Below are 57671 nucleotides of genomic sequence, written 5' to 3'. Positions count from 1 at the left end.
TGAGTTATAATATTGTATAAATATTTGTTAACTTAATATGAATTTTGGAGTTATATTAGTGGAATATTGATAAAATGTAATTAATGTGAAAAATATTATAGAAGATTTATAGTGTAGAGAATAAATTTGGTTTTCTAAGAATAAAGATATATATATAAATAATAAGGCTATTTATTAGAAGATTAAATAACTTATAAAATGACATTTTAAATCTACCTACATAAAAATATATAACTTAATTTTAGGTTTCAAGATTATAACAAAATCAAAACTTGCGAGGAAAGAGAAAATTATGATGAAAAGAATATTACATGTTGGATTAGATGTAGGATCTACTACTGTTAAGATAGTAGTGCTAAATGAGTTGGAAAAAACAATATATAGTAAATATCAGAGACATTTTTCTGATATAAAAAGTACAATAGCTGAGCTTTTATATGAGGCTTATATCAATTTTCCCGATTGCTATATTACTATAGTGGTAACTGGGTCTGGTGGACTAGCCTTATCTAAATGGCTTAATATTTCTTTTATTCAAGAAGTAGTAGCCAGTACTTATGCCATTGAAAATATCATCCCGAGAACTAATGTGGCTATAGAACTTGGTGGAGAAGATGCTAAAATTATATATTTTGATGGTGGTATAGATCAAAGAATGAATGGTACTTGCGCTGGCGGTACTGGGGCTTTTATTGATCAGATGGCATCACTTCTTCAAACAGATGCAACAGGCCTTAATGAACTTGCAAAAAACTATAAAACCATTTATCCCATTGCAGCTAGATGTGGTGTATTTGCTAAAACCGATATTCAACCACTATTAAATGAAGGTGCTGCAAAAGAAGATATTGCTGTTTCAGTGTTTCAATCAGTAGTTAATCAGACTATTAGTGGACTAGCTTGTGGTAGACCAATTAGAGGAAATGTTGCATTCTTAGGTGGACCATTATATTTCTTATCTGAACTTAGAACAAGATTTATAGAAACTTTAAAGCTCACAGAAGACCAAGTTATTTTCCCAAACGATTCTCAGTTGTTTGTAGCAATTGGTGCCGCTATGTTATCAAAGGAAGAGAATGTTATTTCATTTGAAAAATTAAATGCTATGCTTCCAAAGTTAAAAGAGGTGTCTAGTCATGATGTTCGAAGATTTAGACCTTTATTTTTAGATGATGCTGAACTTCAGGTTTTTAACAAAAGGCAGAGTGAATATAAGGTGCCAAGGCGAGAACTTGCTTCCTATGTAGGAAATTGCTTTTTGGGAATAGACGCTGGTTCTACAACTACTAAAGCTACCCTTATAGACGAGAAAGGTATACTTTTATACTCTTACTATGGGAGTAATGAAGGTAACCCATTAACTTTAGTTAGAAAAATTTTGAAAGATATATATAGTATTTTGCCTAAAGAAGTAACTATTGTAAATTCAGCAGTAACAGGTTATGGTGAGAGATTGATAATGGCTGCGTTACAAGTAGATATTGGTGAAATTGAAACAATAGCTCATTACGTGGCAGCGAAATTTTTTGTTCCTGATGTAGATTTTATATTGGATATTGGTGGACAAGATATGAAATGCCTAAAAATAAAAAATGGTGTAATAGATAGTATAATGCTAAATGAAGCTTGTTCCTCTGGGTGTGGCTCTTTTATAGAAACTTTTGCTCAATCATTAAATATGGAAGTTGCGGATTTTGCAGATGTAGCATTAAAGGCAAAGAGTCCCGTGGATTTAGGCTCTAGATGCACTGTGTTTATGAATTCAAGAGTTAAGCAGGCTCAAAAGGAAGGGGCCTCTGTGGGGGATATATCAGCGGGACTTTCTTATTCAGTAATAAAAAATGCATTATTTAAAGTTATTAAGATAAGAGATCCAAAAGATATGGGTAAAAAGATAATAGTTCAAGGAGGAACCTTTTACAATAATGCAGTACTTAGGGCTTTTGAAATTGTTTCGGGAAGAGAGGCTGTAAGACCGGATATTGCAGGTTTAATGGGTGCCTATGGAGCTGCACTTATTGCAAAGGATCGATATGTTCTCGGCAAGATTTCCACCTTGTTATCAGTAGATCAATTGGATAGCTTTGTTGTAGAAACTTCAATGGGTAGATGCAAGCAATGCGAGAACCAATGTGTTCTTACAATTAATAAATTTGATAATGAACGTGAATTTATATCTGGTAATCGTTGCGAAAAAGCACTAGGAAAAAGTAATAAAAAAGAAAAAATACCTAATGTATATGATTATAAATATAAAAGAATATTTGATTATATTCCATTAAGGAAAGAGAAAGCCTCTAGGGGCGTAGTAGGTATCCCAAGGGTACTTAATATATATGAAAATTATCCATTTTGGTTTACCTTCTTTACGAATTTAGGGTTTAGGGTTGAATTATCCCAAAGATCTACTAAAAAGGTATATGAAATGGGAATAGAAACTATCCCTTCGGAATCTGCTTGTTATCCCGCTAAAATAGCACATGGACATATAATGAGTCTTATAAATAAGGGAATTGATTTTATATTTTATCCTTGTATTCCATTTGAAAAAAAAGAACTAAAGGATGCGGATAATCATTTTAATTGCCCTATAGTAACCTCGTATCCTGAGGTTATAAAGAATAATATGGACATTTTAAATGAAAGAGATATTAAGTTCTTAAATCCTTTTATTTCTCTAGATAATAAGAAAAAATTAATAACGAGATTGACTGATGAGCTCGCAGACTTTGGAATTAGTAAAAAAGAGATTTCTATGGCAGCAGATATTGCTTGGATAGAAACTGACAAAGTAAAATTGGATATTCAAAATAAAGGTGAAGAAGTAGTTGAATATATTAGAAAAACTGGAAAGAAGGGCATTGTTTTAGCGGGAAGACCATATCATATAGACCCAGAGATCAATCATGGGATTCCAAGTGTAATTACTGATTTTGATATGCCGGTACTCACAGAGGATTCTGTAGCTCATTTAGGTATTATTGAAAGACCTTTAAAAGCAGTGGATCAGTGGGTATATCATTCTAGGTTATACGCAGCAGCTAGTTTTGTAGCAACCCAGCCAAATATTGAGCTTATTCAGTTAAATTCTTTTGGCTGTGGACTTGATGCAGTTACATCAGACCAAGTTGCAGAGATTTTAGAGAATAATGGTAAACTATATACAACTCTAAAAATTGATGAAGGAAATAACTTGGGAGCTGCAAGAATTAGGATTAGATCATTAAAAGCCGCACTTAATGAGAGAGATAAAAATGGAATAGTACCTAAAAAAGCAAAAGAGAGTGAGAGTAGAATTCTATTTACAAAGGAAATGAGAAAAAAGCATACGATTTTATGTCCGCAAATGTCTCCTATACATTTTCAATTTGTGCAGGAAGCCTTTAAAGCATCAGGGTATAATCTACAGGTATTGCCTTCAGTAGATACTAAAGCTGTAGATGAAGGCTTAAAATATGTAAATAATGACGCTTGTTATCCTACAATAATTGTAGTAGGACAAATAATTGAAGCTTTAAAATCAGGTAAATATGATATAAATAATACCTCTGTTATAATTTCTCAAACTTGTGGAGGGTGTAGGGCTACCAATTACATTGGATTCCTTAGGAAAGGACTTAAAGATGCAGGATTCCCAAAAATTCCAGTGGTATCATTAAATGCGGCTGGTCTTGAAAAAAATCCAGGCTTTAGATTCACATATCCAATGGTTAAAAAGTCAATAATGGCTTTAGTATATGGAGATTTGCTTATGAGGGTGCTCTACAAGGTTAGACCTTATGAGGTAATACCGGGTTCCGCTAATTTACTTTATGAGAAATGGGTAAAAGTATGCAAAGAAGCTGTAGTGAATGGTAAAAGTAGCGAATTTAAAAATAATGTTTCCTCTATTGTAGCTGATTTTGATAAGTTAGAAATTAATAATATATTGAAACCTCAGATAGGACTAGTGGGAGAAATTTTAGTAAAGTTCCATCCTACAGCTAACAATAATATTATAGATGTTATTGAGAGTGAAGGTGGAGAAGTAGTTATGCCAGATTTAACTGACTTTTTTCTATACTGTGCTTTCGATGCTGACTTTAAATATAAATATTTAGGGAAAAGTCATACTGATCAAATAATAAATAATATGGCAATTCAATATATAGAAGGTTTTAGAAAACATATGAAATCAGTTCTTGAAAAAAGTATTAGATTTATTCCGCCAATAACCATACAGGAACTAGCAGTGGGAGCAAAACCTATTGTATCACTAGGAAATCAAGCAGGTGAAGGGTGGTTTTTGACTGCTGAAATGGTTGAACTCATTGAAAACGGAACAAGAAATATAGTATGTATGCAGCCTTTTGCTTGTTTGCCAAATCATGTAACAGGAAAAGGAATGATTAAAGAATTAAAGAGAAGATACCCAGGCGCTAATATAACAGCAATAGATTACGACCCAGGTGCTAGTGAGGTAAATCAAATTAATAGAATAAAACTAATGATGTCTATTGCTTTTAAAAATCTTAAGGGCGTAGAACAAGTTAAAATTGCATATGATGAGGCAGCCAGTGATAAAAATGTAGATTAAAAATTTAATGAAGTGTTAATTACGAATTTTTCTCAAATTATGCTATAAGGTCAAGTATATATTGCTATAATGCTTTCACGTCACCAAGTAATTCTAAAATTTATTTTAATTACAGTTGCTAAAAAATACAAACTCGCTAACGCTCAAACATGTATTTTTATTCACGCATCTGTAATTAAAATAAATTAAGAATCACTAAGGTGAGTTCAAATGCATTTTACGCAATATATACTTTTGTTAGCATAATATAAGAAAAGATATTAACATTCAGATTATCATTATATTATTTTAGCTTTCTTTAGGATTATGTCGTTTAATAATACCATAAAAATAGACTTGTCTTAAATAGATAAGTCTATTTTTATATGTCTTTATCCTCAATATTGTCTAGCATAGCCTAAATAATAATTAAAAAATCATTATAATATAGTTTGAAATTTACAAATATAACATAAGTATTATTAGGGTACATTAAAAAACATCAATAATAATATCTTTATATGAATATACATTACTTAAAACATAATTAAGTAAATATATTATTTTGAAGTAGTATTTTATTGTTTAACAATATGTGATCAAATATTATGGAGGAGGATAAATAATGGTTAAGGAAAACAAAGAAAGGGGAATGTGGTTAACAGTAATTTTATTGGTATTAATAGTATTATATAGTTTAAGTATACTATATAATTTATATTCTTTTTCAAGACAGCCAGGAGGATTAATGAATTCATATGCATTAAGAACAATAATTTTAGCTTTAATTCAACTTATAGGTTTTATACTAATATTTATCAGGAGAAAATTAGGGTGGTACTTGTATATATCTGCTTGCTTGATTTCAATAGTAGTAGGTTTTATAACTTCCTCTAGTTTTATATTAGGTGCAATTATGTATATGGTAGTTATATTAATATTATCATTAATGTTATATTATTTTATATGTCCAATATGGAATAGCATGGAATAGTGTAGTGAAAAATACAGGGTTCCAAATTGACTATTGATGCGAATCTAGCTGTAAATCTGTACGTAAGAAGTGCTATAATTAAATTAAGATGTTACTTAGTAATAAAAATGAAAGGGGATAATTATATGAATCAGGAACAAATGGATCAAATCCATGCTGGGAAAGGGTTTATCGCTGCTTTAGACCAAAGTGGGGGAAGTACTCCTAAGGCACTTTTTCAGTATGGTATTTCGAAAGATCGTTATTCAAATGACGAAGAGATGTTCAATTTAGTTCACGAGATGAGAATACGTATTATCACGGACCCTGCATTCAATTCAGAGCACATTTTGGGTTCTATTTTATTTGAAAACACTATGGATCGTAAAGTTGGTGATCAATTTACCGCTGATTTTCTTTGGGAGAATAAAAGTATTGTGCCTTTTTTAAAGATCGATAAAGGGCTAGCAGAACTTGAAAACGGGGTTCAACTCATGAAGCCGATTCCCAATTTGAAAGAACTCTTAAAACGGGCGATTGAAAAAAACATTTTTGGTACAAAAATGCGTTCAGTCATTAAAGAAGCTAATCCTGAAGGAATTCGAAAACTAGTTGAGCAACAGTTCAGTATTGGCAAGAAAATAACTGAAGCTGGGTTGGTTCCAATTATCGAGCCGGAGGTTGATATCCATAGTGTTGATAAGGAAAAATCAGAAAAAATATTAAAAACTGAAATTTTCAATCAATTATCTACCCTTGACAAAGACGTCAAATTGATGCTTAAACTTTCAATACCAACAGAAGATAACCTCTATCATGATTTATTGGATAATCCGCATATATTACGGGTTGTGGCTTTATCAGGAGGGTACACTCAAAGTGAAGCAAATGAAAAACTTTCACATAATAACGGACTGATTGCTAGTTTTTCGCGTGCGTTATCACAAGGATTGACAGCACAACAAACAGACAAAGAATTCAATTTGATGCTATCCCATTCAATTCGGACAATTTATGAAGCATCCATAAAATAAAGTAGATATTTATTCTGAAAGTTACTCGCTTAGAGATAGGGAAACATGTAAATATTCCTGATTTGTTTTTGATAGTAATAATAATATGATAACAAATTTTGCTCAGGAGTGACTTGCAACAAGAAACGTCAAAACTATTGAAATCCCATTTAGAAATTCTTCTTTTGTGAATATAAAATTCCCGTAAGCCTCACAGGAGGCATAACAATTAATAATTGTTATCTTCCCCAGGGAACTACCCAGAGGTAGGGCATTTTATATAAGCAAAAGATTAGAATTTCTTAATGGGATTTCTAGTTTTAAGTTCGGTGGCAATGCACGCAGGAGAAATTGATGGTTTTTATTTTATAGTTTTTACTGCGTTTTCACCAAAGGTAGTATTAACAATTGTATTGAAAGCAGGTCTTGTTGGTATTAAGGTTGCCTTAGAAGATTGTATTATGTCCATAAGTTTGGTTAAGTTATCTGATGTCAATACTGGGGTTGTTGAGAAAGCATTTATTGATCTATAGTTTTTAATAGATTCAATAAGAACTGCTTCATCTGTACCTGGGAAATAAGATTTAATTGAAGCAATTACCTCCGCATCTGAATGACTATTTACCCATTTTTGACCTTTATATATTGCATTAGTGAACTTTTGTATTATTTGTGGATTTTTTTCTATATAGGATTTCGTAGCGAAAAAGCATGTATAAGGTATGGTTCCGGCAGATGCTCCGATTGATGCTACATTATATCCAGAATTATTTTTTTGTAACAAACTAGCACTAGGCTCAAAAAGAGTAACATAATCCCCTGTGCCAGCCTTGAAAGCACCAGATGTAGCTGTGAGAGCTAAGTTCGTAATAATGTTCACATCAACGCCAGGTGTAAGACCATGGCTTTTTAAAACATACTCAAGAGCCATTTCAGGTACGCCACCAGGTCTTCCACCTATTATAGTTTTGCCCTTTAAGGATTCCCATTTGAAATTTGGTTCAGCTTTCCTAGACACTAAGAAAGCACCGTCCTTTTGTGTTAATTGTGCAAAAAGTATAGGATAGTCTTCGCGCTTTTGATTGTAGATGTAAATAACTTGTTCTGGTCCAGCAAAACCTATATCTGCAGCTTTGCTTAGGACTTGTTGCATAGTTTTGTCAGCGCCTTGACCAGTTGAAAGGTCAATATTAATGCCTTCCTCCTTAAAATAGCCTTGTGATATAGCTGCATACATAGGAGCATAGAATATAGAGCGAACTACTTCATTTAGTTTTACTGTTACTAGAGTATTTGTAGTTGCTTTTTTGCATCCGGAAAATAAGGTGATTATTAGAGCGAGAGAGAGGAGTAGAGAAAAAATAGAGATTTTTTTAATTTTCATTAATACCTCCATGTTATAGGTTGTTATAATTCTATAATATGAAAGAATGTGTATTTGTGACATTTTAAATTTAAAAATGAAATATCTTGACATATGTTAATTAAGAGGTATAATTAAAAATAATGAAAACTTCATAAATTTTTTAAAAGCTTAGATGAAGAGGAGTAGAGGAAATTAATATTAAGAGAGGAAGATTCAAAGGCTGTAAGATCTTCTATATGAAAAACCTTGAAGGTAGCTTCGGAGCTTCTTTACCCAATTTATAAATTATGAATAGGTGGTAAAGACGGTTTTCTTAATCGTTAAATTTTAAAGAGCCTGCAAATTTGCAGGAAAAAAGGTGGTACCGCGAGCTTTTCGTCCTTTTATAGACGAAGGCTCTTTTTTTATTGTTTTTAAAATTCATATACTAAAGAAATTAATATACTAATTGTTATTTAGGAGGGCTTAATTTATGGAAGAAAATAATAATATTGATAAGAATTATAATCCCAAAGAGTTTGAAGAAAGGCTATACGCATGGTGGGAAGAAAAGGGTTTTTTTACTCCAACCGTAGATAAAGATAAAAAACCATTTACAATAGTGATGCCACCACCAAATATTACAGGGAAATTACACTTAGGTCATGCTCTTGATAATACACTTCAAGACATTCTAATAAGAACTAAAAGAATGCAAGGGTATAACACATTATGGCTTCCTGGTGAAGATCATGCAAGTATTGCCACAGAAGTAAAGGTTGAGAATGAACTTTTAAAGCAAGGTCTTAAGAAAAAAGAAATGGGACGAGAAGCTTTCCTTGAAAAAGTTTGGGATTGGACTAATGAATATAGAGAAAAAATAAGAGGACAAATAAGAAAAATGGGATGTTCTGTTGATTTTACTAGGGAAAGTTTTACTATGGATGAAAACTTAAATCATGCAGTAAGAGAAGTTTTCGTTAAATTATATAATGATGGACTTATATATCAAGGCAATAGGATAACAAACTGGTGCCCAAAATGCAATACTGCGATATCAGATGCTGAAATAGAGTTTGAAGAACAAGCAGGTCACTTCTGGCATATAAAATATCCAATAATAGGTAGTAATGAATTTTTAGAAATAGCTACCACAAGGCCGGAAACTATGCTTGGAGATACTGCGGTTGCAGTAAATCCTAAAGATCCACGTTATACACATTTAATAGGTAAAAAAATAATGCTGCCTTTAGTAAATAGGGAAATACCAATAATTGCAGATGATTATGTTGATATTGAGTTTGGAACAGGCGCAGTTAAAATTACCCCAGCACATGATCCTAATGATTATCAAATAGGAAAAAGGCATAATCTTCCTGAGATAGTAGTTTTAAATGAAAATGCAGCTATATATGAAGGTTATGGAAAATATTCAGGACTAGACAGATATGACGCAAGAAAGGTCATAGTAGAAGATTTGGGTATTGCAGGACTACTTGTTAAAATAAAGGACCATGCTCACAATGTAGGTACTCACGATAGATGTAAAACAACTGTAGAACCAATGTTATCAAAACAATGGTATGTTAAAATGGAATCTCTTGCGAAACCAGCTATAGAGGCTGTACGGGAAAATAAGACAAAATTTGTTCCTGAGAGATTTGATAAAACATACTTCAATTGGATGGAAAACATTCAAGATTGGTGTATATCAAGGCAGTTATGGTGGGGACATAGAATTCCAGTATGGTATTGCAAAGACTGTGGAGAAATGATAGTAGCAGCTAATGCACCAACAAACTGCAGTAAATGTAATAGTACAAATCTAACTCAAGATAAAGATGTGCTTGATACTTGGTTTAGTTCAGCCTTATGGCCTTTCTCAACACTTGGTTGGCCTAGTAATACAGAGGATTTAAAGCAGTTCTATCCAACAAGTGTTTTGGTTACTGGATATGATATTATATTCTTCTGGGTTGCAAGAATGATTTTTTCAGGGATTTATAATTTAGGGGAAGTTCCATTTGAAACAGTAGTAATTCATGGAATGGTTAGAGATGAGCAAGGAAGAAAAATGTCTAAGTCTCTGGGAAATGGCATTGATCCACTAGATGTAATAGACCAATATGGCGCAGATGCGCTAAGATTTTCATTAGCAACAGGAAATTCTCCAGGTAGTGATATAAGATTCTATGAGTCAAGAGTTGAAGCAGCTAGAAATTTTGCCAATAAAATATGGAATGCTTCTAGGTTTGTTATGATGAATTATAATGAAGAATTAATGGCTAAATATAAAGAAAGTAAAAACTATACTGCCGCCGACAAGTGGATATTATCAAGAATGAACACTGTAACAAAAGAAGTCACAGAAAATATTGAAAAATATGAAATAGGTATAGCACTTCAAAAGACTCATGACTTTATGTGGACAGAATTTTGTGATTGGTATATTGAACTTGTTAAACCAGTATTATATGCAGAAGATGGAGAGGCTAAGGGGATAGCACTAAACGTATTAAACAAAGTATTGAAAACTGGACTTAAACTACTTCATCCTGTTATGCCATTTATAACAGAAGAAATTTATACTCACTTAGATAATGAATATGAATCTATAACTATTTCTAAGTGGCCAGAGTATGACAAAACACTTAATGATGAAAAAGCTGAAGAAAATATGAATTATATTATAGAAGCGATAAAAGATGTTAGAAATGCTAGAGCAGATATGAATGTAGCACCTTCAAGAAAAGCTAAAGTATTTATATATGCAACAAAAGCAAAAGAAGCATTTGAGGAAGGTATGGTTTATTTCCAAAAACTTGCATCAGCTAGTGAAGTGAAATTTTTAGCATCCAAAGGTGAAGCACCAGAAAATGTAGTTACAGTAGTAACTATTGGCGCCGAGGTTTATATGCCATTACTTGAACTTGTAGATTTAGAGGTAGAACTCGATAGATTGAATAAAGAAAAAGATAAATTAAAAAAAGAAATAGAACGGGTTGAGAAAAAGCTTAGTAATGAAAAATTCACAGCTAAAGCTCCAATAGAAGTAGTGGAAGAAGAAAAAGCTAAAGGTGAAAAATATAAAGAAATGTATAGCTCAGTAATTCAAAGTATAGAAAATTTGAAATAAGCATGTGACAATAGACATAAATTAAAAAACCTCCTATGTTTAAATGAAACATAGGAGACTTTTTAATTAAGGGGACGGTTATTTGAAAGGAAGGATAAGCATGAATTATGATGATGCTAAAGCTTATATAAAAGACACAGCCAAGTTTGGTAGTAAACTAGGACTTGAGAGAACTGAAAAAATATTAGAATTTTTAGGAAATCCACATAAAAAATTAAAATGTATACATATTGCAGGAACTAATGGAAAAGGTTCAACTACCGCTATGGTGACTACGATTTTGGTGGAAGCTGGATATAAGGTAGGTTCATATATATCTCCATTTATTGAAGAGTTTGAAGAAAGGATACAAATAGATAATAAGAATATTTCTAAAGGGGATTTAAGTAACATTGTAACGGAAGTTTCTAAAGCAGTAGAGAAAGTAGTAGAACTTGGATATAGTAATCCAACGGAATTTGAAATCATTACCTGTGTGGGATTTTTATATTTTTATAACAATAATGTAGATTTTGTTGTAGTAGAAGTGGGGATTGGAGGAAGACTTGATTCAACAAATGTAATTACACCTATTTTAAGTATTATAACATCTATTAGCCTTGATCATACCCTAATACTCGGGGATACTTTAGGTAAGATTGCTTATGAAAAAGCAGGTATTATTAAGGGAGGAATCCCTATAATTATGTATCCACAGGAAAATGAAAGTCAGGAAGTAATAGAAAAAATATGTTTCGATAAAAAATGCAAATTAATTAAAGTACCAAAGGATTCAGCTATATATTTAGGAAAGGGAAATTTAAAGAACATTGTAATGACTGCAATGGAAACTACAGTGAATGCTAGTAATAATGGTATATCTCAAAAAGTGAAAATTCAAACCCAAAATAATGATTATATTATTGACTTGGCACTTTTAGGAATACATCAATTACTAAATTGTTCTGTAGCGGTTCATGCTATAGAGGAGCTTGTAGTTCAAGGTCTTAAAATTAATAAAGAAGACATCCTTGCAGGCCTTAAAAAGGTAAAGTGGCCAGCAAGGCTGGAGGTAATGAATAAACAGCCTTTAGTTGTTATAGATGGAGCGCACAACATAGATGGCATACAAAAACTTACTCAGAGTATCGACATGTATTTTACCTACAATAAAATAATATTGATTTTAGGAATTCTCGCAGATAAACAAGTGGATGCAATGATTAAAACTATAGTTCCCAAAGTTTGCAGAGTTATTACTGTTACTCCCCACAGCGATAGGGCAGAATTAGCAGAAAAATTAAAAATTCAAGTAGAAAAATATACTACGAGATGTGAGGCAATTGAAGATTATGAGTTGGCTTATAAAAAAGCTTTGAGTTATTGTGAAGACGGTGACTTATTATTAGTGTCTGGATCTTTATATATGGTTGGAGATATGAGGAAAATAATACGTAATGTTCACGTTTCAAGCTCTTAGTTGTAGTTACGCAGGAGAAAACGCAAAATGGATGCACCCATGCATCCATTTTATTATTTATTTAAGCATTTACGACTAATTTTTCAAGTGCTATTGCTAATTGATCAGGGCAAGAGGTACTTTTATCACCACAGTTAATACCCTTAAGTTTTTTTATAGCATCGTTAACTTCCATTCCTATAAGTAACGTTGAAAGTCCTAATGCATTTCCTGGGCATCCTCCTATAAAAACAACTTCAGTTATTTTATTGTCTACAATTTCAAAATTTATTTTTCTTGAACAAACGCCTGTTGGCTCATAACTATACATAAATTACTCCTCCCCTCTTTTGTAATTTTAATAAATACAATAATTATTATATACTATTAAGTAGTTATATTTCAAGAAATTAATTTTCGTAAAACATTGTGAGCATAATATTGATATTTTCATATTATGGTTATGAGGAGGTGAGGAATTTGAGAAAGTTATATGTATGTAGTACGTCAGCAGATTGCATATCAAAAGTTAACTTGGATTTATTTGTAGAAGAAAAAAAAATACATTTGGATAAAAAAAATCTCAAAAGAATTGGTCCTCATGGTATATATGTTTATAAAAATAAGCTGTTAACAGCTAATAGTTATGACAATAGCATCTCTGTGGTTGATGTTAATAATAATAAAACAGAAAGTTATTTTGTAGGTATGCATTGTAATGATTTATCAGTTTATGATGATAAAGCTTATGTTATTTGTGGAGATTCTGATGATATGATAGTTTTTGATTTAGAGAAAAAGAATATTATAGAAGTCATTCCCTGCGGTAATTCACCACATAGTATTTATATTTGCAAAAGAAAAAATCTTATTATAGTAGCAAATATGAATAGTGATAGCATAACAATAATAGATTCTGCTAAAAATGGAAATATAAAAAACATTAGGGTGGGGGCATATCCTACTAAAGCGGTAATTACCCCAGATGGTAATTATATTTTAGTCTGCGAAAGCAATATAGGTATGGATAATAAAGGATGTATAAGTATAATTTCATTAAAAAACTACCTCGTATTAAACAAGATATCTGTTGGCAATTCACCTGTTGATATGTTTTATAATGGAAGGTATTGTTATGTATCAAATTTTGGAGATGGTACGGTAAGTATATTAGATATAAATAATTATAAAGAGATAAAGAAAATCGAGGTCGGAGGTATGCCGAGAGGTATAATAGAAGACGAAAAATATTTGTATGTAGGTGATAACTATAACAATCTACTTTTTAGAATTGATAAAATAACTGAAGATAAAAAAGCCATTTCTATTGGCGGAGAGCCTACAGGAATGACATTTCTATAAAACCTATTTTCTATAAGAAGATTAATTTTTTATAGAAAACTTAATAGTTTCTAAAAGAAGATTAATAGCTTCTGTAAGAAGTTTAATAGCTTCTATAAGAAGATTAATAACTTCTGTTAGAAGTTTAATCATCTATTAAAAGATTGATGATTTTAGCATAAAGTTCAGAAGGATTTTTCCTCCATTTGGTGCATAGATTACGTGCTTGCTTGTTTGATGTTACACTTAGTTTAATATCTATAAGTGTAAAACTATCTTCAGAAGCAGTTAGGTTAACTAAATAATTATTATTGTTTTCTATTGTATAATCGGCACTAACTGTTAACTCTTTTTTGATGTTTTCAAGATGAGCTTTCAAATAATCATCAATAAGTTGCACTTTACTTTCTGAAATTCTTCCTTTAAATAAGGCAAGAACATTATCACCCTTTTGCGAAATAACTAATCTTTGTTTACCTTTTTGCTCAGTATGTTTAAGTAGGTTAGATGTAACTAATTCTGTAATATATTGTTGCAAAGTAAAATAATTTATAAAATTATTCTCTAAAATAATTTGTGTTATTTGAATATTAGAAATTGGTAACTTTATTTTATAAAATATATAGAGTAAAAGAAGCTTATTTTCAGCTAAGTCTAAAGCATCCTCAAACATATCATTTCCTCCTTGTAGCACGCCTAATCCAAAACAATAATCAACTGTTTTGTTTCATGTAAAATTAACTATAAACATTATAACATAAAAAGCACCGGATAAATCGGTGCTTTTAATTTTAAGAATTTATAATAATTCATCTAAAGTTTAATAAGAAATGAATTTTATAATTTAAATTATACATATATATTAACTTTTAGAATATAAATTTAAAGTATAAATGTACAAAAGGACAGTAACAGTTATTAACTGTTATCGTAGTGCAGAGTAATATAAGGAGGATATAAGAAGGGCATGAGCTACATAAAAAAGAACGTAATAGTGTTTTGTGTGATTTTTATTGGGATTTCAACAATTATAGGTGTTTATAACTTTAAAACTAAAGGTGTATTTATAAACGAACAACGTAAATTACCAATTTACTCAGTGGATACTAAAGACAAAAAGATTGCAATTTCCTTCGATGCAAGCTGGGGAGATGATAAAACGGCAGATATATTAAAAACATTGGATAAATACAATGCTAAAGCAACATTTTTTGTTGTGGGAGCATGGATAGACCAATATCCGGAGATGCTAAAGACCATAAGCCAGAAAGGTTATGAAATAGGAAATCATACTAATAAACATCCAATAATGACTACAATATCTAAAGCAAAAATGATTGAAGAAATAGCTGCCACAGATGCTAAAATAATGTCTATAACAGGTAAGGTAGCGACACTTTTTAGGTGTCCATCCGGAGAATATAACAATGCAGTTATTGAAACAGTAGAATCTACAAATCATTATTGTATTCAATGGGATGTAGATAGTATCGATTGGAAAGAACAAGGTGCGGAAATTGAGTATAATAGAATAATAAAAAACACTAAGCCAGGCTCCATACTTTTATTTCACAATCAGGCCAAGTTCACTCCTGAAAATTTGCCTAAAATTTTAGAGTATTATAAAAATCAAGGATATCAGTTTGTAACAATATCAGAGCTTATATATAAAAATAATTATTATATAGATGCAACAGGAAAACAAATACAAAAATAAAAGTAAAATGTATTGAAATTTAATATATAGTTGTATTATAATGGAAATATAAATTAGTAACAATTTTGGGAATATATTTACTAATAAAATTATGTAAATATTAGGTATATTATATTGGAAAAATGAATACTTATATTCTAAAGAAAGTTTATTAAAAAAACTAAGGGGGAAAGAGGGATTATGATGGAGAATGTTATGTTAAATAACAAGATTTATTTAGAAGGAAAGGTAGTATCTGAATTGAAGTTCAGTCATGAAATGTATGGGGAAGGGTTTTATGTATTTGATTTTGAGGTTTGGAGACTTAGCGAAACAACTGACATTTTAACTATAACAATTTCTGAAAGACTAATTGCAGGTATGGATATCAAAACAGGAAACGAATTTATAGTTGAAGGCCAACTTAGATCTTACAATAAATTTGTTGAGGGATCTAATAGATTAATATTAACAGTGTTTGCTAGGGATATTAAAATTTGCGAAGAACGCAGTAAAAATCCAAATCAAATATTTTTAGATGGATTTATCTGCAAAAGCCCAGTATATAGGACAACTCCTTTTGGAAGAGAAATTGCAGACATGCTTTTAGCAGTTAATAGATTGTATAATAAATCTGATTATATACCTACAATTGCCTGGGGGCGAAATTCTAGATTCTGTAAAAGTCTTGAAGTAGGAGATAATATAAGAATTTGGGGAAGACTTCAGAGCAGAGAATATCAAAAGAAATTATCAGATGACGAAGTTATAAAAAAAGTGGCATATGAAGTTTCTATATCAAAGATGGAAAGAGTAACCAAAGATGGGGAAAACACAGTAGAATCAGACAATATGGCTGAAGAAGAACAGAGCTTCGAAGTTTTAGATGTTATATAGTATAAATATTTAAGTTTCAACTTTAGTCCGTTGAAATAGATCATAAGTTATGGAAAATTAAATTTGAGCAAGCTTTAGACATAGAATAGAGCATATATTACGGTAAATACATTCGAACAAGCTTTAGTAATTCTTAATTAATTTTATTGGAAGATACGTTAAGAACAGTACATGTTTGAGCGTTAGCGAGTTTGTACTGTTTAGTATCTTTTAATAAAATTAGTTTAGAATTACTTAGCGAAGTAAGATGAATTTGTAGTAATATATGCTCTTTGCCATTACTTTCTTAGATCATCAAGTAATTGAGTTTTTCCTTTAGTTTTATCGTCCACATTTTTTATTATTTTTGCTGGTGCTCCGGCAACTACAACATTTTCGGGAACATCATTTACAACTACGGATCCAGCTGCAACAATTGAGTTTTTGCCGATTTTTACTCCTTCGAGTATTACAGAGTTTGCTCCAATTAATACATTGTCTCCGATTTCACAAGGGCTTTTGCTTGGTGGTTCTAGAACTCCAGCTACTACGGCTCCTGCGCCTAAATGAACCCTTTTACCAAGTTTCCCACGTGCACCAACCACGGCATTCATATCTACCATAGTTTCTTCACCAATTTCAGCACCTATGTTAATTACAGCTCCCATCATTATAACAGCATTTTTACCTATGGTAACCTTGTCTCGTATAATTGCACCTGGTTCAATTCTAGCATCAATATTTTTCAAATCTATCAAAGGAATAGCAGAGTTTCGTCTATCTTGTTCAAGTTTGAATTTTTTGATTTTGTCTTTATATTTTATTAGAAAATCTGATACCTCTTCACTTTCACCAAAAAGCATATAAAAATTTCCACTACCAAAATTTTCTATATATCCAAATTCACATTGTGATAAATCTCCATCAATATAGAGTTTAATTGGAGTAGCCTTTTTAGCTTCTTTTATGTACCTTGCAATTTCATAAGGGTCTGTTAAATCATAATTCATAATTATTCTCCTCTCGTATTATAAGTATTAAGCCAAATTATTATTTTTATTCTAAAAAAATTTATAAAATACTGATTTTTATTCTATTATATAGTAAAATACTTATAATGCAAATGATTGAAAAACTCAAACGCTTAAAAAGAAGAAAAAGCTAAAAAATAAAAGCACTTGAAAAGGATGATATTATGAATAATATATTTTCAAAAAACGTAAACAATATAGAGATTTCTGGAATAAGAAAGTTTTTTAATAAGGTTTCAAAGGTTCAAGGAGCAATTTCTCTGACCCTAGGGCAACCTGATTTCCCAGTGCCTAAAGATATTAAAAAGGCCATGATTGAGGCTATTAATGAAAATAAAACTGAATACACAGTAAACGCTGGCATTCCAGAACTTCGACATGAGATTTCTAAGTTTTTAAGGGACATGGGCATTAACTATTTAACGGATGAAATAACTGTTACCGTTGGTGGAAGCGAGGCGCTGCTATGTATATTTGCATCATTTTTAAATGATGGAGATAAAGTTCTTGTGCCAACGCCTGCTTATCCAGCATATGAGAGTTGTGTTAAGCTTTTTGGAGCACAAGTAGTTAATTATAATCTTAATAGTGATTTTACTATTAATTTTGAGACCTTAAGTAAACTTATTAATGAGGAAAACCCCAAGATTTTAGTGATGTCACATCCGTCAAATCCAACTGGAGCAACATTATCACAAGTTGAAAGAGATAAGCTTTTTCAAATTTTAAAAGAAAAAGATATTTATATAATAAGTGATGAGATGTATAGCTCATTATGTTATGGAGATTACTATTCTTTAGCTCAAATTGATGAATTAAGAAATAGAGTGATTTTGGTGGGTGGATTTTCTAAAATGTTTTCAATGACTGGACTCAGAGTAGGGTATGTTTGTGCAAGCAAATATATTACGGATAATATAATGAAAGTGCATCAATATAATGTTTCTTGTGCGACATCAATATCTCAATGGGGTGCGTATGCTGGATTGCGATTTAGCATGAATGATGTAAATATTATGAAAGTAGAGTTTGAGAAGCGAAAAGAATATGTATATAAGAGATTAAAGCAAATGGGAATGGATACAACACTTCCTAAAGGGGCCTTTTATATATTCCCATCTATAACAAAATTCTCTATGAGTAGCGAAGAGTTTTGCACCAGGTTGTTAAATGAAGGTAAGGTTGCTGTTGTCCCTGGCTCGGCGTTTGGAACCGGAGGAGAGGGTTTTATAAGGATTTCTTATTCTTATAGTTTGAAAGTGTTAAAAGAGGGTTTAGACAGAATGGAAAAATGGATTAAATCATTACCTGAGGCACTGTAATAAACGACTTCAGAAGGAGATTTAAAGAATAACCTAAAAATGCACTTTATAAGGTAGGCTTTGAATTAGCCACTTTATAAAGTGCATTTTAATTTATATGAGAACTTTATATTTTAAAACTTAAATGTATGGTTGTAATTTAGTTTGACATATTAACTACATCATCCATAGTATATAGACCTTTCTGTTTTCCGTACATAAATTCACAAGCTTTAAGTGCACCTATTGCAAAAACATCTCTTGATATTGCAGTATGCTTAATTTCAATACATTCTCCTTTACCTGCAAATATGACTTCATGATCACCTACAATACTTCCACCACGTAACGCATGAATCCCTATTTCATTAGGTTTCCTTTTGCATGATCCATCCCGTCCATTTACGAAAACTATTTCGTCATCAATACAGTCTTTAATTGTATTTGCAAGAAGTAGAGCGGTACCACTAGGAGCATCAACCTTTTGGTTGTGATGTTTTTCAATTATCTCAATGTCAAAATCTTTATAAAGCATACTGCTTATACTCTTGAGTATATTATTAATGATGTTTACCCCTATAGACATATTTGCAGAGTGAAATACTGGAATTTCTTTGCTGAGGGAATCAATAATAGACAATTGTTCTGCAGAGTAACCAGTAGTGCAGAATATAATAGGAATATTTTTCTCTCTAGAGTAATTACATAAGGAATCTAGAGCATCTGGTCTTGAAAAATCTAAAATTACATCTATTTCAATTTCGCATTCAAGTATGCTGTCATAACATGGATAACTTAAATTAGTTGAATTTCTATCAACACCAGCAACAATTGAAACTGTTTTAGATTCTTTTGCCATTGCTGAAATAACTTTGCCCATTTTTCCGTTGCAACCATTTAGAAGAATTCTAACCATTAGATTTCCTCCTTTAAGGGGATGTTATAAGCTTTCAATTCTTTTTTTAAAAACTTCAAATTAATTTCTTCCATTTCACATAAAGGTAGTCTTAAAGAACCAACATTCATTCCCATAAGATTCATAGCTGTTTTTACAGGAATCGGATTGGTTTCAACAAATATAGCGTTATTGAGGGGAAGATAATCTAGTTGAATCTTTAGAGCAGCTTCATGCTCCCCACTTAAATATAATTCACACATATTATGCATGACTGTAGGAATTATATTTGCAATAACGGATATAACTCCGATACCACCTAAGGATAATATAGGTATAACTTGGTCGTCATTACCTGAATATATATCTAAGTTATCTCTGCATAATGCTTTTATCTGTGCAATTTGACTTATATTACTACTTGCTTCTTTAACTGCTACAATATTTGGTATTACGCATAGTTTTAGAAGTGTACTTGGATTAATATTGAGAGATGTTCTAGACGGAACATTGTATATTATTATTGGTGATGTTACACTATCTGCGATTGCTTTATAATGTTCAAATAATCCCTTTTGAGTAGTTTTATTGTAGTAAGGCGTGATTAAAAGTAATCCATCTACTCCAATTTTTTCTGCCCATTTACTCATAGCTATTGTAGCAGCAGTATCATTACTTCCTGTGCCGGCGATTACTGGGATTCTCTTATTAACTAAATCAACTGTAAATTTTATAGTCTCTTTTCTTTCTTGCTCACTCATAGTAGAAGCTTCACCTGTAGTGCCACATACCACAATAGCATCTGTTTTGCTTTTGATATGCCATTCTATTAATTCTTCAAGTTTTTTGAAATCCACTCCTCTTTCGTTAAATGGGGTGATTATTGCAACACCAGAACCCTTAAAAATACTCAAAAGATTACCTCCTCGTAGTTATATGGATACTAATTATTAATAATTGTTAGTATTCATTAACTATTTTATTTGTACTACTATATATTTATTGATTCAGATTGCTTTTAGTGAAACATTTCGTCATATAAAATGATAATTATTTTAAAGAAGACGTGAATAGTCACTAAAATATTTTTCTCTATTATACTACATTATATAGCCCACGTTTGAAAATATATATACTTTTTAAAAAAAAAATGAAACTAGCAACATATAAATTGAAAAAAGTATTCGGGTTATTATAATTATACAATACTAACGCAAATAACTTTATTTAAATCATACTTAAATTAAAAACTGAATAAATTTTATTTTCTTTTATTATAATGAATAAAAGACCTCCAAATTGTAAAAAATATAATATATTACAATTTCAAATAGGAGGTACACCATGGGGAAAACACCTTTAAAAAAAGTTATAAAAGCTAAATTAAAAACCAACAGAGAGTTAACCAAAAACGAAATGCTTAGAGAAACGTTAAAATATGAAATAGCAGAAGAATTAGGATTAACTGAAAAGATAGGTGAATGTGGATGGAGTGGACTTACAGCAGAGGAAACAGGAAGAATTGGAGGCTTAATGACTAATCGAAAGAAAGCTATAAATCTCCCTAAAAACAAAGATTTCTAAAAAAATAAGTAAATTACTTTGGACAATATTTGGTGTATAGGTTAGTATATTATATACCATTATAGTTTTAAAGGATTAATCTTTGAAAAAGAATTAATCTTTGAAAAAGAAGAAATCTCTGAAAAAGGAGAAATGTTAATATGGACTGTTATAAAGAATTTGCTCATATCTATGATGAATTAATAAATTCTGATATTGATTATAAAACATGGGCTTCTAATATATTAGTTATTTGCAAAAAATATAATCTAGATATGGAGAGCTATTTAGATTTAGCCTGTGGTACAGGAAATCTTACTATAGAAATTACAAGTGAATTTAAGAATATATGGGCAGTTGATTTATCTTGTGATATGTTGAGTCAAGCAGAAAAAAAAATGAGAGATGCGCACTTAGAAGCTAAATTTGTATGCCAAGATATTTGTACATTGAATTTAAACAAAACATTTAATCTTATAACTTGTTGCTTAGATTCTACTAACTACATATTAGAGGAAGAAAACTTTAAAAAGTATTTAATAGGTGTTTATAATTTATTAAAAGAGGATGGTTTATTTGTTTTCGATATTAATTCGTATTATAAATTGACTCATACTCTTGGTAATAATATTTTTAATTACGATTCGGATGATGTCGTATATATTTGGGAAAATTATTTGGAAAATGATATAGTAGAAATGAATTTAACTTTTTTCGTAAAAGAGGGACAAGTATATAAACGCTTTGATGAACAACACTCAGAAAGAGCTTACACCGAAAAATATGTAGAAAAAGTTATAAAAGAAATTGGGTTCGAAATAGTTAAAAAGATGGATAACTACGAAGATAAAATAGTAAGCGATAGCACAGAGCGAATATGTTATGTACTTAAGAAGTAAAAAACAAGAATAGGTTATAGGAGGTTAGTATATGGATAAATTAGTTAGAGCTACTGCAAAGGAAGGGCAGGTTAGAATAGTCGCAGCCATAACTACGGATTTAGTAAATGAAGGAGTTACGATGCATTTATGTGCGCCAACGGCGGCGGCAGCTTTTGGTAGGATGCTAACAGCTGGTACTCTTATGGGGAGCATGCTAAAATCTAAAGAGGATAGTTTGACACTTCAAATTGATGGTGGAGGTATTGCTAAGGGCGTGGTAGTAACTGCTCATGCTGATTCAAGTGTAAAAGGGTACATAGGGAATTCTAATGCAGATTTGCCAGCTAATAAAAAAGGAAAACTTGATGTAGGTGGTGCAATTGGCACGGATGGTTATTTAAGAATTATAAGAGATATGGGTCTAAAGGAGCCATATGTGGGGCAAGTACCAATTGCTACTGGTGAAATTGGAGATGATTTAGCATACTATTATACTGTTTCGGAACAAACACCGTCTGCTGTTGGACTAGGAGTTTTAGTTGACACTGACATGAGTATTAAAGCTGCAGGAGGGTTTATAATCCAAATGATGCCTGGCGCAGATGAATTTTTAGCTGATATAATTACATATAGACTTGAAGAAATTCCATCTATAACTGAATTTATAGAAAAGGGGATGAATATTGAAGAAATTTTAGAATTCATTTTTGAAGATATGGAGCTTAAAATACTTGAAGATATTAAACCAATGTATAAATGTGATTGTTCTAGAGAAAGAGTCGAGAAGGCACTAATAAGTATAGGCAAAAAGGATTTGGAAGAAATATATAGTGATGGTAAAACGGAAGAACTTAAATGCCATTTTTGTAATAAAAATTATGAATTTAATCATGAAGATATTGGAAAATTACTCAAAGAAGCTAAGTCATAGATAAAAGATAGCTTTGGGTCAAAGGAATATAGTATATGTGCTGTTGCTTTTTATAGTGAACTAAATACAAGCTATATTCCATAATAACATATACTAATATTATTATTGGTTGAAAAGGGAAGAGAATTGAAGTAAATTAGATTAATAGGGAGTATAACTTAAATATATATGGATATTAACTATATTTGAGGTTGACAGCTATAAGAAAATCTTATAATATAGTGAAGTACTCGTAGGCGAGGAAGTAAACAAAAGAGTAAAAAACAGTTAACATATAAAGTTGTTGACAAGTTTTATGAAATGATGTAGACTATACTAGTCTGATAAATACATGTGGGAGCATAGCTCAGCTGGGAGAGCATCTGCCTTACAAGCAGAGGGTCACAGGTTCGAACCCTGTTGTTCCCACCACATATGGCCCAGTAGCTCAGTTGGTTAGAGTGCCGCCCTGTCACGGCGGAGGTCGAGGGTCCGAGTCCCTTCTGGGTCGCCATTTAAATCTAGAAATAAAGTTTTAAAATTATTAAGGCTGGATAGCTCAGTCGGTAGAGCAGAGGACTGAAAATCCTCGTGTCCCTGGTTCGATTCCTGGTCTAGCCACCAGTGTTGCGGAAGTAGCTCAGTGGTAGAGTGCCACCTTGCCAAGGTGGACGTCGCGAGTTCGAATCTCGTCTTCCGCTCCAAAAACTTTAAATGAATCAAATAACATGGCGCTATAGCCAAGCGGTAAGGTCAAGGTCTGCAAAACCTTTATTCCCCGGTTCAAATCCGGGTGGCGCCTCCAAAGAAATGAAAAGCAACTCTAATACTGATATTTCAGTATTAGAGTTGCTTTTTTTTATGTTCTGTTTTAGTTCTTTGTGTTATCTGAAATAATATAAGAAATTAATTACTTGAGTCTTAAAATGCTACCTCTATCGATTAGTTTCCCATTTCTTAAGAACACAGGTTCAACCTTATGTTTTTTTAGAAATTCTAATACTTCTTTACCGTATAAATAATGATCTAGGTGACCATAAAAAGCTAGTACGTTATCTTCAATAAGACCCGTTGCACCACCGATAAAACCGTAACTAAGCCCAGGGAGAAGAATATCACCAGGAGGGATTAATAAAACATCTATTTTTTCTAGACTCAGTGCCTTAGCGATGGAAATGTCACTAGTGATAATAGCATGATCTTTTACCACACAAGTAGAACATTTTGTATAACCTTGTTTGACGTTTATTAATTTTTTATCTTTTGAAAGGGACAAAAGATTTATATCAGTAAAATTAATTAGGTGAACAAAAAGATTGCCTATGATAAGGGCATTGAGACATATATCATAAGGATATTCTATTTTTAAAGACAAATTTGATTTATAAACTTTGTAATTTAAAGAAATTAAGCTACTTATAAATTTACTACCCATATTTTTATGAACTACAATTTTATTTCCTAAAATATTCAAAAGCATATCTGGGTGACCACAAACAGCTTCATATAGAAGGTTGCTAGGAGGGCAAAATTGCAAGGTATATCCTCTAGAAATTAAAGACTCTTTTTCTTCATTATGAATTCTAAAATCAACAATAACATTTTTCATTATTATACTCCTATTTTAAAAAAATTCTTAACATTATTATATAACACAAAGTTATTATAAATTGCAATATGTCGATAATTGTTTAATCTATTTTGCATATACATTAATATTACACACATACTATCTTTGTGAGAAGGGAGTGTGGAAAATGCTATTATTAACTGTTGTTTATAATAGAAGCATGGAATACTTAATTGATGAAATTAAAGACATGAAAAAGTGTTTTGAAGATAAAAAAGTGATTTTAGGCGTAGTAGAGTCTATAATAGAAGATACTCACTTCATAAAGATTTTTTGCAATGATGACAACTTAAGCGATAGTAGTAGAAAATCATTTAATTTGCAATTTGCAAATATGTTATACAATATAGTAACAGTGGAATTTTGTAAAAAAGAGATCAATAATTTTTTAGAAGAAACTTATTTTTTTCTAAAATATAATGAAATAAAACAAATTAAACCTAAGATTCAAGAAGCTTTGCTTAGCGAGGGTGCAATATCTGGTCCTAATATGGTATATTGTATAAATAGAAAAAATAAAATAATAGACAAAATAACAAAATGTATACAAGAAAACAATGAAATTAATATAAGTGGATTCTTAACCTTTAGGACAAAAGAGCTAAATGGGGATTTAGAGTGTATTGTTGATAAAGTTGTAGAAGAATATATGGTAGAAAAAGAATACAATGAGTTTATAAAATTGTTAAAATACTTTGTTGAAGTTCAAGAGTGCAAGGTAGATGTAGTTAATATACTAATTGAAAAAAACGGAAATTATTATTTAACAGACGGAGATGGCAATGACTTAGTAGGCGATATGATAATGGAGTTACCTAATGTTAATTTTGATTTAAAAGAAAATCAAGAAGAACTTATAATTAGTACAATGATAACTAGTGCTCCTAAAAAAATAATTATACACTGCGTAGAGCACTGTAAAAATAAAGAATTAATTACAACCATAAGTAAAGTTTTCGTAGATAGAGTTTATTATTGTGATGAATGCGATGAATGTCAAAGGATAAAAAAAGGGATTTTGGTATGAGTAATTAGTGAAAAAATAAGAAATCAATATATGAATAAAATAAATACAAAATAGTGTTGACAAACTAATAATTAGATAGTATAATTTAAATTGTTGTGAATGAAAATATAAGAATTATTTAATATAATAGAGTAACAAGAAGAGACAGCCGTTTCTCACCTAACAGTGAAGCTAGTTAGGTTAATTAGTAATTTAAATTTGTTACTATTAAGGACGGCATTTTGCCGTCCTTTAATTGTTTAAATATTATAAAATTATCTTAAAACATCTAGGAGGTGAAAATTATTAGTAAAAGCAAAGATTTCATGATGAATGAGGAAATAAGAGATAGAGAAATAAGAGTTATTGGAGCTGATGGTTCTGCATTAGGTATTCTGAATACTAAAGATGCTTTAAAACTTGCAGAAGAGAAAGACTTAGATTTAGTTATGATGTCTCCTACTGCAAAACCACCAGTATGTAGAATAATGGATTTTGGTAAATTTGTCTATGAACAACAGAAAAAAGATAAAGAAGCCAAAAAGAAGCAGAAAGTAGTTAATCTTAAAGAAATACGACTTAGTGCAACAATAGAAGACCACGATATCGCAATTAAGGCTAGCAATGCTAAAAAATTCTTGTTAGACGAGGATAAGGTAAAGATAACTGTAAGATTTAGAGGAAGAGAAATTGAAAACTCAAAGGTTGGACATAAAATATTAAGGTCTTTTGTAGAAAAAATCGGTGATGTTTATGTTGTTGAAAAACCAGCGAGGCAAGAGGGAAGAAATATGATAATGATTTTAGCTCCCAAAAAAGCATAACCGAGAGGAGGAATTTTATTATGCCTAAAATGAAAACACATAGAGGCGCAGCAAAAAGATTTAAGAAAACAGGTACAGGTAAGTTAAAAAGAGCAAAGGCTTTCACAAGTCATATATTAACAAAGAAAAGTCCAAAAAGAAAAAGGAATCTTAGAAAAACTGCATATGTTTCAACAACTCAAATAAAAGCAATGAAGAAACTGTTACCATACTTATAATTGAATGGTGCTTAGGAGGTATATTAAATGGCAAGAATTAAGAGAGCAGTTAACGCTCATAAAAACCATAAAAAAGTATTAAAGCTTGCAAAGGGTTACTACGGTGGAAGAAGTAAGTTATTTAAAACAGCTAATGAATCAGTAATGAGAGCACTTAGAAATGCTTATATTGGTAGAAAATTAAAGAAAAGAGATTTTAGAACACTTTGGATAGCTAGAATCAATGCGGCTTCAAGATTAAGTGATCTTTCATATTCAAGATTTATGAATGGAATGAAACTTGCAGGCATAGATATAAACAGAAAGATGCTTTCAGAGATTGCTATAAATGATCCAAAAGCTTTTGCTGAATTAGTAGAAGTTGCAAAAAAACAATTACAAGCATAAAAATTATTTATACAAAAATGTAGCCTTTTGGCTACATTTTTTATTGTATTTTTGACAAAATTACGTTACATGTTATAATTAATAAAACATCATAATGTGAAAATTTAAAGGTGCAGAGGTGACTTATTTGGGATTACATATTAAAGATCTTAAAAAAAGAAATATATATACTCCTGTTCAGATACTTGCAATAGGTTTTGCTGTAGTAATACTTATAGGGGCGATACTTCTGAGTTTACCTATATCCTCGCAAAGTGGTAAAATTACACCTTTTATAGATTGTATATTTACTTCTACATCTGCGGTGTGTGTTACAGGTCTTGTAACCCTAGATACTGGAACCTATTGGACCTATTTTGGTAAAACAGTGATAATGTTATTAATAGAAACGGGTGGACTTGGATTCATGTCTGTAGCAACTTTAGTTTTTTTTATATTAGGTAAAAGAATATCATTAAAAGAAAGACTAGTAATGCAAGAGGCTATGAATGTAAATTCACTACAAGGTTTAGTTAAAATGATTAAATATGTATTGATATTTACGTTTTCTGTTGAAGCAGTTGGGGCGGTGTTATTCTCAACACAATTTATTCCTCAATTTGGAATTGCTAAAGGGATATATTATAGTGTATTCCATTCAGTATCTGCTTTTTGCAATGCTGGATTTGATTTAATGGGGAATTTTAAAAGTGTTACTGCTTATGCTAATAATTCTGTAGTAATATTGACAATTTCAGCGCTAATTGCAATAGGTGGGTTAGGATTCTATGTATGGGTAGAAATATATAATTGTAAGAATATTAAAAGGTTATCACTACATTCTAGAATAGTTATTTATTCAACGATAGTCTTAATTGTTGGAGGGGCAATACTTATGTTTATCTTTGAGATGAATAATCCAAATACTATGCAAGGGATGTCCCTGAAGGGTAAAGTACTCTCTTCAATATTTGCATCAGTTTCTCCTAGAACTGCTGGGTTTAATTCTATTCCCTTAGATAAAATGACAACAGCTGGAAACTTTTTAACAATAATGTTAATGTTTATTGGTGGATCTCCTGGTTCAACAGCTGGTGGAATAAAAACGGCTACTGCAGTTGTGCTTTTTATGACTGTAGTGTCTGTAGTCAAAGGACATGAAGATACTGAAATATTTCAAAAACGCATAAGCAAGGATGTTGTGTATAAAGCTTTCGTAATAACTGTTCTTGGTCTTGGGATTGTTATGGGAGTTACTATGGTATTATCTATTACAGAGTCACCAAAAATTCCTTTTGAATATTTTTTATATGAGGCTACTTCAGCATTTGCTACAGTTGGGTTAACATTAGGTTTAACTACAAAATTAACATTTGTAGGGAAAATAATAATAGCCCTTACCATGTATGCAGGGAGAGTTGGACCGCTTACTATAATATTAGCATTAGCTAAAAATAAAAAGGCTAAATCTGGAATTGTAAAATATCCAGAAGGTAAAATTTTAATTGGGTAGGGGTGGAGTTAATGAGTAAAAGGCAGTTTATTGTTATAGGTCTTGGAAGATTCGGAACATCTGTTGCTGAAACATTATATTCATTGGGAAATGATGTATTAGCAGTTGATTCTGATGAAGAAGTAGTTCAGGAAATTTCAGATACAGTAACTCATGCAGTTCAAGTTGATGCGAATGATGAAAATAGCTTAAGAGCTCTTGGTATTCGTAATTTTGATTGTGCAGTTATTAGTATAGGTTCGAACATCCAAGCTAGCATTTTGGCAACATTACTAGTTAAAGAATTAGGAGTGAAATATGTAATTGCAAAGGCAACTACGGCGTTACATGCTAAAGTATTATATAAAATAGGTGCTGATAGAGTAGTTTTCCCAGAGCGAGATATGGGTGTTCGCGTTGCTCATAATTTAGTGTCATCAAATATATTAGATTATATAGAATTATCTCCTGATTACAGTATTGCTGAAGTTGTTAGTCCGGAAGAATGGCATAATAAGACTTTAGGAGAATTAAATATTAGAGCTCAATATGGTATAAATGTAATGGCTATAAAAAGAGACAATGACATTGATGTTTCTCCAGCAGCTGATAACATAGTTGAGCCAGGTGATATTATTGTGGCCATAGGAAATATTGAAGAATTAAATAAATTAGAAAATCTAGTTAAATAAGGGGTTCTTCGTTTGGAATATATTCAAAGCAAGGATAATCTATTGATTAAAGATATTAAAAGGTTAAAGGAAAAAAAATATAGAATAAGTAGTAATATGTTTTTAGTTGAGGGCTTTAGATTTGCGCAGGAAGCACTACACTCTGAGTTTGAAGTATTGAATATTTTTCTAAGTGCTAGAGGAGAATCGAAATATATAAGTTCTAGCATGGAAAATGAGCTACAGGTAAATACTAAAGTTTATAGTGTTAGTGATAGTTTATTTAAAAGTATTTGTGATACGGATAATCCACAAGGTATTCTTGCTGTAGTTAGAAATAAATCTGTAGATATTAAATATGATCACGGGTTCTACATGTTAGCCGATAAAATTCAAGATCCAGGTAATATGGGAACTATAATTAGAACTGCTCATGCAGCAGGAGCATTAGGGGTTATAATTACAAAAGGAACAGTTGATATTTATAATGAAAAGACTTTAAGGGCTACAATGGGTTCTATTTTTAAAATACCTGTTATATGTGATGAAGATTTATCACTAGTTCAAAAACTTAGGAGTGAAGGATTTAAATTGATTACGAGCTCATTAGATACTGATAAAAATTTTTATGATGTAAACTTAAAAGAAAAAGTTATTATATCAGTTGGAAATGAGGGTAATGGAATAAGCACGGAAGTATACGCGATATGTGATTTGAAAATTAAAATTCCAATGCCTGGTGGTGCAGAATCTTTGAATGCGGCTGTAGCTGCATCGATTATGATGTATGAAGTGGTAAGACAAAACAATATTATAGGATTTTAAAACTTATAGTTGAAATCTTTCGTAATTGTGGTTATAATGTTTTGTATACTTTCACAAATTATTTAAATAATATTAAGCTGTGATGGAGAGAGTAAATATAAAAATGTTTACAGGGATAAGAAGCCTTAGACTGAAAGCTTACTTAAGAAATTTTTATATTGAAGTTCACTCCGGAGTTCTATCAGTGAAACTAAGTAACTGCTAGCGGTTAGAATCGATAAATTTATCTAAGAGGACTAATATTTAGTCAATTAGGGTGGTAACGCGGATATTCCGTCCCTTCATTTGGGACGGTTTTTTTTGTCTTTTAAAAAATTATAAAATTCAATAGGTAAACAAATATGGAAGGAGCATGTATTATGAAAGAAAAGTTAGAAAAAATAAAAACCTCAGTTATAGAAGAATTAAAGGGAGCTACTATTAAAACAGAATTAGAAAATATTAGAGTTAAGTATTTAGGTAAAAAAGGTGAATTAACACAAATATTAAGGGGGATGGGACAGCTCTCTAATGAAGAAAGACCAATTATAGGCAAGTTAGCCAATATAGCTCGAGAGGATATAGAATCGCATATAACTAAAGCTTTAGGTATATTAAAAAACAATGAAAATGAAATGAAGCTTAAAAGTGAAGTTATAGATATATCTATGCCAGGGAAAAAACAAACAGTAGGGAAAAGACATCCATTGGATTTAACACTTGAAAAAGTTAATGAAATATTTTTATCTATGGGATTCGCTATTGAAGAGGGTCCTGAGGTAGAGACAGATTATTATAATTTTGAGGCGTTAAACATACCTAAAAATCATCCTGCAAGAGGTGAACAAGATACCTTTTACATAAATGATAGTGTAGTTTTAAGAACACAAACCTCAGGAATTCAAATAAGAACTATGGAAAATCAGAAACCGCCTATAAAAATGATTGCACCAGGTAAAGTTTATAGATCAGATGCAGCGGATGCTACTCATTCACCAATATTTTATCAAATTGAAGGTTTGGTAGTAGATAAGGGCATTACTTTTGCTGATTTAAAGGGAACGCTAGAAGCATTTACGAAAAAGATGTTTGGTGGCGATATGGAAATGAAGTTTAGACCACATCATTTTCCGTTCACAGAACCATCAGCTGAGATGGATGCTACTTGTTTTGTGTGTAAAGGTGAGGGCTGCAAGGTTTGTGGTGGCAGTGGTTGGATAGAACTTTTGGGTTGTGGAATGGTTCATCCGCAGGTTTTAAGGAATTGTGGAATTGACCCAGAAGTTTATAGCGGATTCGCTTTCGGATTTGGACTTGATAGGATTACAATGTTAAAATACGGAATAGATGATATAAGGGCACTTTATGAAAGTGATATGAAATTTTTAAAACAATTCTAAATTAATAATGAAGCTTCGAAGAATATTATTTAATATTATACGAATAGATAATGTAAAAATTATCTAAGAATACAAGGAGGTATATTATGAAAGTTCCAGTTAATTGGCTTAAAGATTACGTAGATATAAATATTACACCAAAAGAGCTTGGCGACAAACTAACTATGTCTGGTTCTAATGTAGAAGAGGTTATTATAGCAGGGGCTGAAATTGACAATGTTGTTACGGGGAAAATAATAGAAATTGTTAGTCACCCAGATGCTGATAAATTAGTTGTATGTCAAGTAGATATAGGATTACTACAACCAATACAAATTGTTACGGCGGCTACTAATATGAAAGAACAGGATATCGTACCAGTAGCACTACATGGATCAAGTCTCCATGGGGGATTAAAAATAAAAAAAGGTAAACTTCGTGGCATACTTTCAAATGGTATGTTTTGCTCTGAAGAAGAACTTGGAATTGCAGGGGATAAACCAGTTCATGGACTAATGATACTTCCACAAGATACGATTATTGGAGGTGACATAAAAGAAGTTTTAAATCTTCAAAGTGCTTTAATAGATTTTGAAATAACTTCAAACAGACCAGATTGCCTTAGCATTTTAGGGATAGCTAGAGAAACAGCTGCAACTTTAGGCAGTTCGTATAAAAAACCAGCACTTGATTATACAGCTACAGCAGTTGAGAATGTGGAAGATATTTATAAGGTAAATATTAAAGATGAACTATGTAGAAGATATATGTTAAAGGGAATAAAAAATGTAAAAATAGAACCATCTCCACAATGGATGAAGGAAAGACTACTAGAGGCAGAACTTAGACCTATAAACAACATAGTGGATATTACAAACTTTGTTATGGTTGAGCTCGGTCAGCCTATGCATGCATTTGATGCTAGGCAAATTACTACTAATAACATAGTTGTTGAAAGAGCAAAAAGTGGAGAAAAATTTATTACATTAGATGAAACTCAAAGAGAATTAGATGAGAGCATTTTAAATATAAAAGATGGAGATAGGACTATAGGGATTGCAGGCATAATGGGAGGCTTGAATTCAGAAATTAAAGAAGATAGCTTTAGTATAATATTTGAGAGTGCAAACTTTGATGGAGTTAATATAAGACTCGCTTCTAAAAAATTAAATCTAAGAACTGATGCATCTTCAAAATTTGAAAAAGACTTAGATCCTAATATGGCTGAAATGGCGATTAATAGAGCTTGTCATTTAGTTGAGGAATTAGGCGCGGGTGAAATAATGAATGGATGTATAGATATATATCCAAAACCTCTTAATTCTCATAGTATAGAAGTGGATGCAAATTGGATTAATAAATTTTTAGGAACTGATATATTAAAGACAGATATGAAAATATATCTTGATAGATTAGAACTTGCTACTGAGATAATAGGCAATTTTTTAATAATACAGGTGCCTACATTTAGGTCCGACATAAACATAAGAGAAGACATCGCAGAAGAAATAGCTAGAATGTATGGTTATGATAATATACCATCTACTATGCCTAAATGTGAAACTTCAAGAAGTGGTAAAAGTGAAAAGCAAAAATTAGAAGATAAGGTTGTACTTTCTTTAATCGGAAGTGCGCTAAACCAATCCATAAGTTATTCTTTTGTAAGTCCTAAAATATTTAATAAGATTTTAGTTCCTGGCGATAGTGAATTAAGAAAAGTAGTTACTATAAAAAATCCTTTAGGAGAAGATTATAGTATAATGAGAACTACAACAATACCGTCTATGATGGAATGTTTATCAAGGAATTATTCGAGAAACAATGAAGAGGCTAAATTATTTGAGATAGGCAAAGTTTATATACCAAATGAAGATGTTAGCAAGCTCCCTGAGGAAAGAAATATATTAACTATAGGAATGTACGGTAATGTTGATTATTTAGACTTAAAAGGGGTAGTAGAAAATGTATTAGATAGTTTAGGTATGAAAAGTGTATCTTTTAAAAGAGAGAGTGAAAATACAACTTATCACCCTGGAAAAACCTCGAATTTATATGTAAAGAGAGAATTCGTAGGTGTGGTTGGAGAAATTCATCCCGCTGTTTCAGAGAACTATGAGCTAGAACCAAGATGTTATATAGCAGAGTTAAACCTAGATGTATTATATAAATATGCTGATTTAAATAAGAAGTATAAACCACTTCCTAAATTCCCAGCAGTAACAAGAGATATTGCACTTATAGTTGATGATTCTATTTTGGTTCAAGACATTGAGGATGTAATTGTAAAACAAGGTGGCAATATTGTAGAAAGTACTAAGCTATTTGATGTATATAAAGGCACACAAATAGAGGATGGAAAGAAAAGTATAGCTTATGCCATAGTGTATAGACGTATCGATAAGACATTAACAGATGACGAAGTAAATAAGGTACACGAAAAAATATTAAGATCTCTAGAACATAAATTAGGGGCTCAGCTTAGATAAAATCACCAAATAAGAACTCCCTTAGAAATAAGGGTTTTTTTATTTGCATTATTTTTTGAAATTACAGTCCAATATATTAATTGTTTTATTTGATGTGTTAATTTGAAAAAATTGGTTTTATTAAAAGTTATATTGTGGTACAATAAGTTTAACTAATCTGTCTAAGAGGGTGTTTTAGATGAATATTGTAACAATAAAGATAAATGGTGTTGAATATAATTTAAAAGGTGATGAAAGAGAAGAATATTTACATATGGTAGCTAGTTACGTTGATAAGAAGATAAAGAATATAATGGGTAAAAATGAAAGACTAAGTACTTCGTCAGCAGCAATTCTAACTGCTTTAAATTTAGGCGATGATATGTTTAAAAGTAATTCAATTTGTAAAGAACTTTCAAATAAAGGTGAATCTCTAGAAAAACATGATGAAGAATTGATGGAGCAATTAGAAAGTTTAAAGAAACAATTAAGTCATTTAGAAGACTATAATCAAGAATTGCTTAATAAATGTAAAAGTACAGAGAAAACTGAATATACGATAACATTAGAGCAAGAAAATATAAAGATACAACAACAATTAGAAGTTATGCAAGAGACCAGTAAAATTTGTATCGAAGAAAATAGAAAAATAAAAGCAGAAAATAAAGAAATAAAATTTAATCTTCAATCTTACAAATATAAGATAATTGACTCGAATAATAAGTCGTTAGAAGATCAAATTAGTTTAGCCAAACTAAAGAAAATTAATAATCCACTTTTAACTTCACGTAAAAAATAAAAATAATTTAAATATATGTTGAATTGTCGCCAAAAGGCGACTTTCTTCTTTAGTAGAGAATTATTAATGTTTATATCACTTAAGAGTGATAAATTGGACTTCCATAAATTCACCCTATCACTGGGGTGTTTTTTTGGGTATAATTAGAGTATGGTTTTATTAAATAAAAAGGGTGGTACATAAATGAATGTGTTAACAATAGAAGAAGTGAGTAAAAGTTATAGTGAGAGAATACTCATTAATAAGGCATCATTAGGAATAAGTGATGGAGATAAAATTGGATTAATAGGAGTTAATGGTACTGGAAAATCTACATTTTTAAAAATAATAGCTGGCTTTGAAGTTCCTGATGAGGGAAGGATTATAAAAGGCAGCATGATGAATATAGAATATTTATCTCAAAATCCTGAATTTGACCCAGAAGCTACAGTGCTTGAGCAAATTTTTAAAAGTGATACTGATGTAATGCATGTTATAAGAGAATATGAAGTCGCAATAGAAAAAATGGAAGAAAACCCAGAAGATGAAAAACTTCAAAATGCACTAATGAACCTTAACACTAGGATGGATGCATGTAATGGATGGGAAGTTCAAAATGATGCGAAAATAATACTTACAAAACTCGGAATAACTGATTTTAAGCAGCGAATAGGAGACCTTTCAGGTGGGCAAAGAAAAAGAGTGGCGTTATGTAGCGCGCTAATTACTCCCTCCGATTTATTGATTTTGGATGAACCTACAAATCATATGGATAATGCAATAATAGATTGGTTAGAGAAATTTTTAAACAATAGAAAAGGTGCACTACTTATGATTACTCATGATAGGTATTTTTTAGATAGAATCACAAATAAAATTATTGAATTGGATAAGGGCATTCTATATAGCTACCAAGGAAATTATAGTGTGTTTTTGGAAAAGAAAGTTGAAAGAATGGCTTTAATGGGTTCAATGGAGAAAAAAAGAGAAAGTTTATTTAAAAAGGAACTAGCTTGGATAAGGCGTGGGGCAAAAGCTAGAACTACTAAGCAAAAGGCAAGAATTGACCGTTTTGATGAGCTTCGCGATGGAAAAGTTGATGTAACAAACGAAAGGTTAGAATTATCTTCGGCATCAACAAGGCTTGGTAGAAAAATTATGAATGTAGAACATATTTATAAAGCGTTTGGTGATAGGAAATTGATTAGTGATTTTAGTCATGTGTTTACTAGGAGAGATAAAGTAGGTATTATAGGGCCTAATGGTATGGGTAAATCTACGCTTATGAATATTTTAAGTGGAATATTAAGTCCAGATTCAGGTACAATAGAGCGTGGCGAAACATTGAAAATAGGATTTTTCCATCAAGAGAATGGTGAGATGAATGAAAAACTACGTGCGATAGAGTACATTCGCGAAGGTGCAGAATATATAACTACAGGTGATGGAGAACAGATTACAGCTTCTCAAATGCTTGAGAGATTTTTATTTGATGGAACTACAAAACATTCCTTTATTTCTAGTTTATCCGGTGGAGAAAAACGAAGGTTGTATTTGTTAAGAATTCTTATGGAAGCTCCAAATGTACTATTTTTAGATGAGCCGACCAATGACTTCGATATTCAAACTCTAGCAGTGCTAGAAGATTATTTAGATGGATTTAATGGCGTGGTTATAACTGTATCTCATGATAGATACTTTTTGGATAGGGTATCAGACAAAATATTCAGTTTTGAAGGAAATGAGAAGATAATTCAATTTGTAGGAAATTATTCTGAGTATCAAGAATATATAGAAAAAAATCCAAACTTGCTTGAAGATAATAAGGTCGTGAATGAGGCTGAAGATAAAGAAATTATAAAAGATATTAGCCAGGAAATTAAACAAGATAAACCTTTGAAATTTACTTTTAAGGAGCAGAAGGAATTTGACGAAATTGACGGTGAAATTGAGAAAAAAGAAATAGATCTTGTAGAGGTTAACAAAAAAATTAATGATGGAAGTAGTGACTTTGAGTATTTACAGAAACTAGTTAAGTTGCAAAAACATATTGGGCTTGAAACTGAACGACTAATGAAAAGGTGGACATATTTAAATGAATTAAATGAGTCAATTGAGGCTCAAAAAAATAGTTAACAGATAATGAGTGTAAAGTTTATACAATAAAGAAGGTATAATCTGTGGATAAAAATAGAGATATAAAAATATCTGTGCGTAACTTAGTAGAGTTTGTACTACGAGCTGGCGATTTAGACATGAGGTTTATGGGAAGTAGTAGGGCTGTCGAGGGGACCAAAGCACATCAAAAAATTCAAAAGGAAAATAAAGAAAAGTATTCAATAATATTTGGAGAAGAATATTCATCAGAGGTAAGTTTAAAGCATAGCGTACAATATAATGGTACTACGATTCTTATTGAAGGGCGTGCGGATGGTATTCTAATTAAAGATGGTAAAGTCACCATAGATGAAATTAAAACTGTTACTAAAGATGTAGAACTGCTTAAGGAAGACTTTAATAGTCTTCACTGGGCTCAAGCCAAATGTTATGCATATATTTATGCAGTTCAGAATGATATTGAACTTATTAATGTGCAACTAACTTATTACGAAATAGAAACCGAAAAAACTAAGCAATTTATTAAAGCTTTTTCTATTAAAAGACTCCAAGAGTTCTTTGATGAAATTATTTCTGATTATTTTATATGGGCAAATATTACTAGTGCGTGGAATATAGAACGTGATGGAAGCATAAAAGATCTGAAGTTTCCCTTTGATAATTATAGAGATGGACAAAGAGAGTTAGCTGTTTCAGTATACAAAACAATAGTAGAAGATAAAAAAATGTTTGTGCAAGCCCCCACAGGAATTGGTAAAACTATATCTACTTTGTTCCCCAGCGTTAAGGCTGTGGGAGAAGGGCATACTGAAAAAATTTTTTACTTAACAGCTAAAACCATAACAAGACAGGTTGCAGAAGATGCTTTTGATAAAATGAAAAGGAACGGACTTAAATTTAAGACAATTACAATAACAGCAAAGGATAAAGTTTGTTTTAGTAAAGGGTGTGCATGTAATCCAGAGCAATGTAAGTTTGCAAAAGGGCATTTCGATAGAATAAACGAAGCTCTACTTGATATTTTAAAAAATGAAAATACATTTAGTAGAGGGGTAATTGAGAATTATTCTAATAAACATAAGGTATGCCCTTTTGAATTTTCATTGGATTTAACTTTATGGTCGGATTGTGTTATATGCGATTATAATTATGTATTTGATCCTAGAGTTTATTTAAAAAGATTCTTTACGGATAACAGCGGAGACTATACCATTCTGGTTGATGAGGCGCACAATCTAGTGGATAGAGCTAGAGAAATGTTTTCGGCGCAAATTCATAAAAAACTATTCTTACAATTGAAAAGAGATATAAAAGGTAAAAATGATGGAATGTACAAAATATTAAATAAATTAAACGCTTTTATGCTTAATATGAAAAAAATGTGTGATGAAGATGGGTATTACAAACAAAATTCTGAGCCAGTGGATATATACAATCTTCTTACAAGGCTTACTAAAATATTAGAGGTATGGCTTACAAAAAACGAAAAATCCGAAATATATGATAATTTTTTAGAACTGTATTTTAATTCTTTGAGTTTTATTCGAATAGCTGAATTTTATGATGAAAAATATATAACCTATGTAGAAACTACTGAGGATGACGTAGTATTAAATATATTTTGCCTGGACCCATCTAAGCTTTTAAGAGAAGCATCCAAAAGAGGGCGATCTGTGATATATTTCTCTGCAACTCTACTGCCATTAACGTATTTTAAAGAAATTTTGGGAGGAGAAAGTTTAGATTACCATTTAACGCTAAAGTCTCCTTTTGATAAAAATAGACTTAAGGTAATGATAGCTAAAGATATTTCCACCAAATTCAAATATAGAGAAAATAGTTATATAAAAATAGTAGAGTACATACATTCTGTAATAAGCGCTAAAAATGGAAACTACATGGTGTTTTTTCCTTCATATAAGTACATGGATGAAGTGTGTAATAGATTTTCTGAAAAATATCCGCATATTAAAATGAAGATTCAAACCAATTTTATGACTGAAGAGCAGCGAGAAGACTTCCTTCAAAACTTTAAAAACTTAAGTCATGAGAATATTTTAGGCTTTGGGGTTTTAGGGGGCATATTTTCGGAAGGAATTGATTTAAAAGGTGATGCTTTGATTGGTGTTATAATAATAGGAGTGGGTCATCCTATGATTTGCTTTGAACGAGAAATTATTAAGGAATACTTTGATAATAAAAGCAATTGTGGTTATGAATATTCTTATATGTACCCAGGTATGAATAAAGTACTACAGGCTGCGGGAAGGGTAATTAGAACAGAAGAAGATAAAGGAATCGCGCTGTTAATAGATGATAGATTTCTTCATCAAAGGTATAGACGACTTTTTCCAAAGGAATGGGATAATTATCAGATAACAAATGATAACACTCATGCTAAAAAAGAGGTTAAAGAATTCTTTAAAGAAGGCACATAAAAATATAATAGCATTTTAATTGCTATATATTTTTATGTGCCTTAAGCATTATAAAAAAATAATCTAACATAGAATTTTCTATAAAATAAAAAAAACTTGAGTTTAACTCAAGTTTTTCTAAATACAAATTTTTAAAAAACAATTTGGGGGATAAAGAAAAGGAAACTAATTTAATAATAACAGCTACAGATACATCTACATAAAATATTTACGTCAGTGAATACGATAATAATTAACTAATAAGACATAAATAGTTTCCTTTTTACTTTTGGGGGTATTATACATCAAAATAAGTTTTGTCTTTTGTTTTATTGATACCAATATGTTTCGACTTATTTCTTAATATAAGAGTAACATGGATTACACAAATAGTCAATAGAATTTTAAAAAGTTTAATATAACCTAAATTAATTTCAAAAAATACATTAATTCGACAAAAAAATAAATAAAGGATTTCAAATAGAAAATAAAATTAAATCAAAATAATTTTATAATCAAAGAATATTTTTTACAGAAAGTTAATAATGATTTAAGCCTTATAGTGCTAGAATATATATAAGAGTAACAATGGTGTAGATGGTGAAGGGATGATAACAATTAAAAATTGCTATTACATTCAAATAATAATAAGGGGGAAAAGTATAAATGTTTGTTAAATCTTCTAGAGAACTTTATGGCTGGGATAGATTTTCAAAAGTAACATTGCTAGTAGGAATTTTTTTGATTGTAACTAGGTATATGTGGATTTTAGGAGTATTACTTATTATTTATTCAATTTGGAGAAGTAGGTCAACAAATATCCTTGGTCGAAATAATGAAAAATTTGTTTATGAAAATATAGAGAGAAATTTTCATTATAAGTTTGATAATATAAGGCAAAATTTCAAACAAAATATAAAATTAATTGGTATTAAAATTAGAGAATATAAACCTTTAGAAAAATTAAAAGAAAGAAGAAAGTTTATAATAACTAATTGTCCAAAATGCAAACAAAAATTAAGGTTGCCAAGAAAAAAGGGTAATATAATTGTAACTTGCTCAAGGTGTTCTAGTGAATTTAGGTTAAAAACATAAAAAAGAGATATCCTTTTAAGGATATCTCTTTTGACTATTAGTCCTGTATGTATTGTTTGTTTTTGAAAAAATTACCTTAAACTATTTGCCTGATCCTAATTCAGCAAGACAATCTTTACAAATGTTTTTACCTTTGTAGTTTACAACGTCTCTTGCGTTTTGACAGAAAATACAAGCTGGTTCATATTTCTTAAGAATGATTTGATCACCATCTACATAGATTTCTAAAGCATCCTTGATATCTATATCCAAAGTTCTTCTCAATTCTATAGGAATAACAATTCTTCCAAGTTCGTCCACTTTTCTTACTATACCTGTTGATTTCATATAATTTCCTCCTCAAACATCTTTCGACTTATTTATAATTAAATTGTAGCAAAAATAACATAAAACGTCAATAGGTTTATGAAAATATTTAAAAAAAAAAATAAAAATTAACAAACTTTTACGTATTATGCAAAAAAAATATAATGGTATGTCATTTTAAACAATATTATAATACCTTATAAAAAATACATAAGTTTTTAATTATTACAATATTCATAATAGTTTGTAATTAGTGTAAATTATTAGAGCAAATAAAAAAAGGTTAGTACGGGTGGTACTAACCTTTAAAATGTAATTATCTAAAATTTGTGAATTGCAAAGCGATATCAAAATCCTTGGATTTTACAAGTGCCATTACTTCCTGCAACGTGTCAAGATCTTTACTAGTAATTCTTAATTGATTATCCATAATCTGAGCTTGAACTTTAAGTTTACTAGATTTTATTTCAGAAATTATTTTTTTTGCCTTTTCTGTAGAAATACCTTTTATAATTTTAGCAGTTTGTCTTGCAGAACCTAATGTTGCCTCCTCTTGTTTATCAAGATCTAATGCTTTCCCTGATATACCTCTTTTGATTAATTTACTTACAAGAACTTCTACAACTGATTTTAATTTAAAGTCATCATCAGATACAATTTTAATATCTTCTTTTACTAGTTTTATTTCAGTAATAGTATTTTTAAAATCATACCTTTGTTTAATTTCTTTTAAAGCTTGGTTTATTGCATTGTCTACCTCTTGCAAATCTACATCTGATACTATGTCAAACGAATGTGCGGCTGCCATAATTAAAAACCTCCTTTAAATTTTAGATATTTTGGCACATTAATGCGCCAAAATAGAATTCTCTTAATTAATAGTAGATTAATAATTTGTAAATGTCCAGTAGTTAATGAACAAAGATTAGATTTTTTTGAATTATTTGTATTAAATTATAGATAAATTCTGTTTTTCCCTAAGGTATATACAATATTAAACGATATATTATTAAACATAAAAATAAGACATTTTAAATGACCTATCTATCTAAATATAATAAAACCATAAATAAATTTTACGTAAATACTTAAAAGGAGAAAAAAATCTGTGGGAGTAGATATAACAAATAAAGAGAGCGAATTTAAGGAGTTAAATAATATTCAAGATAAAAATGAATCTAAGCAAAAATTAAACCATATAAATGAACATTTTATATTTAATACTTTGAATAGTATATTATCACTTTGCAGGGAAAATTCTGAAGAAGCTAGGAAAGTCGTCTTAGAACTTAGCAGCTATTTAAGATTTAATTTTAAAGTAAGTGACAAAATCGTTTTTTTATATGATGAAATAGAGTATATAAAATCTTATTTATATATCCAAAAAGTTAGATTTGGGGATAGGTTAAATATTAAATATGATATAGAAGAAGATATAAATTTTATAATTCCTAAAAACTCACTTTATAATTTAATAGACAATGCAGTTAACCATGGAATTTTGAAAAGAAACCATGGAGGAACTATAACCTTTATGGTTAAAAGGGATAGTGAAAAAATAGTATTGAAAATTAGTGATGATGGTGTTGGTATGGAGGATGCTTTAATAATGAAAATACGAAGTCTTGAGCATTGTGGTTCTATTTTAACCTCAACATCTCAATTTAAAGATTTATATAATTCTAAATTAGAAGTAATTAGCAAACCACAAATTGGAACCTACATAACTTTAAATATACCAATAGAGAATATAAAATACGTTTAGGTTTGTTATTGTGATGAAATCTATATATGGGTGGGGTGTATATGTTAAGGGTAGTTTTAGTAGATGACGAGAAATTGTCTTTAGACGAACTAAGTTTTATTTTAAGTAAAAATAGTGAAATAGAAATTATAGGTAAGTATTTTAATGCCTCAACAGCTTTAGAATTTATAAAAAAATCTAAACCAGAAATTGTGTTTCTAGATATAGAAATGCCAGAAATTGACGGATTTACTTTGGCAAAAGAAATATGCAATCTTGATTTCCCAGTGAGTATTGTATTTGCAACAGTATTAGATAAATATGCTATAAAAGCATTTGAGATGAATGCTGTGGATTATGTTCTAAAACCATTTTCAGAGAAAAGGCTAGCGATTACCATGGATAAAATAAATGAAAGATATAATTGCAATACAAATACATCGTCATATAGTTATAATAGTATAATTCCAGAAGAAAAAGTCATTGAAGGTATGAAAAGGCTACCACTTTGGAAGGATGATTGTATTTTTCTTGTGTTACCACAAGATATATTATATTGCACTGTGCTTAATAAAGAAGTGTTTGTTTTAACTAAAAATGCAACCTTTACAACACATGACACTTTAAATCAATTAGGCAACAAATTGATTTATCATAATTTTTTCAGAAGTCATAAAAGCTATTTAGTTAATTTAGATAGAATTTATAAAATAGTTCCATGGTTTAATAGTACTTTTGTGCTCCAAATAGAAGGCTGGAAAGAGGAAGTGCCTGTAAGTAGACATTATGTTAAGGAATTTAAAAAAATACTTAATATGTAATAAAGATTGAGAGGTATAAATGAAAAAGATACTAATAGTTGATGATGAAGTGAATAATAGGTTATTACTAGAGGAAATACTTGAAGAATTTAAAGAGAAAGGGGTAGAAATACTTCTAGCTGAAGATGGGAAAAAGGCTTTGGGTATAATCAAAAGTGAAAGGCCCAACCTGGTATTTTTAGATATTATGATGCCTGAAATAAACGGTTATGAGGTATGTTATATAGTAAAAAAAGAATTAAAGCTTCCACATATATATATAGTATTGTTAACAGCTAAAGGCCAAGCAGAAGATAAACATAAAGGTCTTGAGGTTATGTGTGATAAATACATTACAAAGCCTTTTTATTTTAATGAAGTTTTAGACATAACTCAAAATGTATTAGGAATTAAAAGCAATTAAAAATGTATAATATGTTATGATATTTTTTAGGTTTAACCTTTTGTTTTTAAAATAAAAGATTAAATCTATTTTTTTATGAGATTACAATAAAGCCAAAGGTTGAAATTTAAATGACTAATGGGTTTTAATATTATAATATTGTTTAAATATCATAAAATTGACGAAAATAAATAATAGTAGAACTTTTGACTAAAGTACAGAAATTAAAAATTCATTTATATTATGTGAATTTAATCAAATAAAAAGTTCACGCCATAAAGATACAAATTTTTTAAAATAATGTTATACTATTGTAAGAAATTATTACTGATGAGAGGGAGAAATGTATGTTGCGTGACGCACAAGAAAAATTAAAGAAATATTATGGATATGATAATTTTAGAAAAGGACAAGAGAATGTAATAGAGAGTATTCTCAGTGGTCGTGATACTTTTGCTGTAATGCCTACGGGTGCTGGAAAATCAGTGTGCTATCAGATTCCTGCGCTAATGCTCAAAGGTGTAACACTTGTAATATCACCACTTATATCACTTATGAAGGATCAAGTAGATACCTTAAATAGTATCGGGATAGCTGCAACATACATAAATAGTTCATTAAGTATTAATGAAGTTAATGAAAGAATTGATAAGGTAGCACAGGGTGAGTTTAAGCTTCTTTATGTTGCACCAGAAAGACTAGAGTCAGATTTTTTCTGTAATATGCTAAATAGATTAACAATATCATTTTTGGCTGTGGACGAGGCTCATTGTGTATCTCAATGGGGACATGATTTTAGACCTAGTTATGCAGCAATTTCTAGTCTAATAAACAAATTACCTGAAAGACCAATAATAGCAGCATTTACAGCTACTGCAACGCAAGAGGTAAGAACTGACGTTATAAAGTTATTAAAATTAAGAGAGCCAGATGTATATGTAACTGGTTTTAATAGAGAAAATTTGAGTTTTACTGTTATTCGTGGAGAAAACAAAAGAGATTTTGTTTTAAAATATATTCAAGATAATAAAGATAAAGTAGGGATAATTTACACAGCCACAAGAAAGGAAACAAATAATCTTTATGATCTTTTGCGTAAAAAAGGCTACAATGTGGGCAAATACCATGCGGGACTAGGAGATGAAGAACGAAAGCAAAACCAAGAAAAGTTTTTGTATGATGATATAAACATTATTATAGCTACAAATGCTTTTGGAATGGGGATAGATAAATCAAATGTTAGATATGTAATTCATTATAATTTGACTAAAAGTATGGAGGCTTATTATCAAGAGGCTGGACGTTCTGGGCGAGATGGAGAGCCTAGTGAATGTATATTGTTATTTTCTGCAGCAGATGTTTTGCTTCAAAAATTCTTTATAGAGCAAAGCACCGAGTCAACTCAAAGAAAAGTTAATGAATATAAGAAACTTCAAGCTATGGTGGATTACGCGCATACAACTAGGTGCCTACGAAAGTTTATTTTGGAATATTTCGGAGAAGAAAATGTTGTAGACAAATGTGGAAATTGTAGCACCTGCAATGATGAGAGTGAACTTGTAGATATAACTATTGAAGCACAAAAAATATTTTCTTGCATCTTTCGAATGAAGGAAAGGTATGGTACTTCCTTAATTGCGGAAGTGCTCCGTGGCTCAAAGAATAAAAAAGTTTTGGATCTTGGATTCGATAAGTTATCCACATATGGGATTATAAAGCAATATACTGTTAAAGAGATAAGGGACCTTATAAATGTTCTTACAGCTGAAGAATATCTATCCTTAGCTGATGGCCAATTCCCAGTGGTTCATTTAAAAGAAAAAGCTGTGGCAGTACTTAGAAATGAAGAAAAAGTGTATCAAAAAATTGAGAAAAAGAAAGCTAAGGTTGTTCGTGATACTGGATTATTCGAAATATTGCGCACACTTAGAAAAGAGATTTCTGAGAGAGAAAAGGTTCCACCATATATTGTTTTTGCTGATAGTGCATTAAGAGAGATGAGTGAGTATTTCCCAGTAAATAAAAAAGAAATGCTTAATATCAAAGGGGTTGGGGAATCTAAGCTTAATAAGTACGGAGAGGAATTCATCCAGGTTATTAAAAAATATATGGTCGACAACAATATAGAACTTAAGGAAGAAATACTATATAATGAAGAAGCTGATGTTCAAACGCAAGGTGTTGTGAAGTCAGATCCTAAAAATGAAGACAAGGTGCCTAGCTATGTTATTACTTACAATTTGTATAAAGAGGGTAAAAGCGTAGAGGAAATAATTAGCGAGAGAAAACTTAAAAGTCTAACAGTACAAGAACATATATTTAAATGTGCTGCTGAGGGTTTTGATGTTAATTTAGATGATTTTATTCCAAAACATCATGAAGCACTTATCATTGAAGTGATAGAAAAAATTGGTGCTACTAAGCTCAGACCTATTAAAGAAGCTTTACCGGATGAAATAGATTATTTAGCAATAAAAGCAACAATATTTAAATATGCTAACAATAAAATTTCTTAGAATAAAGGAGAAAACATGGAAAATTTATTTAATGAACTAGGATTACAAGAAAACCTAATAGAGGGTTTAAAAAAACAAGGGATTGAAAGCCCTACGGAAATTCAGGTAAAGGCTATTCCAATGGGACTTGCAGGTTCGGACATTATAGGAGAATCAGAAACCGGTACAGGCAAAACTTTGGCTTACTTATTGCCTATATTTCAAAAAATAGATATATCATCTAAAGATATTCAAGCAATTATACTTGCGCCTACTCATGAACTTGCAATGCAAATACATAAGCAGATAGAATTGTTATCGGAAAATTCAAATAGCAACGTCAAATCTACTAGCATAATAGGAAATGTTAACATTAAAAGGCAGTTAGAGTCTCTTAAGGAAAAACCACACATAGTAGTTGGTTCTGCAGGAAGGATTTTAGAACTTATAACAATGAAGAAGTTAAAATCTCACGGGGTAAAAACTATTGTAATAGATGAAGGCGATAGAATGATAGATGAGGATAATATAGAGGGAGTAAAAGCAATAATAAAAACTACTCTTCGTGATAGACAAATTATGATATTCTCAGCTACGATTTCACATAAAGTAGTAGAAATTGCTAAAACTTTAATGAAGGATCCAGAGGTTATTAAAGTAGGGGATAAAAGTGTTGTAAACCCTAATATAGAGCATATATATTTTATAGTTGAACAAAGAGACAAACTGACTCTACTCAGAAAACTTATAAGTGCTACTAAACCTGAAAAAGCAATAATATTTATTAATAAAAGTGATGAAGTAGAAATTACAACTTCAAAACTTAACTATCATGGATTAAAGGTAGAAGGTATTCATGGAACTTCTGATAAAATTAATAGAAAAAAAGCTATTGAGGATTTTAATGAAGGTAAGATTCAACTTTTAGTGGCTTCTGATCTAGCAGCTAGAGGACTTGATATAGTGGGAGTAACACATATATTTAATCTAGATATACCAGAAAATTCTAAGGACTATTTACATAGGGTAGGTAGAACTGGAAGAATGGGCAATCAAGGGTTAGCACTATCAATAGCAGTAGAGAGAGAACTTGATCTCATTAAAAGCTATGAAAAAGATTTTAACATAGAAATTACGCTAAAAGATATTCGCATGGGAAGAATTATAGATGCAAAATATATACCTAAAGCAAAGCAAATGGTCGGTAATCCTAAAAATAGCAATAAAACGTCTAATTTCAATAATAAATAACAAAATAAGGAATTAAATATATTACAATAGCTTAGTTTAATTCCTTGTGGTATAATAGATGAGTAGTTTCGACTAGAATGAAATTACATTATCCTAGGTTGAAATTACTTAATATATGGAGGTATTTATAAATATATGATTAGTACAAATAATATAAGTTTAAGATATGGTGCACGTAAATTATTTGATAATGTTAATATAAAATTTAATCCTGGTAATTGTTATGGACTAATTGGTGCTAATGGTGCCGGTAAATCAACATTTCTTAAAATATTGTCAGGTGAAATTGAAGCAAATACAGGAGATGTTTTCATTACACCTGGAGAAAGACTCGCAGTACTTAAGCAGGACCATTTTGAATTTGATGAAAATGAAGTTCTTCAAACAGTAATGATGGGTCATGTTAGACTGTTTGAAATAATGAAACAAAAAGATGAATTATATGCTAAATCAGATTTTACAGATGAAGATGGAATGAAAGCTTCAGAACTAGAAGGGGAATTTGCAGAACTTAATGGATGGGAAGCTGAATCAGAAGCTTCAACTCTACTAATGGGACTTGGAATAACTGAAGAACTTCAAAATAAAAAAATGAAGGAATTAACCGGATCAGAAAAAGTTAAGGTGCTTCTAGCGCAAACTTTATTTGGTAAACCAGATATTCTATTACTAGATGAGCCTACAAACAACTTAGATATAAAATCTAAAAATTGGCTTGAGAGTTTCTTGCTCAATTTTGAGTCGACTGTTATAGTTGTTTCCCATGATAGACATTTTTTAAATAAAATATGTACTCATGTTGCTGATATAGATTTTAGTAAAATTCAATTATTTGTTGGAAATTATGATTTCTGGTATGAGTCTAGTCAATTGGCCCTTCAAATGGCTAAGGATCAGAACAAGAAAAAAGAAGAGAAAATTGCAGAACTTCAAAACTTTATTGCTAGATTTAGTTCGAATGCTTCTAAAGCAAAACAGGCTACTTCTCGTAAAAAGCAATTAGATAAATTGACTTTAGATGATATAAAACCTTCTTCTCGTAAATATCCATTTGTCGGATTTAAGCCAGAAAGAGAAGCTGGAAATGATTTGTTAACAGTTGAAAATTTAAATAAAACTATTGATGGAGTAAAACTTATTGATAATTTGACGTTTATAGTTAGCAAGGGAGATAAGATTGCTTTTACAGGTGCAAATGAATTAGCTAAAACTACCTTATTTAAGATATTAATGGGTGAAATTCAGCCAGATAGTGGTGAGATTAAATGGGGAGTTACTACCTCAAGAGCTTACCTACCAAAGGATAACACAGAGTATTTTTATGGTATAGATTGCACTTTAGTTGATTGGCTTAGGCAGTATTCAGAAGAAAAGGCTGAAAGCTTTATTAGAGGCTTTTTAGGGAGAATGCTTTTCTCAGGAGAAGAAGCTCTTAAAAAAGCTAGTGTATTGTCCGGTGGAGAAAAGGTTAGATGTATGTTATCTAAAATGATGCTTAGTAATGCTAATGTGTTAATCTTCGATGAACCTACTAACCATTTAGATTTAGAGTCTATTACTGCTTTAAACAATGGGTTAACTAGCTTTACAGGAACAATGTTATTATCATCGCATGACTCTCAGTTAGTTGCAACAGTTGCAAATAGAATAATAGAGATTACTCCTAAGGGAATAATGGATAAACAAATGGGTTATGATGAGTTTATAGAAAATGATGAAATTCAAAAAGAACTAGAACTTATGTACAAATAAAAAAAAGGCACTTCTATTTTATTAGAAGTGCCTTTTAAAATTAATGAGCTAAAAAAGGCCAAAACCTCTTCCACAGCCACGTCCACCAATGCCACCAACGCCCAATAGTAAAAGAAGTATCAAGATACCTCCACCACCAAAGCCACCTATGCCACCAGTTCCGCATCCGTTTCCACAATTATTTTCACAATTACAAACAGGCTTACAGCAACTTACAGGTTTGCTACAACAACAATTATTATGTCTATGACTCATATAAATAACCTCCTTATTTGATAAGTAAAAGTTTAAAAATCAACTAAAGTAATTTAACTAGCTACTTTAAGAAGAAATTTTATCCTTAAACTTAAGTATTGAATTTGCTTTGGTATTAATACCAACACAAATAAGTTATGGACTTTTTTAAAAAAATCATTAAATTAAGGAGGTTGTAGGTGTAATATAATATATTCCGTATTATATTAAATGTGAATGTAAAATAGTGGTAGTAATTTAAAAAAACTTTTGAATTATCATATTTCTTCATATTATCTACATAAGAATTGGGTATCCTATACTTATAGACGAACAAATATATTTTAGGAGTTGTAATTATATGAAAAATACTAAAAAATTATTAGCTATACTTCTTTCTTCTGTAATAGTGTTATCAGTAGCGGGATGTAGCAAAGCAGCAACAGGAACTAAAACACCAACAGCAACTAAAGCACCAGCAGGAAATATGGCAGCAAAAGGAACAAAAACACCAGCAGAAAATATGGATGTAGTCAATGGTCTTAAAGCATTTAATGCGATTGTTAAGGCATATCCAGCTAATAAAGGTTTTCATAAGGAAATGAAGCATTGGGGATTTAAGCTTCCAAGTGGAGAAAAGTTTGAGTGGACCAGTGACACGTCAGCAAATAAAGCAGATTTAGCCATGGTAATGCTTGCAGACCCACTTGTTAAAGCAGGACTAGATGTAACCAAATTAGACAAAAATGAGTGGTTATATGCACCAGCAGAAAAATTGGATGGCATGGATTTACCTAATCGCATAATTAAAACTGCTAATATAAGTGATAAAAAGGAAGTTACAAATGGTTCAGAAGAGGCACTTCAAAAACTTATAAATCAATCACCAATGATACTCACTGAAAATAAAGAAGAAAAACACTTTATGCTAATGGTTGGAGACGGCAATTCAGTACATTGGGCACAGACTTTGGGGAAAACCGATGAAGATATGGAATTTGTACTTAAGGCAGAACCACTAATTAAAGCTGGGCTAGATGTTAAAAAACTTGCAGGTACAGGATTTAAATTAGAAGTAGCTGGAAAAGACAACATGGAAACTAAATATGATCAATTAGTTAAGGGTTTTAAATTAAAATAGGCTCAATAAACTATTATCTCTTAGTTAATTACAGTTATATTTACTGTTAATAGAAAATACGAAAAATAAGGGTGCCAATTTGGTATTCTTATTTTTTTTATGTGAATATTTAAAGAAAAAATAGATCTATATCAACAAGAAAAGTATAATTATGTATTTGTTAACAAAATATAGTAATATATTAAATTTTATGTTATGATAAGATAAATAATTACAAAACGAATATTAAATTCTAGTTATAGCCTATACTTTGACCTAATTCTTGTTAAAAAATTATGTAAAAAAGGATTTTTTAAAAAATATATAGTATAATAGGAAACATAAAAAAAATATAAACGGGGGTAAATGATATGGAAGAAAATAATGTTTTGACTTCTGATAAAGAAGCTATGAATGTGGATACAGAAGAGGCAATAACAATAGTGTCTGATGCTACAAAAGAAAATGTTGATAAGACTATTAATGCGGTAAAGGATATTGCTAAAAATGTTAAATCAAAAGCTGCAAGGGCAACTACTGCTGCAAAAAAAACGGTAGCTAAGAGAACTACAGCTAAGAAAACAATAGCTAAGAAAATCAATGTTGGTTTTTATGTGCAATATCAAGGAAAAGAGATTTCTAAAGAAACAATACTAGAAAAAGTCCATGAAGAATGGACAAAATCTCATAAAATTTCAGACCTTAAAACATTAGATATTTATATAAAAGTTGAAGAAGATACAGCCTATTGTATGGTAAATGGAGATATTAAATTAGACATTAAATTATCTTAATATGTAGCTCCGCAGGAGATGATTTAACTAAAAGTAGAGAAGGCTTATGGCCTTTTTTATTTTAGGAAAAAATTAGTTTTCTATGAAGTTATTCAAAGTAAAGAATATTAATTTAACATTTAAAATAGAAAGAAGACTGAAAGAATAATGTAATAACTAAAAAAGCATGTACATTGATAAAATTTTATGATAGATTGAAGGTAGTAACAGTTCCCTGCCAAATGCAGAGAATCAAAATATTTTAGGAGGGGATTTTTAATGTTGGAAGAAAGACTAAGTAAAGTTCTAGAGATTATGGAAGATATGAAAATACCTCAGATGATAGTTTCTGATCCAGCAGCTATATACTATCTTACGGGAAAATGGATTTTATCTGGAGAGAGAATGCTTGTACTCTATATTAACTTAAATGGACACAACAAAATATTTATTAATGAGTTATTCCCTGTAAGTGAAGACTTAGGGGTAGAAAAGATATGGTTTAGCGATACTCAGAGTCCCATAGAAATTGTTGCAAGAAACGTTGAAAAAGACAAACCAATTGGAATTGACAAAAATTGGCCAGCACATTTCTTAATAAAACTAATGCAACTAAATGGCGGCAGTTCATTTGTTAATGGGTCTGAAATTCTTGATCGAGTACGAATGTGTAAGGACGAAGTAGAAAAAGATTTAATGAGAATAGCATCAAAATTAAATGATGTTGCTATGGATAAAATGATAAAACTTATTCCAGAAAAACATTCTGAAAAGAAAATGGGAAAGTTACTGGGAGATATATGGGAAGAAGTGGGCGCAGAAGGGCATTCATTTGATCCAATTATAGGTTATGGTGCAAATGCTGCTGACCCTCATCATGAAATGAATGAATCAACAGTTAAAGAAGGAGACAGCATAGTTATTGATATCGGATGCAAAATGAATTCATACTGCTCAGATATGACTAGAACTGTTTTCTATAAAACAGTATCAGAACACAGTAGAGAAGTTTATGAAATAGTTAAAGAAGCAAATAAAAGAGGAATTGAGAAAGTTAAAGCTGGAGTTAGATTTTGCGATATCGATGCTGCAGCTAGAGACTATATTACGCAAAAGGGTTATGGAAAATATTTTACTCATAGATTAGGGCATTCAATAGGAATAGAAGTTCATGATTTCGGTGATGTTTCAGCTGCTAATACTGACAAAGTTCAAGTGGGACAAATTTTCTCCATAGAACCAGGTATTTACATTCCAGGTGACGTAGGAGTTCGAATTGAAGATTTAGTAATAGTTACAAAAGATGGTTGTGAGATATTAAATTATTATACAAAAGACCTAATTATTGTAGGATAGATTAAGTATCTTTTAAATAAAGTGGGTGTCTCATAAGTAAATAGAAGGGCTTTGATAAATTTAAATCTTATCGAAGCTCTTTTACATTATTAACTGCAGGGAGTAAACTATATCCCCTTTTTTATATAATGTATAAGTATGGGATATACTAGAATAAAAATATAATTTTTTATTGGAGGAACAATTATGTTAAATATAGGTTGCCATTTATCAGTATCAAAAGGATATAAAGCTATGGGCCTTGATGCCCTTAGCATAGGAGCAAATACATTTCAGTTTTTTACTCGGAATCCTAGAGGTAGTAAAGCGAAAGAAATTGATCCAAGGGATGTAGAAGCATTACTAGAAATATTAAAAGAAAACAAGTTTGCGACAATCCTAGCACATGCGCCATACACACTAAATGCTTGTTCTGCTGATGAAAAAACAAGAGAATTCGCAGTTATGATTATGAAAGATGATCTACTTAGAATGGAATTTTTCCCAAATAGTTTTTATAACTTCCATCCGGGTAGTCATGTAAAACAAGGCACAGATGTAGGTATAGAATATATTATAAATATGCTTAACAATATACTAAAACCAGAACAAACTACCACAGTACTTCTTGAAACAATGTCAGGGAAGGGGACAGAAGTCGGCAGGACATTTGAAGAATTAAAACAAATTCTTGATGGAGTTACTCTTTCAGGTAAAATGGGTGTATGTCTTGATACTTGTCACGTATATGATGCTGGTTATGATATAGTTAATGATTTAGATGGAGTAATAGATGAATTTGATAGAATTATTGGTCTTGATAAGCTTTATGCAATTCATTTAAATGATAGTAAAAATCCATTTGAAAGTCATAAAGATCGCCATGAAACAATAGGCGAAGGCTCTATTGGGCTCCAAGCTATTACTAGAATTATTAATCACCCAAAACTACGTCACTTACCATTCTACCTTGAAACTCCAAATGAATTAGCTGGTCATGCTGAGGAAATTAAGATATTAAGAGGGGTATACCTAGAATAACACAGTAGGAGCTAAATATATTATTTCATATATAATTATAGTAAATCAACTTTAGTATTTAAGTTTGATTTACTATTATATTTTTGAGCCATTATAAGTATATTTTTAGCTTATCCCAAATTTCTGAAAAGTTTTCAAACTCAATAAATTCTTTTTTTTCTTTTTTTAAAAGATTTACTAACTTTCCTTTAGCAAAAACTACATCTGATTCTAATGCAGGTTTAAGATCGGGGGTACTATCACCAGCATAAAAGACTTTCTTGTAGTTAGCTTTTAGCTTTTGAAGTACAATTAATTTATCGATGCCATATAGGTCCGAATAAAATTCACCTTGTTCATCTAAATCAAAGTGAATACCATTATCTTTAAAAATAGATTTATTAGAATAAACATCCACGCCTTCAATATTATTTTTCTCTAATACCTTATCTATGTAATAATTTGTTCCAGCACTAATAACAATAAAGTCACCACCAGCAGCTTTGACTCGCTCAATGAAAGCTTTAGCGGCTGGGTCAAAGGCGATATTTAAAATATCTTCGTGAAGTTCGACTTCATTTCTGTGTACATTATTAAAAACATAGTTTAAATATTCTCTATCCTTCATTTCACCATTTTTCCAAGATTTAAATATGGGCTCAAGTTCTTTTTTATAGTATGTATCTGATAACATTTTATAGAAATCTTTTTTTGTAAGAGTTCCATCAAAATCAGATATAAATGCAAAATCTTTCATTATATTAATCTCCTTGTAAATTTATTCTGAATTTAGTTTGCGCAACTTCTAGAATAGTATAACAAAAAAATAAAGATATGTAATGATATACTCAAAACATTTAAAATGCCTTTATGGAACTTAGTTATTGACTTGGAAACACCATTAACCTATAATAACTGTAATAAAAATTATCTATAATATACTGTTAAATTTATGGATATAAGTTAGAAAGGGGTATAACAAAATGAAAAATCAAATTATTGAACAAGTTGAAAAAATAAAAGAAAGACTATGGGAAATAAATGATTATATTTTTTATAACCCAGAATTAGGTGATGAGGAATTTAAAGCTGTGGAAAAATTAACATCTTTATTATCAGAACATGCTTTCAAAGTTAAAATTGGTATAGCTAATAGAGAAACTGCATTTAAAGCAGTATATAAAAGTAATTTAGAAGGGCCTACCATTGCATTTTTGTGTGAATATGATGCATTGCCAGGAATAGGGCATGGATGTGGACATGATATGATAGGTACGATAAGTGTTGGCGCAGCAATAGCTTTAAGTAAAGTAATAGGAGAAGTGGGTGGAACAATAGAGGTTTATGGTACTCCCGCTGAGGAAACATGTGGTGCAAAAATTGATATGGCTGAGCAAGGAGTCTTTGACAATGTTGATGTTGCTATGATGATGCACCCATATGGGAAAAATTGTGAGAGTGGTCCATCATTGGCAATGGAAGCTTTGAAGTTTGATTTTACAGGAAAATCAAGCCATGCATCAAGCTCACCGGAAAATGGAATTAATGCACTGGACGCAGTTATATTAATGTTCAATGGTATAAATGCTTTAAGACAACATGTTACGTCAGATGTTAGGATACATGGAATTATCAGCGAGGGCGGTAAAGCGGCTAACATAGTACCAGACAAGGCTGTTGCAAAATTTTATATAAGAGCCTCGAAAAAAAATAATTTGAAGGAAATAATTCAAAAGGTTAAAAACATAGCGAATGGAGCAGCAATGATGACGGGAGCAACTCTGGAAGTTAGTTTATATGAACCTCCCTTTGATGATATGAATACAAACAAAAATTTATCTGATTCTTTTAATAAAAATATGAGGTTGCTGGGCATTACAGATATTAATCCATCTGAGAACATTGGATCATTAGACATGGGAAATGTAAGTTATATTGTACCGTCCATACATCCACTACTTGGAATAGGCAATCCAAAACTTAACTTACATACAGAAGAAATGGCCAAAGCAACAATTACCAAGCAGGCTCATGATGCTTTAATTACAGGAGTTATGGCACTTGCCTGTACTGGATATGACGTTATTACAGAGCGCGAATTGCTTTCTAAAATAAAAAAAGAGTTTGCTAAAAGTTTAGAATCAGTTTAATATATTAGTAAAACTAGACCTCGAAAGTGCTTTTTCGACAAATTAAATAGAATTGTATTTAGAATGCTATTGTTAAGTTGGCATATGTTTGTTAAAATAGAATTGTAGCGTATTTCAATTAATGACCCGGTGGGATTTTTTAGTTCCCACTAATTAAATAGTTTATTAAATTACAATATACATAAGGAAGGAGATAATATTATGATTTATTCAACAGAAGTTTCAGAAATGATTTGTGTTGCAAAAGGACCTAATCATGGTTCTGCACCAATTCCTGAAGAAGGAAAATGGGTACAAAGTAAAGAAATTAAGGATATCTCAGGTTTAACACATGGAATTGGATGGTGTGCTCCACAGCAAGGTGCCTGTAAGCTTACATTAAACGTAAAAGAAGGAATAATACAGGAAGCATTAGTTGAGGTAATAGGATGTTCTGGTAGTACTCATTCAGCAGCTATGGCTTCAGAAATTCTTCCAGGAAAAACTATTTTGGAAGCATTAAATACAGATTTAGTTTGTGATGCAATAAATACAGCTATGAGAGAGTTATTCCTTCAAATAGTATACGGAAGAACTCAAACTGCATTCTCAGAAGGTGGACTACCTATCGGCGCTGGACTTGAAGATTTAGGAAAAGGCCTTAGAAGTCAAGTTGGAACAATGTATGGATCACTGGCTAAGGGACCTAGATACTTAGAAATGGCTGAGGGTTATGTATCTAACATAGCACTTGATAAAAATAGTGAAATAATAGGTTATAAATTTGTTCAATTAGGAAAAATGATGGACATGATTAAAAAGGGTATGGATGCTAACGAAGCTATGAAAAAAGCTACTGGAACTTATGGTAGATTTGATGAAGCAGTAAAAGTAATCGACCCAAGACAACAATAATAATATAAAAAGGAGGAATAATTAAATGGCTTTATTTGAGAGTTATGAAAGAAGAATAAATCAGATACTACCCGTATTAAAGAAACACGGAATAAATTCACTTGAAGATGCAAGAAAAATTTGTGAAGATAAAGGTATCGATGTTTTTGGAATAGTTAAAGGAATTCAACCTATAGCATTTGAAAATGCTTGTTGGGCATATTCAGTTGGAGCAGCTATTGCAATTAAAAAAGGTTGTACTAAGGCTGCAGATGCTGCAGTATACATTGGAGAAGGACTTCAATCATTTTGTATACCAGGTTCTGTTGCTGATGATAGAAAAGTTGGAATTGGTCATGGTAATTTAGCAGCTATGCTTTTACGCGAAGAAACAAAATGTTTTGCATTTTTAGCTGGACATGAATCTTTTGCTGCTGCTGAAGGAGCAATTGGCCTTGCAAGAGCCGCTAATATAGTAAGAACAGAACCATTAAAAGTAATATTAAACGGTCTTGGAAAAGATGCCGCTTATATAATTTCAAGAGTTAATGGATTTACTTATGTTCAAACAAAGTTTGATTATTACACAAGTAAATTAACAGTAGTTAAAGAAACGGCTTTTTCAGATGGAGAAAAATCTAAAGTAAGATGTTACGGAGCAGATGATGTACGTGAAGGCGTTGCAATTATGCACTCTGAGGGAGTAGATGTTTCAATTACAGGTAACTCTACAAACCCAACAAGATTCCAACATCCAGTTGCTGGTACTTATAAAAAAGAATGCATTGAGCAAGGAAAGAAATTCTTCTCAGTTGCATCAGGTGGTGGTACTGGTAGAACTCTTCACCCAGACAATATGGGAGCAGGTCCTGCTTCATACGGAATGACAGATACAATGGGAAGAATGCATTCAGATGCACAATTCGCAGGTTCGTCTTCTGTTCCAGCTCATGTTGAAATGATGGGACTTATAGGTATGGGAAATAATCCTATGGTTGGAGCTTCAGTTGCAGTTGCGGTTGCAGTAGAAGAAGCAATGAATAAATAAGAAGTATTTTGTACCATAATAATAAAGTTCCCCATCTAATAATAAAGTTCCCCATCTAATAATAAAGTTCCACAAACTCATAATAAAGTTTGGGAAAAATAGATGACGGACAAGCCCCACATTTAGTAATAATTGGCTAAATGCGGGGCT

49 protein-coding genes, 5 tRNA genes and 3 other annotated features are annotated in these 57671 nt (G+C 30.8%); of the genes, 43 read left to right on the top strand and 11 right to left on the bottom strand.

Annotated features, from left to right (window positions below; genetic code table 11):
• The first annotated feature begins 295 nt into the window (after nucleotides 1-295).
• The 3 genes from VIM70_RS21605 to VIM70_RS21595 all read left to right on the top strand — a co-directional run bounded on the left by VIM70_RS21605 (nucleotide 296) and on the right by VIM70_RS21595 (nucleotide 6562).
• Entirely contained in the window at nucleotides 296-4576 is a 4281-nt protein-coding gene (locus tag VIM70_RS21605; protein WP_331947867.1) for an acyl-CoA dehydratase activase-related protein, read from the top strand.
• A 604-nt stretch (nucleotides 4577-5180) separates the two neighbouring features.
• Complete coding sequence (locus VIM70_RS21600; RefSeq protein ID WP_331947843.1) at nucleotides 5181-5549, top strand: hypothetical protein; 369 nt, start codon at nucleotides 5181-5183, stop codon at nucleotides 5547-5549.
• A 125-nt stretch (nucleotides 5550-5674) separates the two neighbouring features.
• Nucleotides 5675-6562 carry a fructose bisphosphate aldolase gene (locus VIM70_RS21595; RefSeq protein ID WP_331947842.1) on the top strand — a complete coding sequence of 296 codons (888 nt, stop codon included), beginning with the start codon at nucleotides 5675-5677 and terminating at the stop codon, nucleotides 6560-6562.
• 340 nt (nucleotides 6563-6902) lie between these two features.
• Here the strand turns inward: VIM70_RS21595 and VIM70_RS21590 are convergent, their stop codons facing one another.
• Nucleotides 6903-7925: an ABC transporter substrate-binding protein gene (locus tag VIM70_RS21590; RefSeq protein ID WP_331947841.1), complete on the bottom strand. Its 1023-nt coding sequence runs from the start codon at nucleotides 7923-7925 to the stop codon at nucleotides 6903-6905.
• A 142-nt stretch (nucleotides 7926-8067) separates the two neighbouring features.
• Nucleotides 8068-8293: a binding site (T-box leader), on the top strand.
• 86 nt (nucleotides 8294-8379) lie between these two features.
• Between VIM70_RS21590 and VIM70_RS21585 the strand changes: the two genes are divergently transcribed.
• Nucleotides 8380-11022: a valine--tRNA ligase gene (locus VIM70_RS21585; RefSeq protein WP_331947840.1), complete on the top strand. Its 2643-nt coding sequence runs from the start codon at nucleotides 8380-8382 to the stop codon at nucleotides 11020-11022.
• Nucleotides 11023-11122: 100 nt separating this feature from the next.
• Nucleotides 11123-12481 (top strand): folylpolyglutamate synthase/dihydrofolate synthase family protein, encoded by a 1359-nt coding sequence (locus VIM70_RS21580; RefSeq protein WP_331947839.1) that lies wholly within the window; start codon nucleotides 11123-11125, stop codon nucleotides 12479-12481.
• Between the two features lie 61 nt (nucleotides 12482-12542).
• On the opposite strand, the gene VIM70_RS21575 is transcribed toward VIM70_RS21580, so the two are convergent.
• Nucleotides 12543-12791: a TIGR03905 family TSCPD domain-containing protein gene (locus VIM70_RS21575; protein ID WP_331947838.1), complete on the bottom strand. Its 249-nt coding sequence runs from the start codon at nucleotides 12789-12791 to the stop codon at nucleotides 12543-12545.
• A gap of 149 nt (nucleotides 12792-12940) precedes the next feature.
• Here VIM70_RS21575 and VIM70_RS21570 point away from each other — a divergent pair, with 149 nt between their 5' ends.
• Nucleotides 12941-13822 (top strand): YncE family protein, encoded by an 882-nt coding sequence (locus VIM70_RS21570; protein ID WP_331947837.1) that lies wholly within the window; start codon nucleotides 12941-12943, stop codon nucleotides 13820-13822.
• A gap of 124 nt (nucleotides 13823-13946) precedes the next feature.
• On the opposite strand, the gene VIM70_RS21565 is transcribed toward VIM70_RS21570, so the two are convergent.
• Complete coding sequence (locus VIM70_RS21565) at nucleotides 13947-14474, bottom strand: DUF4364 family protein (RefSeq protein ID WP_331947836.1); 528 nt, start codon at nucleotides 14472-14474, stop codon at nucleotides 13947-13949.
• A 294-nt stretch (nucleotides 14475-14768) separates the two neighbouring features.
• On the opposite strand from VIM70_RS21565, the gene pdaB reads away from it, so the two are divergent.
• Both pdaB and VIM70_RS21555 read left to right on the top strand, forming a co-directional pair.
• Nucleotides 14769-15518: a polysaccharide deacetylase family sporulation protein PdaB gene (pdaB, locus tag VIM70_RS21560; RefSeq protein WP_331947835.1), complete on the top strand. Its 750-nt coding sequence runs from the start codon at nucleotides 14769-14771 to the stop codon at nucleotides 15516-15518.
• A gap of 183 nt (nucleotides 15519-15701) precedes the next feature.
• Nucleotides 15702-16394 carry a single-stranded DNA-binding protein gene (locus VIM70_RS21555; RefSeq protein ID WP_331947866.1) on the top strand — a complete coding sequence of 231 codons (693 nt, stop codon included), beginning with the start codon at nucleotides 15702-15704 and terminating at the stop codon, nucleotides 16392-16394.
• Nucleotides 16395-16672: 278 nt separating this feature from the next.
• Here the strand turns inward: VIM70_RS21555 and dapD are convergent, their stop codons facing one another.
• Nucleotides 16673-17383 (bottom strand): 2,3,4,5-tetrahydropyridine-2,6-dicarboxylate N-acetyltransferase, encoded by a 711-nt coding sequence (gene dapD, locus VIM70_RS21550; RefSeq protein WP_331947834.1) that lies wholly within the window; start codon nucleotides 17381-17383, stop codon nucleotides 16673-16675.
• 185 nt (nucleotides 17384-17568) lie between these two features.
• On the opposite strand from dapD, the gene VIM70_RS21545 reads away from it, so the two are divergent.
• Nucleotides 17569-18726, top strand: a complete 1158-nt coding sequence (locus tag VIM70_RS21545; RefSeq protein WP_331947833.1) for an aminotransferase class I/II-fold pyridoxal phosphate-dependent enzyme — start codon at nucleotides 17569-17571, stop codon at nucleotides 18724-18726.
• A gap of 139 nt (nucleotides 18727-18865) precedes the next feature.
• Here the strand turns inward: VIM70_RS21545 and dapB are convergent, their stop codons facing one another.
• The gene (gene dapB, locus VIM70_RS21540; RefSeq protein ID WP_331947832.1) at nucleotides 18866-19621 is read right to left on the bottom strand and encodes a 4-hydroxy-tetrahydrodipicolinate reductase; all 756 of its coding nucleotides are present in this window, start codon (nucleotides 19619-19621) and stop codon (nucleotides 18866-18868) included.
• Nucleotides 19621-20514: a 4-hydroxy-tetrahydrodipicolinate synthase gene (gene dapA / locus VIM70_RS21535; protein ID WP_331947831.1), complete on the bottom strand. Its 894-nt coding sequence runs from the start codon at nucleotides 20512-20514 to the stop codon at nucleotides 19621-19623. The genes dapB and dapA overlap by 1 nt, the downstream gene beginning before the upstream one ends.
• A gap of 430 nt (nucleotides 20515-20944) precedes the next feature.
• Here dapA and VIM70_RS21530 point away from each other — a divergent pair, with 430 nt between their 5' ends.
• From VIM70_RS21530 to VIM70_RS21495, 8 genes are all read left to right on the top strand, one after another.
• Nucleotides 20945-21184, top strand: a complete 240-nt coding sequence (locus VIM70_RS21530; RefSeq protein WP_331947830.1) for a small, acid-soluble spore protein, alpha/beta type — start codon at nucleotides 20945-20947, stop codon at nucleotides 21182-21184.
• Nucleotides 21185-21324: 140 nt separating this feature from the next.
• Nucleotides 21325-22062: a class I SAM-dependent methyltransferase gene (locus tag VIM70_RS21525; protein WP_331947829.1), complete on the top strand. Its 738-nt coding sequence runs from the start codon at nucleotides 21325-21327 to the stop codon at nucleotides 22060-22062.
• 31 nt (nucleotides 22063-22093) lie between these two features.
• Complete coding sequence (gene hslO / locus VIM70_RS21520; protein ID WP_331947828.1) at nucleotides 22094-22975, top strand: Hsp33 family molecular chaperone HslO; 882 nt, start codon at nucleotides 22094-22096, stop codon at nucleotides 22973-22975.
• A 335-nt stretch (nucleotides 22976-23310) separates the two neighbouring features.
• Nucleotides 23311-23386 (top strand) — tRNA-Val (locus tag VIM70_RS21515).
• A 5-nt stretch (nucleotides 23387-23391) separates the two neighbouring features.
• A tRNA-Asp gene (locus tag VIM70_RS21510) sits at nucleotides 23392-23468 on the top strand.
• A gap of 34 nt (nucleotides 23469-23502) precedes the next feature.
• Nucleotides 23503-23578, top strand: a tRNA-Phe gene (locus VIM70_RS21505).
• A gap of 5 nt (nucleotides 23579-23583) precedes the next feature.
• A tRNA-Gly gene (locus VIM70_RS21500) sits at nucleotides 23584-23658 on the top strand.
• A 26-nt stretch (nucleotides 23659-23684) separates the two neighbouring features.
• Nucleotides 23685-23759, top strand: a tRNA-Cys gene (locus VIM70_RS21495).
• 105 nt (nucleotides 23760-23864) lie between these two features.
• On the opposite strand, the gene VIM70_RS21490 is transcribed toward VIM70_RS21495, so the two are convergent.
• Nucleotides 23865-24563 (bottom strand): DUF6873 family GME fold protein, encoded by a 699-nt coding sequence (locus tag VIM70_RS21490; RefSeq protein ID WP_331947827.1) that lies wholly within the window; start codon nucleotides 24561-24563, stop codon nucleotides 23865-23867.
• A gap of 148 nt (nucleotides 24564-24711) precedes the next feature.
• Here VIM70_RS21490 and ytxC point away from each other — a divergent pair, with 148 nt between their 5' ends.
• The 13 genes from ytxC to VIM70_RS21425 all read left to right on the top strand — a co-directional run bounded on the left by ytxC (nucleotide 24712) and on the right by VIM70_RS21425 (nucleotide 40217).
• The gene (ytxC, locus tag VIM70_RS21485) at nucleotides 24712-25611 is read left to right on the top strand and encodes a putative sporulation protein YtxC (protein WP_331947826.1); all 900 of its coding nucleotides are present in this window, start codon (nucleotides 24712-24714) and stop codon (nucleotides 25609-25611) included.
• Nucleotides 25612-25741: 130 nt separating this feature from the next.
• Nucleotides 25742-25853: a sequence feature (ribosomal protein L20 leader region), on the top strand.
• 33 nt (nucleotides 25854-25886) lie between these two features.
• On the top strand, nucleotides 25887-26414 hold the full coding sequence (infC, locus tag VIM70_RS21480; protein ID WP_331947825.1) for a translation initiation factor IF-3: 528 nt from the start codon (nucleotides 25887-25889) through the stop codon (nucleotides 26412-26414).
• A gap of 20 nt (nucleotides 26415-26434) precedes the next feature.
• Nucleotides 26435-26632, top strand: a complete 198-nt coding sequence (gene rpmI / locus VIM70_RS21475) for a 50S ribosomal protein L35 (protein ID WP_331947824.1) — start codon at nucleotides 26435-26437, stop codon at nucleotides 26630-26632.
• A 27-nt stretch (nucleotides 26633-26659) separates the two neighbouring features.
• Nucleotides 26660-27019 (top strand): 50S ribosomal protein L20, encoded by a 360-nt coding sequence (gene rplT / locus VIM70_RS21470; protein ID WP_331947823.1) that lies wholly within the window; start codon nucleotides 26660-26662, stop codon nucleotides 27017-27019.
• Between the two features lie 139 nt (nucleotides 27020-27158).
• Nucleotides 27159-28511, top strand: a complete 1353-nt coding sequence (locus VIM70_RS21465; protein WP_414648737.1) for a TrkH family potassium uptake protein — start codon at nucleotides 27159-27161, stop codon at nucleotides 28509-28511.
• Between the two features lie 11 nt (nucleotides 28512-28522).
• Nucleotides 28523-29182 (top strand): TrkA family potassium uptake protein, encoded by a 660-nt coding sequence (locus tag VIM70_RS21460; RefSeq protein ID WP_331947821.1) that lies wholly within the window; start codon nucleotides 28523-28525, stop codon nucleotides 29180-29182.
• A 12-nt stretch (nucleotides 29183-29194) separates the two neighbouring features.
• A complete protein-coding gene (locus VIM70_RS21455) occupies nucleotides 29195-29986 on the top strand; it encodes an RNA methyltransferase (protein WP_331947820.1) in 792 nt (263 codons plus the stop codon).
• 70 nt (nucleotides 29987-30056) lie between these two features.
• Nucleotides 30057-30270 (top strand) — a binding site (T-box leader).
• Nucleotides 30271-30345: 75 nt separating this feature from the next.
• The gene (pheS, locus tag VIM70_RS21450) at nucleotides 30346-31365 is read left to right on the top strand and encodes a phenylalanine--tRNA ligase subunit alpha (protein ID WP_331947819.1); all 1020 of its coding nucleotides are present in this window, start codon (nucleotides 30346-30348) and stop codon (nucleotides 31363-31365) included.
• A gap of 86 nt (nucleotides 31366-31451) precedes the next feature.
• Nucleotides 31452-33830, top strand: coding sequence for a phenylalanine--tRNA ligase subunit beta (gene pheT, locus VIM70_RS21445; RefSeq protein WP_331947818.1), 2379 nt, complete (start codon nucleotides 31452-31454; stop codon nucleotides 33828-33830).
• A 178-nt stretch (nucleotides 33831-34008) separates the two neighbouring features.
• On the top strand, nucleotides 34009-34608 hold the full coding sequence (gene zapA / locus VIM70_RS21440; protein WP_331947817.1) for a cell division protein ZapA: 600 nt from the start codon (nucleotides 34009-34011) through the stop codon (nucleotides 34606-34608).
• A gap of 183 nt (nucleotides 34609-34791) precedes the next feature.
• Nucleotides 34792-36723 (top strand): ABC-F family ATP-binding cassette domain-containing protein, encoded by a 1932-nt coding sequence (locus VIM70_RS21435; protein ID WP_331947816.1) that lies wholly within the window; start codon nucleotides 34792-34794, stop codon nucleotides 36721-36723.
• A gap of 119 nt (nucleotides 36724-36842) precedes the next feature.
• Nucleotides 36843-39143 (top strand): ATP-dependent DNA helicase, encoded by a 2301-nt coding sequence (locus VIM70_RS21430; protein WP_414648736.1) that lies wholly within the window; start codon nucleotides 36843-36845, stop codon nucleotides 39141-39143.
• Between the two features lie 645 nt (nucleotides 39144-39788).
• Nucleotides 39789-40217, top strand: coding sequence for a hypothetical protein (locus VIM70_RS21425; protein WP_331947814.1), 429 nt, complete (start codon nucleotides 39789-39791; stop codon nucleotides 40215-40217).
• Nucleotides 40218-40298: 81 nt separating this feature from the next.
• On the opposite strand, the gene VIM70_RS21420 is transcribed toward VIM70_RS21425, so the two are convergent.
• Both VIM70_RS21420 and VIM70_RS21415 read right to left on the bottom strand, forming a co-directional pair.
• On the bottom strand, nucleotides 40299-40544 hold the full coding sequence (locus VIM70_RS21420; protein WP_071614011.1) for an AbrB/MazE/SpoVT family DNA-binding domain-containing protein: 246 nt from the start codon (nucleotides 40542-40544) through the stop codon (nucleotides 40299-40301).
• A gap of 295 nt (nucleotides 40545-40839) precedes the next feature.
• Nucleotides 40840-41331 carry a YajQ family cyclic di-GMP-binding protein gene (locus VIM70_RS21415; protein WP_331947813.1) on the bottom strand — a complete coding sequence of 164 codons (492 nt, stop codon included), beginning with the start codon at nucleotides 41329-41331 and terminating at the stop codon, nucleotides 40840-40842.
• Between the two features lie 300 nt (nucleotides 41332-41631).
• On the opposite strand from VIM70_RS21415, the gene VIM70_RS21410 reads away from it, so the two are divergent.
• The 6 genes from VIM70_RS21410 (at nucleotide 41632) to VIM70_RS21385 (ending at nucleotide 48968) form a co-directional block, all read left to right on the top strand.
• Nucleotides 41632-42288 (top strand): sensor histidine kinase, encoded by a 657-nt coding sequence (locus VIM70_RS21410; protein WP_331947812.1) that lies wholly within the window; start codon nucleotides 41632-41634, stop codon nucleotides 42286-42288.
• Between the two features lie 41 nt (nucleotides 42289-42329).
• Entirely contained in the window at nucleotides 42330-43088 is a 759-nt protein-coding gene (locus tag VIM70_RS21405) for a LytTR family DNA-binding domain-containing protein (protein WP_331947811.1), read from the top strand.
• A gap of 19 nt (nucleotides 43089-43107) precedes the next feature.
• Nucleotides 43108-43491, top strand: a complete 384-nt coding sequence (locus tag VIM70_RS21400; RefSeq protein ID WP_331947810.1) for a response regulator — start codon at nucleotides 43108-43110, stop codon at nucleotides 43489-43491.
• 326 nt (nucleotides 43492-43817) lie between these two features.
• Nucleotides 43818-45986 carry a DNA helicase RecQ gene (gene recQ, locus VIM70_RS21395; protein ID WP_331947809.1) on the top strand — a complete coding sequence of 723 codons (2169 nt, stop codon included), beginning with the start codon at nucleotides 43818-43820 and terminating at the stop codon, nucleotides 45984-45986.
• A gap of 15 nt (nucleotides 45987-46001) precedes the next feature.
• Nucleotides 46002-47216, top strand: a complete 1215-nt coding sequence (locus tag VIM70_RS21390) for a DEAD/DEAH box helicase (protein WP_331947808.1) — start codon at nucleotides 46002-46004, stop codon at nucleotides 47214-47216.
• A 135-nt stretch (nucleotides 47217-47351) separates the two neighbouring features.
• A complete protein-coding gene (locus VIM70_RS21385; RefSeq protein WP_331947807.1) occupies nucleotides 47352-48968 on the top strand; it encodes an ABC-F family ATP-binding cassette domain-containing protein in 1617 nt (538 codons plus the stop codon).
• Nucleotides 48969-49016: 48 nt separating this feature from the next.
• Here VIM70_RS21385 and VIM70_RS21380 read toward each other — a convergent pair whose 3' ends face one another.
• Nucleotides 49017-49223, bottom strand: coding sequence for a ground-like protein (locus VIM70_RS21380; RefSeq protein ID WP_331947806.1), 207 nt, complete (start codon nucleotides 49221-49223; stop codon nucleotides 49017-49019).
• Between the two features lie 340 nt (nucleotides 49224-49563).
• Between VIM70_RS21380 and VIM70_RS21375 the strand changes: the two genes are divergently transcribed.
• From VIM70_RS21375 to VIM70_RS21360, 4 genes are all read left to right on the top strand, one after another.
• A complete protein-coding gene (locus VIM70_RS21375; RefSeq protein ID WP_331947805.1) occupies nucleotides 49564-50343 on the top strand; it encodes a hypothetical protein in 780 nt (259 codons plus the stop codon).
• Between the two features lie 350 nt (nucleotides 50344-50693).
• The gene (locus VIM70_RS21370) at nucleotides 50694-51116 is read left to right on the top strand and encodes a DUF6465 family protein (RefSeq protein WP_331947804.1); all 423 of its coding nucleotides are present in this window, start codon (nucleotides 50694-50696) and stop codon (nucleotides 51114-51116) included.
• A 258-nt stretch (nucleotides 51117-51374) separates the two neighbouring features.
• The gene (locus VIM70_RS21365) at nucleotides 51375-52451 is read left to right on the top strand and encodes a Xaa-Pro peptidase family protein (RefSeq protein ID WP_331947803.1); all 1077 of its coding nucleotides are present in this window, start codon (nucleotides 51375-51377) and stop codon (nucleotides 52449-52451) included.
• Nucleotides 52452-52637: 186 nt separating this feature from the next.
• The gene (locus VIM70_RS21360) at nucleotides 52638-53471 is read left to right on the top strand and encodes a deoxyribonuclease IV (RefSeq protein WP_331947802.1); all 834 of its coding nucleotides are present in this window, start codon (nucleotides 52638-52640) and stop codon (nucleotides 53469-53471) included.
• Nucleotides 53472-53562: 91 nt separating this feature from the next.
• Here VIM70_RS21360 and VIM70_RS21355 read toward each other — a convergent pair whose 3' ends face one another.
• Nucleotides 53563-54207: an MtnX-like HAD-IB family phosphatase gene (locus tag VIM70_RS21355; protein WP_331947801.1), complete on the bottom strand. Its 645-nt coding sequence runs from the start codon at nucleotides 54205-54207 to the stop codon at nucleotides 53563-53565.
• A 226-nt stretch (nucleotides 54208-54433) separates the two neighbouring features.
• On the opposite strand from VIM70_RS21355, the gene VIM70_RS21350 reads away from it, so the two are divergent.
• The 3 genes from VIM70_RS21350 to VIM70_RS21340 all read left to right on the top strand — a co-directional run bounded on the left by VIM70_RS21350 (nucleotide 54434) and on the right by VIM70_RS21340 (nucleotide 57521).
• The gene (locus tag VIM70_RS21350) at nucleotides 54434-55600 is read left to right on the top strand and encodes a M20 family metallopeptidase (protein ID WP_331947800.1); all 1167 of its coding nucleotides are present in this window, start codon (nucleotides 54434-54436) and stop codon (nucleotides 55598-55600) included.
• A gap of 201 nt (nucleotides 55601-55801) precedes the next feature.
• Entirely contained in the window at nucleotides 55802-56494 is a 693-nt protein-coding gene (locus tag VIM70_RS21345) for a hypothetical protein (protein WP_331947799.1), read from the top strand.
• A 25-nt stretch (nucleotides 56495-56519) separates the two neighbouring features.
• A complete protein-coding gene (locus VIM70_RS21340) occupies nucleotides 56520-57521 on the top strand; it encodes a GGGtGRT protein (RefSeq protein ID WP_331947798.1) in 1002 nt (333 codons plus the stop codon).
• Nucleotides 57522-57671 lie beyond the last annotated feature (150 nt).

Origin of the sequence: Clostridium sp. (assembly GCF_036569345.1) — a bacterium.
Taxonomy (GTDB): Bacteria; Bacillota; Clostridia; order Clostridiales; family Clostridiaceae; genus Clostridium_AD.
Note: the sequence above shows the minus strand (reverse complement) of the source record. Positions and strands in the feature narration are given on the sequence as shown.

Excerpts from the sequence above, each read along its gene's own strand:
- VIM70_RS21605 (WP_331947867.1), top strand. The coding sequence starts at position 296 with ATGAAAAGAATATTACATGTTGGATTAGATGTAGGATCTACTACTGTT.
- VIM70_RS21600 (WP_331947843.1), top strand. The coding sequence starts at position 5,181 with ATGGTTAAGGAAAACAAAGAAAGGGGAATGTGGTTAACAGTAATTTTA.
- VIM70_RS21595 (WP_331947842.1), top strand. The coding sequence starts at position 5,675 with ATGAATCAGGAACAAATGGATCAAATCCATGCTGGGAAAGGGTTTATC.
- VIM70_RS21590 (WP_331947841.1), bottom strand. The coding sequence starts at position 7,925 with ATGAAAATTAAAAAAATCTCTATTTTTTCTCTACTCCTCTCTCTCGCT.
- VIM70_RS21585 (WP_331947840.1), top strand. The coding sequence starts at position 8,380 with ATGGAAGAAAATAATAATATTGATAAGAATTATAATCCCAAAGAGTTT.
- VIM70_RS21580 (WP_331947839.1), top strand. The coding sequence starts at position 11,123 with ATGAATTATGATGATGCTAAAGCTTATATAAAAGACACAGCCAAGTTT.
- VIM70_RS21575 (WP_331947838.1), bottom strand. The coding sequence starts at position 12,791 with ATGTATAGTTATGAGCCAACAGGCGTTTGTTCAAGAAAAATAAATTTT.
- VIM70_RS21565 (WP_331947836.1), bottom strand. The coding sequence starts at position 14,474 with ATGTTTGAGGATGCTTTAGACTTAGCTGAAAATAAGCTTCTTTTACTC.
- pdaB (WP_331947835.1), top strand. The coding sequence starts at position 14,769 with ATGAGCTACATAAAAAAGAACGTAATAGTGTTTTGTGTGATTTTTATT.
- VIM70_RS21555 (WP_331947866.1), top strand. The coding sequence starts at position 15,702 with ATGGAGAATGTTATGTTAAATAACAAGATTTATTTAGAAGGAAAGGTA.
- dapD (WP_331947834.1), bottom strand. The coding sequence starts at position 17,383 with ATGAATTATGATTTAACAGACCCTTATGAAATTGCAAGGTACATAAAA.
- VIM70_RS21545 (WP_331947833.1), top strand. The coding sequence starts at position 17,569 with ATGAATAATATATTTTCAAAAAACGTAAACAATATAGAGATTTCTGGA.
- dapB (WP_331947832.1), bottom strand. The coding sequence starts at position 19,621 with ATGGTTAGAATTCTTCTAAATGGTTGCAACGGAAAAATGGGCAAAGTT.
- VIM70_RS21530 (WP_331947830.1), top strand. The coding sequence starts at position 20,945 with ATGGGGAAAACACCTTTAAAAAAAGTTATAAAAGCTAAATTAAAAACC.
- VIM70_RS21525 (WP_331947829.1), top strand. The coding sequence starts at position 21,325 with ATGGACTGTTATAAAGAATTTGCTCATATCTATGATGAATTAATAAAT.
- hslO (WP_331947828.1), top strand. The coding sequence starts at position 22,094 with ATGGATAAATTAGTTAGAGCTACTGCAAAGGAAGGGCAGGTTAGAATA.
- VIM70_RS21490 (WP_331947827.1), bottom strand. The coding sequence starts at position 24,563 with ATGAAAAATGTTATTGTTGATTTTAGAATTCATAATGAAGAAAAAGAG.
- ytxC (WP_331947826.1), top strand. The coding sequence starts at position 24,712 with ATGCTATTATTAACTGTTGTTTATAATAGAAGCATGGAATACTTAATT.
- rpmI (WP_331947824.1), top strand. The coding sequence starts at position 26,435 with ATGCCTAAAATGAAAACACATAGAGGCGCAGCAAAAAGATTTAAGAAA.
- rplT (WP_331947823.1), top strand. The coding sequence starts at position 26,660 with ATGGCAAGAATTAAGAGAGCAGTTAACGCTCATAAAAACCATAAAAAA.
- VIM70_RS21460 (WP_331947821.1), top strand. The coding sequence starts at position 28,523 with ATGAGTAAAAGGCAGTTTATTGTTATAGGTCTTGGAAGATTCGGAACA.
- pheS (WP_331947819.1), top strand. The coding sequence starts at position 30,346 with ATGAAAGAAAAGTTAGAAAAAATAAAAACCTCAGTTATAGAAGAATTA.
- pheT (WP_331947818.1), top strand. The coding sequence starts at position 31,452 with ATGAAAGTTCCAGTTAATTGGCTTAAAGATTACGTAGATATAAATATT.
- zapA (WP_331947817.1), top strand. The coding sequence starts at position 34,009 with ATGAATATTGTAACAATAAAGATAAATGGTGTTGAATATAATTTAAAA.
- VIM70_RS21435 (WP_331947816.1), top strand. The coding sequence starts at position 34,792 with ATGAATGTGTTAACAATAGAAGAAGTGAGTAAAAGTTATAGTGAGAGA.
- VIM70_RS21430 (WP_414648736.1), top strand. The coding sequence starts at position 36,843 with ATGAGGTTTATGGGAAGTAGTAGGGCTGTCGAGGGGACCAAAGCACAT.
- VIM70_RS21425 (WP_331947814.1), top strand. The coding sequence starts at position 39,789 with ATGTTTGTTAAATCTTCTAGAGAACTTTATGGCTGGGATAGATTTTCA.
- VIM70_RS21420 (WP_071614011.1), bottom strand. The coding sequence starts at position 40,544 with ATGAAATCAACAGGTATAGTAAGAAAAGTGGACGAACTTGGAAGAATT.
- VIM70_RS21415 (WP_331947813.1), bottom strand. The coding sequence starts at position 41,331 with ATGGCAGCCGCACATTCGTTTGACATAGTATCAGATGTAGATTTGCAA.
- VIM70_RS21405 (WP_331947811.1), top strand. The coding sequence starts at position 42,330 with ATGTTAAGGGTAGTTTTAGTAGATGACGAGAAATTGTCTTTAGACGAA.
- VIM70_RS21400 (WP_331947810.1), top strand. The coding sequence starts at position 43,108 with ATGAAAAAGATACTAATAGTTGATGATGAAGTGAATAATAGGTTATTA.
- recQ (WP_331947809.1), top strand. The coding sequence starts at position 43,818 with ATGTTGCGTGACGCACAAGAAAAATTAAAGAAATATTATGGATATGAT.
- VIM70_RS21390 (WP_331947808.1), top strand. The coding sequence starts at position 46,002 with ATGGAAAATTTATTTAATGAACTAGGATTACAAGAAAACCTAATAGAG.
- VIM70_RS21385 (WP_331947807.1), top strand. The coding sequence starts at position 47,352 with ATGATTAGTACAAATAATATAAGTTTAAGATATGGTGCACGTAAATTA.
- VIM70_RS21380 (WP_331947806.1), bottom strand. The coding sequence starts at position 49,223 with ATGAGTCATAGACATAATAATTGTTGTTGTAGCAAACCTGTAAGTTGC.
- VIM70_RS21375 (WP_331947805.1), top strand. The coding sequence starts at position 49,564 with ATGAAAAATACTAAAAAATTATTAGCTATACTTCTTTCTTCTGTAATA.
- VIM70_RS21370 (WP_331947804.1), top strand. The coding sequence starts at position 50,694 with ATGGAAGAAAATAATGTTTTGACTTCTGATAAAGAAGCTATGAATGTG.
- VIM70_RS21365 (WP_331947803.1), top strand. The coding sequence starts at position 51,375 with ATGTTGGAAGAAAGACTAAGTAAAGTTCTAGAGATTATGGAAGATATG.
- VIM70_RS21360 (WP_331947802.1), top strand. The coding sequence starts at position 52,638 with ATGTTAAATATAGGTTGCCATTTATCAGTATCAAAAGGATATAAAGCT.
- VIM70_RS21355 (WP_331947801.1), bottom strand. The coding sequence starts at position 54,207 with ATGAAAGATTTTGCATTTATATCTGATTTTGATGGAACTCTTACAAAA.
- VIM70_RS21350 (WP_331947800.1), top strand. The coding sequence starts at position 54,434 with ATGAAAAATCAAATTATTGAACAAGTTGAAAAAATAAAAGAAAGACTA.
- VIM70_RS21345 (WP_331947799.1), top strand. The coding sequence starts at position 55,802 with ATGATTTATTCAACAGAAGTTTCAGAAATGATTTGTGTTGCAAAAGGA.
- VIM70_RS21340 (WP_331947798.1), top strand. The coding sequence starts at position 56,520 with ATGGCTTTATTTGAGAGTTATGAAAGAAGAATAAATCAGATACTACCC.